General features: G+C 69.2%; 50 protein-coding genes, 7 tRNA genes and 1 pseudogene (2 of these 58 cut by a window edge). 39 read left to right on the forward strand and 19 right to left on the reverse strand.

Annotated features, from left to right (window positions below):
* Positions 1-75, reverse strand: partial view of a TrkA family potassium uptake protein gene (locus B7K20_RS05275; protein WP_234985727.1) — the beginning only. It extends 591 nt beyond the left edge of the window; 75 of the gene's 666 nt are visible here — the first part of the coding sequence; its start codon is at positions 73-75; its stop codon lies beyond the left edge, outside the window.
* A 42-nt stretch (positions 76-117) separates the two neighbouring features.
* Here B7K20_RS05275 and B7K20_RS05280 point away from each other — a divergent pair, with 42 nt between their 5' ends.
* From B7K20_RS05280 to dxs, 4 genes are all read left to right on the forward strand, one after another.
* Complete coding sequence (locus B7K20_RS05280) at positions 118-2013, forward strand: APC family permease (RefSeq protein WP_144018547.1); 1896 nt, start codon at positions 118-120, stop codon at positions 2011-2013.
* Positions 2010-3206: a class I SAM-dependent RNA methyltransferase gene (locus B7K20_RS05285; RefSeq protein WP_084101287.1), complete on the forward strand. Its 1197-nt coding sequence runs from the start codon at positions 2010-2012 to the stop codon at positions 3204-3206. The genes B7K20_RS05280 and B7K20_RS05285 overlap by 4 nt, the downstream gene beginning before the upstream one ends.
* A gap of 74 nt (positions 3207-3280) precedes the next feature.
* Positions 3281-6091, forward strand: a complete 2811-nt coding sequence (gene acnA, locus B7K20_RS05290; protein WP_084101289.1) for an aconitate hydratase AcnA — start codon at positions 3281-3283, stop codon at positions 6089-6091.
* Between the two features lie 251 nt (positions 6092-6342).
* On the forward strand, positions 6343-8208 hold the full coding sequence (gene dxs, locus B7K20_RS05295) for a 1-deoxy-D-xylulose-5-phosphate synthase (RefSeq protein ID WP_144018548.1): 1866 nt from the start codon (positions 6343-6345) through the stop codon (positions 8206-8208).
* Positions 8209-8340: 132 nt separating this feature from the next.
* Here the strand turns inward: dxs and B7K20_RS05300 are convergent, their stop codons facing one another.
* Both B7K20_RS05300 and B7K20_RS05305 read right to left on the reverse strand, forming a co-directional pair.
* Positions 8341-9612, reverse strand: a complete 1272-nt coding sequence (locus B7K20_RS05300) for an HRDC domain-containing protein (RefSeq protein WP_084101291.1) — start codon at positions 9610-9612, stop codon at positions 8341-8343.
* Positions 9609-10169 carry a DUF3000 domain-containing protein gene (locus tag B7K20_RS05305; protein WP_084101293.1) on the reverse strand — a complete coding sequence of 187 codons (561 nt, stop codon included), beginning with the start codon at positions 10167-10169 and terminating at the stop codon, positions 9609-9611. The genes B7K20_RS05300 and B7K20_RS05305 overlap by 4 nt, the downstream gene beginning before the upstream one ends.
* A gap of 29 nt (positions 10170-10198) precedes the next feature.
* On the opposite strand from B7K20_RS05305, the pseudogene gndA reads away from it, so the two are divergent.
* The 3 genes and pseudogenes from gndA to B7K20_RS05320 form a co-directional block, all read left to right on the forward strand.
* Positions 10199-11719 (forward strand): annotated as a pseudogene (gndA, locus tag B7K20_RS05310) (NADP-dependent phosphogluconate dehydrogenase); the annotation flags it as partial.
* A gap of 89 nt (positions 11720-11808) precedes the next feature.
* Positions 11809-12786: a cell division protein ZapE gene (gene zapE, locus B7K20_RS05315; protein ID WP_084101297.1), complete on the forward strand. Its 978-nt coding sequence runs from the start codon at positions 11809-11811 to the stop codon at positions 12784-12786.
* Between the two features lie 64 nt (positions 12787-12850).
* A complete protein-coding gene (locus B7K20_RS05320; RefSeq protein ID WP_084101299.1) occupies positions 12851-13036 on the forward strand; it encodes a hypothetical protein in 186 nt (61 codons plus the stop codon).
* Here B7K20_RS05320 and treZ read toward each other — a convergent pair.
* The 3 genes from treZ to B7K20_RS05335 all read right to left on the reverse strand — a co-directional run bounded on the left by treZ (position 13033) and on the right by B7K20_RS05335 (position 17863).
* Positions 13033-14766 carry a malto-oligosyltrehalose trehalohydrolase gene (gene treZ, locus B7K20_RS05325; RefSeq protein WP_084101300.1) on the reverse strand — a complete coding sequence of 578 codons (1734 nt, stop codon included), beginning with the start codon at positions 14764-14766 and terminating at the stop codon, positions 13033-13035. The two genes, B7K20_RS05320 and treZ, sit on opposite strands and share 4 nt — an antisense overlap.
* Positions 14763-17282 (reverse strand): malto-oligosyltrehalose synthase, encoded by a 2520-nt coding sequence (gene treY / locus B7K20_RS05330; protein ID WP_084101302.1) that lies wholly within the window; start codon positions 17280-17282, stop codon positions 14763-14765. Before treY ends, treZ begins: the two co-directional genes overlap by 4 nt.
* Before the next feature lie 149 nt (positions 17283-17431).
* Positions 17432-17863 carry an organic hydroperoxide resistance protein gene (locus B7K20_RS05335; RefSeq protein ID WP_084101304.1) on the reverse strand — a complete coding sequence of 144 codons (432 nt, stop codon included), beginning with the start codon at positions 17861-17863 and terminating at the stop codon, positions 17432-17434.
* Positions 17864-17980: 117 nt separating this feature from the next.
* Between B7K20_RS05335 and B7K20_RS05340 the strand changes: the two genes are divergently transcribed.
* The 4 genes from B7K20_RS05340 (at position 17981) to fucO (ending at position 21400) form a co-directional block, all read left to right on the forward strand.
* The gene (locus B7K20_RS05340) at positions 17981-18523 is read left to right on the forward strand and encodes a TetR/AcrR family transcriptional regulator (protein WP_084101306.1); all 543 of its coding nucleotides are present in this window, start codon (positions 17981-17983) and stop codon (positions 18521-18523) included.
* A gap of 237 nt (positions 18524-18760) precedes the next feature.
* Positions 18761-19174: a DUF1684 domain-containing protein gene (locus B7K20_RS05345; RefSeq protein ID WP_371327863.1), complete on the forward strand. Its 414-nt coding sequence runs from the start codon at positions 18761-18763 to the stop codon at positions 19172-19174.
* Positions 19175-19307: 133 nt separating this feature from the next.
* The gene (locus B7K20_RS05350; protein WP_159449334.1) at positions 19308-20174 is read left to right on the forward strand and encodes an endonuclease/exonuclease/phosphatase family protein; all 867 of its coding nucleotides are present in this window, start codon (positions 19308-19310) and stop codon (positions 20172-20174) included.
* A 71-nt stretch (positions 20175-20245) separates the two neighbouring features.
* Positions 20246-21400, forward strand: a complete 1155-nt coding sequence (fucO, locus tag B7K20_RS05355; RefSeq protein ID WP_084101311.1) for a lactaldehyde reductase — start codon at positions 20246-20248, stop codon at positions 21398-21400.
* A 27-nt stretch (positions 21401-21427) separates the two neighbouring features.
* On the opposite strand, the gene B7K20_RS05360 is transcribed toward fucO, so the two are convergent.
* The 7 genes from B7K20_RS05360 to B7K20_RS05390 all read right to left on the reverse strand — a co-directional run bounded on the left by B7K20_RS05360 (position 21428) and on the right by B7K20_RS05390 (position 22571).
* Positions 21428-21694 carry a PLDc N-terminal domain-containing protein gene (locus B7K20_RS05360; protein ID WP_084101313.1) on the reverse strand — a complete coding sequence of 89 codons (267 nt, stop codon included), beginning with the start codon at positions 21692-21694 and terminating at the stop codon, positions 21428-21430.
* 133 nt (positions 21695-21827) lie between these two features.
* A tRNA-Val gene (locus B7K20_RS05365) sits at positions 21828-21902 on the reverse strand.
* A gap of 5 nt (positions 21903-21907) precedes the next feature.
* Positions 21908-21978, reverse strand: a tRNA-Cys gene (locus tag B7K20_RS05370).
* Positions 21979-22001: 23 nt separating this feature from the next.
* Positions 22002-22074 (reverse strand) — tRNA-Gly (locus B7K20_RS05375).
* A gap of 243 nt (positions 22075-22317) precedes the next feature.
* A tRNA-Val gene (locus B7K20_RS05380) sits at positions 22318-22392 on the reverse strand.
* 1 nt (position 22393) lies between these two features.
* A tRNA-Cys gene (locus B7K20_RS05385) sits at positions 22394-22464 on the reverse strand.
* Positions 22465-22498: 34 nt separating this feature from the next.
* Positions 22499-22571 (reverse strand) — tRNA-Gly (locus tag B7K20_RS05390).
* A 94-nt stretch (positions 22572-22665) separates the two neighbouring features.
* Between B7K20_RS05390 and B7K20_RS05395 the strand changes: the two genes are divergently transcribed.
* From B7K20_RS05395 to B7K20_RS05505, 23 genes are all read left to right on the forward strand, one after another.
* Positions 22666-23757: a chorismate-binding protein gene (locus tag B7K20_RS05395; protein WP_084101315.1), complete on the forward strand. Its 1092-nt coding sequence runs from the start codon at positions 22666-22668 to the stop codon at positions 23755-23757.
* The gene (locus B7K20_RS05400; protein WP_084101317.1) at positions 23754-24626 is read left to right on the forward strand and encodes an aminotransferase class IV; all 873 of its coding nucleotides are present in this window, start codon (positions 23754-23756) and stop codon (positions 24624-24626) included. Before B7K20_RS05395 ends, B7K20_RS05400 begins: the two co-directional genes overlap by 4 nt.
* 24 nt (positions 24627-24650) lie before the next feature.
* Positions 24651-24725, forward strand: a tRNA-Val gene (locus tag B7K20_RS05405).
* A gap of 199 nt (positions 24726-24924) precedes the next feature.
* Entirely contained in the window at positions 24925-25518 is a 594-nt protein-coding gene (locus B7K20_RS05410) for a thymidine kinase (RefSeq protein WP_084101319.1), read from the forward strand.
* An 87-nt stretch (positions 25519-25605) separates the two neighbouring features.
* On the forward strand, positions 25606-26796 hold the full coding sequence (locus tag B7K20_RS05415) for a phosphotransferase (RefSeq protein ID WP_084101321.1): 1191 nt from the start codon (positions 25606-25608) through the stop codon (positions 26794-26796).
* 104 nt (positions 26797-26900) lie between these two features.
* Complete coding sequence (thrS, locus tag B7K20_RS05420) at positions 26901-28895, forward strand: threonine--tRNA ligase (RefSeq protein WP_084101323.1); 1995 nt, start codon at positions 26901-26903, stop codon at positions 28893-28895.
* Positions 28846-29451 (forward strand): HIT domain-containing protein, encoded by a 606-nt coding sequence (locus B7K20_RS05425; RefSeq protein ID WP_084101325.1) that lies wholly within the window; start codon positions 28846-28848, stop codon positions 29449-29451. The genes thrS and B7K20_RS05425 overlap by 50 nt, the downstream gene beginning before the upstream one ends.
* Positions 29451-30080 (forward strand): phosphatidylinositol phosphate synthase, encoded by a 630-nt coding sequence (pgsA, locus tag B7K20_RS05430; RefSeq protein WP_084101327.1) that lies wholly within the window; start codon positions 29451-29453, stop codon positions 30078-30080. The genes B7K20_RS05425 and pgsA overlap by 1 nt, the downstream gene beginning before the upstream one ends.
* Positions 30077-30976 carry a phosphatidylinositol mannoside acyltransferase gene (locus tag B7K20_RS05435; RefSeq protein ID WP_084101330.1) on the forward strand — a complete coding sequence of 300 codons (900 nt, stop codon included), beginning with the start codon at positions 30077-30079 and terminating at the stop codon, positions 30974-30976. The genes pgsA and B7K20_RS05435 overlap by 4 nt, the downstream gene beginning before the upstream one ends.
* The gene (locus tag B7K20_RS05440; RefSeq protein WP_144018551.1) at positions 30973-32103 is read left to right on the forward strand and encodes a glycosyltransferase family 4 protein; all 1131 of its coding nucleotides are present in this window, start codon (positions 30973-30975) and stop codon (positions 32101-32103) included. Before B7K20_RS05435 ends, B7K20_RS05440 begins: the two co-directional genes overlap by 4 nt.
* A 47-nt stretch (positions 32104-32150) precedes the next feature.
* Entirely contained in the window at positions 32151-33059 is a 909-nt protein-coding gene (gene pdxS, locus B7K20_RS05445; RefSeq protein ID WP_084101334.1) for a pyridoxal 5'-phosphate synthase lyase subunit PdxS, read from the forward strand.
* Between the two features lie 8 nt (positions 33060-33067).
* Positions 33068-33643: an NUDIX hydrolase gene (locus B7K20_RS05450; protein WP_200809030.1), complete on the forward strand. Its 576-nt coding sequence runs from the start codon at positions 33068-33070 to the stop codon at positions 33641-33643.
* On the forward strand, positions 33640-34224 hold the full coding sequence (pdxT, locus tag B7K20_RS05455; RefSeq protein WP_084101338.1) for a pyridoxal 5'-phosphate synthase glutaminase subunit PdxT: 585 nt from the start codon (positions 33640-33642) through the stop codon (positions 34222-34224). Before B7K20_RS05450 ends, pdxT begins: the two co-directional genes overlap by 4 nt.
* Position 34225: 1 nt before the next feature.
* A complete protein-coding gene (locus tag B7K20_RS05460; protein ID WP_084101339.1) occupies positions 34226-34714 on the forward strand; it encodes a tetratricopeptide repeat protein in 489 nt (162 codons plus the stop codon).
* 198 nt (positions 34715-34912) lie between these two features.
* Positions 34913-35533, forward strand: coding sequence for a hypothetical protein (locus B7K20_RS05465; protein ID WP_084101341.1), 621 nt, complete (start codon positions 34913-34915; stop codon positions 35531-35533).
* Positions 35534-35563: 30 nt separating this feature from the next.
* A complete protein-coding gene (locus B7K20_RS05470; protein ID WP_084101343.1) occupies positions 35564-35953 on the forward strand; it encodes a hypothetical protein in 390 nt (129 codons plus the stop codon).
* A gap of 197 nt (positions 35954-36150) precedes the next feature.
* Positions 36151-36903, forward strand: a complete 753-nt coding sequence (locus B7K20_RS05475) for a YebC/PmpR family DNA-binding transcriptional regulator (protein ID WP_084101345.1) — start codon at positions 36151-36153, stop codon at positions 36901-36903.
* Positions 36904-36924: 21 nt separating this feature from the next.
* Entirely contained in the window at positions 36925-37479 is a 555-nt protein-coding gene (ruvC, locus tag B7K20_RS05480) for a crossover junction endodeoxyribonuclease RuvC (protein ID WP_084101347.1), read from the forward strand.
* 74 nt (positions 37480-37553) lie between these two features.
* A complete protein-coding gene (gene ruvA / locus B7K20_RS05485; RefSeq protein ID WP_084101349.1) occupies positions 37554-38165 on the forward strand; it encodes a Holliday junction branch migration protein RuvA in 612 nt (203 codons plus the stop codon).
* Positions 38158-39210: a Holliday junction branch migration DNA helicase RuvB gene (gene ruvB, locus B7K20_RS05490; RefSeq protein WP_084101351.1), complete on the forward strand. Its 1053-nt coding sequence runs from the start codon at positions 38158-38160 to the stop codon at positions 39208-39210. The genes ruvA and ruvB overlap by 8 nt, the downstream gene beginning before the upstream one ends.
* Before the next feature lie 117 nt (positions 39211-39327).
* Positions 39328-41400 (forward strand): protein translocase subunit SecD, encoded by a 2073-nt coding sequence (gene secD / locus B7K20_RS05495; protein ID WP_144018552.1) that lies wholly within the window; start codon positions 39328-39330, stop codon positions 41398-41400.
* Positions 41401-41402: 2 nt separating this feature from the next.
* Positions 41403-42476, forward strand: a complete 1074-nt coding sequence (secF, locus tag B7K20_RS05500; RefSeq protein ID WP_084101353.1) for a protein translocase subunit SecF — start codon at positions 41403-41405, stop codon at positions 42474-42476.
* A 240-nt stretch (positions 42477-42716) separates the two neighbouring features.
* Complete coding sequence (locus B7K20_RS05505) at positions 42717-44966, forward strand: bifunctional (p)ppGpp synthetase/guanosine-3',5'-bis(diphosphate) 3'-pyrophosphohydrolase (RefSeq protein WP_084101355.1); 2250 nt, start codon at positions 42717-42719, stop codon at positions 44964-44966.
* Here B7K20_RS05505 and B7K20_RS05510 read toward each other — a convergent pair.
* From B7K20_RS05510 to B7K20_RS05525, 4 genes are all read right to left on the reverse strand, one after another.
* A complete protein-coding gene (locus B7K20_RS05510; RefSeq protein WP_084101357.1) occupies positions 44963-45529 on the reverse strand; it encodes a hypothetical protein in 567 nt (188 codons plus the stop codon). The two genes, B7K20_RS05505 and B7K20_RS05510, sit on opposite strands and share 4 nt — an antisense overlap.
* A gap of 62 nt (positions 45530-45591) precedes the next feature.
* Entirely contained in the window at positions 45592-46239 is a 648-nt protein-coding gene (locus tag B7K20_RS05515) for a sulfotransferase family 2 domain-containing protein (RefSeq protein ID WP_084101358.1), read from the reverse strand.
* A 183-nt stretch (positions 46240-46422) separates the two neighbouring features.
* The gene (locus tag B7K20_RS05520) at positions 46423-47781 is read right to left on the reverse strand and encodes a DUF349 domain-containing protein (RefSeq protein WP_084101360.1); all 1359 of its coding nucleotides are present in this window, start codon (positions 47779-47781) and stop codon (positions 46423-46425) included.
* Complete coding sequence (locus B7K20_RS05525) at positions 47778-48593, reverse strand: peptidylprolyl isomerase (protein ID WP_084101362.1); 816 nt, start codon at positions 48591-48593, stop codon at positions 47778-47780. The genes B7K20_RS05520 and B7K20_RS05525 overlap by 4 nt, the downstream gene beginning before the upstream one ends.
* Positions 48594-48818: 225 nt before the next feature.
* On the opposite strand from B7K20_RS05525, the gene hisS reads away from it, so the two are divergent.
* Both hisS and aspS read left to right on the forward strand, forming a co-directional pair.
* Positions 48819-50186, forward strand: coding sequence for a histidine--tRNA ligase (hisS, locus tag B7K20_RS05530; RefSeq protein ID WP_084101364.1), 1368 nt, complete (start codon positions 48819-48821; stop codon positions 50184-50186).
* A gap of 163 nt (positions 50187-50349) precedes the next feature.
* Entirely contained in the window at positions 50350-52128 is a 1779-nt protein-coding gene (gene aspS / locus B7K20_RS05535) for an aspartate--tRNA ligase (protein ID WP_084101366.1), read from the forward strand.
* A gap of 61 nt (positions 52129-52189) precedes the next feature.
* On the opposite strand, the gene B7K20_RS05540 is transcribed toward aspS, so the two are convergent.
* Positions 52190-53167, reverse strand: coding sequence for an EamA family transporter (locus tag B7K20_RS05540; protein ID WP_084101368.1), 978 nt, complete (start codon positions 53165-53167; stop codon positions 52190-52192).
* Between the two features lie 72 nt (positions 53168-53239).
* On the opposite strand from B7K20_RS05540, the gene B7K20_RS05545 reads away from it, so the two are divergent.
* From B7K20_RS05545 to B7K20_RS05555, 3 genes are all read left to right on the forward strand, one after another.
* Positions 53240-54142, forward strand: coding sequence for a LysR family transcriptional regulator (locus B7K20_RS05545; protein WP_084101370.1), 903 nt, complete (start codon positions 53240-53242; stop codon positions 54140-54142).
* 41 nt (positions 54143-54183) lie between these two features.
* A complete protein-coding gene (locus tag B7K20_RS05550) occupies positions 54184-55467 on the forward strand; it encodes a D-alanyl-D-alanine carboxypeptidase family protein (RefSeq protein ID WP_084101372.1) in 1284 nt (427 codons plus the stop codon).
* A gap of 77 nt (positions 55468-55544) precedes the next feature.
* Positions 55545-56738, forward strand: a complete 1194-nt coding sequence (locus B7K20_RS05555; RefSeq protein ID WP_084101374.1) for an S-layer homology domain-containing protein — start codon at positions 55545-55547, stop codon at positions 56736-56738.
* Here the strand turns inward: B7K20_RS05555 and B7K20_RS05560 are convergent.
* Positions 56732-57472, reverse strand: the 3' portion of a protein-coding gene (locus tag B7K20_RS05560) for an MFS transporter (protein WP_159449335.1). 603 nt of this gene lie beyond the right edge of the window; 741 of the gene's 1344 nt are visible here — the last part of the coding sequence; its start codon lies off the right edge, out of view; its stop codon occupies positions 56732-56734. The two genes, B7K20_RS05555 and B7K20_RS05560, sit on opposite strands and share 7 nt — an antisense overlap.

Here is a 57472-nt window from a genome sequence, read left to right on the forward strand (position 1 = left end):
GGAATGGCCGCGTGACTCGAATTGGCCGGCCAACGCCGCGCCGGTGCGCCCGCAGCCCATGATGACGATGTGCACGGGAACCCACGGTATACCCACCCGCCCCTAGGATGGTGCGACGTGACAGGAGTTGGGGATCGTCTGCGACGCCTCGTGTTCGGGGCGCCCGTCGCGACCGACGCCGCCGTGCCGGTGACGCTGCGCTCGCGCCTGGCCCTTCCGGTGTTCGGCGCCGGCATTCTTTCCGCCGTCGCGTATGCGCCCGATGCCGTGGTGGATGCCCTGCGTCGCGGCAGCCAGCAGGGTGCGATCCCCTTCATGGCGGTCGGCGTGGTCGCGATCATGCTGCTCCTGGCGGCCGCGTACCGCTCCAACATCCACGCGCGCCCCGACGACCTGGGCGACTACGGGTTGGTGCGCGACGTGCTGGGCCGCGGCGCGGGAGTGGTGACGGGCGCCGCGGTGCTCGTCGACTACCTCTTTACGGTCGCCGTGTCCGTCGCAGCGATCACGCAGATCATCGCCTTCATGATCCCCGAACTGCAGCCGTATGACTCGCTCGTGGGCGTGGTGTTGGTGGGACTTATCACGATCGTCGCGCTGCGCGTGGTGCGCGAGCGGGCCCGCCTGCTGCTCGCGGTCTGGTTCGGCTTCCTCGTCGTCATCGCCGTGATGCTCGCGCTCGGGGTCGCTCGCCAGCACACTGTGGGTTCCCCGATCGCCCCCAACGCCCCCGAGACGTGGTCAATCTGGTTCGCCTACGCGGGCGCCATCGCCTCGGGCGCCGTCATGGTCACGGGCATCGAGCACCTCGCCGCGTCCGCCCCAAACCACGCCGAACCGCGCGCCAAGCGCGCCGGTCGCACGCTGATGCTGGCGGTCATCGCCTCCGCCCTGGCGTTCTTCGTGGTCGCGCTGCTGTCGTGGCTGTATCGGATTACCGGCTGGTCGAAGGGCCCCATCCTGCTCCAGGTGGCGCAGGAGGTCTTCGACTTCACCGCCGCCGTGTGGATCATCGCGCTGTTTGCCGCGGGCATCCTCTACGTCGCTGTCATGTCCGTCTTCAGGCGCTTCTCGAGCCTGGGCGCGATCCTCGCGCGCGACGCCTACCTGCCCCGCCAGCTGTCCCAGCGCAACGACAGGTTGGTGCTGCGCGGAGGCATCCTCATCATCGCGGGCTTCTCCGCGGCGGGCGTGGTCTTCGCGGGTGCCGAGGTCGAGACCCTCATCCACATGTACGTGGTGGGCGTTTTCGCCGCCATCGTGATGAGCCAGATCGCGATGGTGCGATGGACCACCGCGAAGCTGGGCCTCGCCACGGAGTCCAAGACGCGCGCCACGCTGCAGGCACGCCGCGTCCTCCACACCGTGGCCGCGGTCGTCGCGGCGCTCGTGTGGATCGTGGTCGCGGTCTTCAACTTCCTCAACGGCGCCTGGATCGCGATCGCGCTCATCGCGATCCTCATCGTCCTCATGCACGCCGTCAACAAGCATTACGCGGCGGTGCGCGCGGACGTGCGCCTGCAGAAGGCGGACCTCGCGGTCGCGCTTCCCAGCGCCACGCACGGCGTGGTCCTCGTCAACCAGCTCCACCGGCCCGCCATCCGCGCCCTCGCGTATGCGAAGGCAGCACGCCACTCGTCGCTCGAGGCCGTGGCCGTCCAGACCGAGCGCGAGGGCACCCAGGAGCTGCAACGCATGTGGGGCAAGATCGACTCTGGCGTGCCGCTGGTGGTGCTCGACTCGCCGTATCGCGACCTCGTGGCGCCGGTGCTTGACCACATCCGTCGCATCCACCGCACCAACCCGCGCGAGGTGGTCGTGGTGTACGTCCCCGAATACATCGTGGGCCGCTGGTGGGAGAGCTTCTTGCACAACCGCGCCACCACGCGCCTGCGCGACCAGCTCTTGGGGCTGAAGGGTGTCGTCGTGGCCGCGGTGCCGTGGCACCTCGAATCCGCCCGTGAGGCCGTCGCCGTCGAAGAGGCGCCCGCACCAGGGGAGCAGCTGCCGTGACCGATATCGAACTCACCGTCGGGGCGCCCGCCCACGGCGGCCACTGCGTGGCCCGTCACGAGGGCCGTGTGGTCTTCGTCCGCCACGCCTTGCCCGGCGAGCGCGTGCGTGCGCGGCTCACCGAGGCAGGTGAGGACGCCAAACTGTGGCGGGCCGATGCCGTCGAGATCCTCGAGGCCTCCGACGATCGCGTGGAGTCGCCCTGGCCCGAGGCGGGCCCCGGCGGCGTGGGCGGCGGCGAACTGGGACACGTGGCCCTCGCCGCGCAGCGCGAGTGGAAGCTCGCCGTGGTGCAGGAGTCGTTCGAACGCTTCGCCGGGCGGGGCTTTGAGGGCACCGTCACGGCCGTGGAGGGCGACGACGACGCGGGTGGCCTGCGCTACCGCACTCGGGTGAGCGCGACGGCCGATGCCGAGGGCAAGGCCGCGATGCACGCGCACCGCAGCGACACGCTTCACGCGATCGCGGCCATGCCGCTGGCCGTGCCCGAGGTCGAGGAGGCGCTCGTCGGCTCTCGCTTCCCGGCAGGCGCGCGCGTCCAGGTCGCTCAGGGCAGTGACGGCACCGTGCGCGTGGTGGTCGACGGCGCCCCGTGGCGTGCCGGCAAGAAGGACAGCCGTTCCAACGCGCCGCGCACCCTGCGCGAGAGCGTCACCATCGACGGCGAGACGTGGGAGTACAAGGTCGACGCCGACGGCTTCTGGCAAGTCCACCGGGGCGCCCCTCAGCTCTTGGTGTCGGAGGTGCTGCGGCGCGTGGGCGACGCCGCGAGCGTGGCCGACCTCTACGCGGGCGCGGGTCTGTTCAGCCTGCCGCTTGCGGCGAGCGGCCGGACCGTCACTTCGGTCGAGGCGGATCGCGGCGCGTCTCGCGCAGCCAGGCGCAACCTCCACGCGTATCCGGAGGCGAGGATCGTCCATGGTGACGTGCGTCGCACACTCGACCACGGCATCGGCCGTCCTGACGCCGTTGTCGTCGACCCGCCACGTTCGGGTGCGGGCCGGCGCACCCTCGAGGCTCTCGCGGCGACGGGAACACCGCGCGTCGTATATGTCGCGTGCGACCCCGTGGCGCTCGCCCGCGACACGGCGCTGTTGGCCGAGCGCGGATACCGCCTGGAGGACGCCCAGGCCTTCGACCTGTTCCCCATGACGCACCACGTCGAGACGGTAGCGACCTTTACCTCCCTTTGACCGCCCCAAGGGTCTGACGGCGTCGTGATGGCCGATAGGATGGCGGCGGACACGAACCTATGGGAGGTTGCTGCATGAGCGAGAACACGCTGGGATCCAAGGCCACACTGGATGTGGACGGAAAGTCCTACGAGATCTACCGACTCGGGGCGGTCCCCGGTTTGGAGAAGCTTCCGTTCTCACTCAAGGTCCTCGCCGAGGCGCTGCTGCGCACCGAGGACGGCGCCAACATCACCGCGGATCACGTCAACGCCCTCGCGACGTGGGACCCGCAGGCCGACCCCGACACCGAGATTCAGTTCACGCCCGCGCGCGTGGTGATGCAGGACTTCACCGGTGTGCCCTGTGTCGTGGACCTCGCGACCATGCGCGAGGCCGTCGCGGAGCTGGGCGGTGACCCCTCGGTCATCAACCCGCTCGCACCCGCGGAGATGGTCATTGACCACTCCGTGGTCATCGACGTGTTCGGACGCAAGGACGCGCTGGAGCGCAACACCGACCTCGAGTACCAGCGCAACCGCGAGCGCTACCAGTTCCTGCGCTGGGGCCAGACCGCCTTCGACAACTTCAAGGTGGTGCCCCCGGGCACCGGCATCGTCCACCAGGTGAACCTCGAGTACCTGGCGCGCGGCGTGATGACCAAGGACGTCGACGGCGCTACCCAGGCCTACCCTGACTCCTGTGTGGGCACCGACTCGCACACCACCATGATCAACGGCCTGGGCGTGCTGGGCTGGGGTGTGGGCGGCATCGAGGCCGAGGCCGCCATGCTGGGCCAGCCCGTCTCCATGCTCATTCCCCGCGTGGTGGGCTTCAAGCTCACCGGCGCGATCCCTGCCGGCGCGACCGCCACCGACGTGGTGCTCACCATCACCCAGATGCTGCGCGAACACGGCGTGGTGGGCAAGTTCGTCGAGTTCTACGGCGAGGGCGTGGGCGCGGTGCCGCTGGCCAACCGCGCGACTATCGGCAACATGTCGCCCGAGTTCGGCTCGACCGCCGCGATCTTCCCGATCGACGGCGTCACCATCGACTACCTGAAGCTCACTGGCCGCTCCGCGGACCAGGTGGCGCTTGTCGAGGCATATTGCAAGGAACAGGGCATGTGGCACGACCCCTCGGCCGAGGGCTACGTCGAGCCGGTGTTCTCCGAGTACCTCGAACTGGACCTGTCGACGGTCGTCCCGTCGATCGCCGGCCCCAAGCGCCCGCAGGACCGCATCGAGCTCACCGATGCCAAGGCGTCGTTCGGCAAGTCGATCCTGAACTACGCGGAGCACGAGGAGCTCCACGGGCTCGACGAGTCCGTCGAGGAGACCTTCCCCGCGTCCGACCCGATCGCCGCGGAGGCTCATGCGAATGACGCTCCGGCGCCGCGCGAGTCCAGCGCCGACATCCGCAAGCGCCGCCCGCACAAGCACGTACCGCTGACGCTGGCAGACGGCACCGAGACCGCTCTTGACCACGGCGCCGTGGTGATCGCCTCGATCACCTCGTGCACCAACACCTCGAACCCGTCGGTCATGCTCGCTGCCGCGCTGCTGGCGCGCAACGCCAACGAGCGCGGACTCAACGTCAAGCCCTGGGTGAAGACGTCGATGGCGCCCGGCTCGCAGGTCGTCACCGACTACTACGAGAAGGCCGGGCTCTGGCCCGACCTCGAGGCGCTGGGCTACCACCTGGTCGGCTACGGCTGCACCACGTGCATCGGCAACTCGGGCCCGCTGCCCGAGGAGGTGTCGCAGGCGGTCAACGACAACGACCTCGCGGTCGTCTCGGTCCTGTCGGGTAACCGTAACTTCGAGGGTCGCATCAACCCCGACGTGAAGATGAACTACCTCGCGTCGCCGCCGCTCGTCATCGCCTACGCGCTGGCCGGCACCATGGACCACGACTTCGAGACCGACCCCCTGGGTCAGGACACCGACGGCAACGACGTGTTCCTGCGCGACATCTGGCCTTCGGCCGCCGAGGTCGAGGAGATCGTCGGCTCGTCGATCACCGAGGACATGTTCGCCAAGGACTACGCGGACGTGTTCGCCGGCGATGCCCGCTGGCAGCAGCTGCCCACGCCCGACGGCAAGACGTTCGAGTGGGCCGACGACTCGACCTACGTGCGTAAGCCCCCGTACTTCGAGGGCATGGCCGCCCAGCCCGAGCCGGTCGAGGACATCGCCGGCGCCCGCGTGCTGGCGCTGCTGGGCGACTCGGTCACGACCGACCACATCTCGCCCGCCGGCGCGATCAAGCCCGACAGCCCCGCGGGTGTCTACCTCGCCGAGCACGGCGTGGAGCGTCGCGACTTCAACTCGTACGGCTCGCGTCGCGGCAACCACGAGGTGATGATCCGAGGCACGTTCGCGAACATTCGCCTGAAGAACCTGCTGCTCGATGGCGTTGAGGGTGGCTTCACGTACAACTTCATCAAGGGCGAGCAGGACACCATCTACGACGCCGCGCAGGACTACGCTGCGGCCGGCACCCCGCTGGTGGTGCTGGGCGGTAAGGAGTACGGCTCGGGCTCGTCGCGTGACTGGGCCGCCAAGGGCACGCGCCTGCTGGGTGTGCGTGCCGTCATCACCGAGAGCTTCGAGCGTATCCACCGCTCGAACCTCATCGGCATGGGCGTCCTTCCGCTCCAGTTCCCGGCAGGCGAGTCCGCCTCGTCGCTGGGCCTGGACGGTACCGAGACCTTCGACATCCCTGGTGTGTCCTCGTTCTCGAACGGCGAGCACCCCAAGTCGCTGCCGGTCAAGGCTACGAAGGCCGATGGCTCGGTCGTCGAGTTCGATGCCGTGGTCCGCGTCGACACGCCCGGTGAGGCCGACTACTTCCGCAACGGCGGCATCCTGCAGTACGTGCTGCGCTCGCTCGTGAGCGCGTAAGGCCCTCTCGCGGGCTCGTCCCGCATCGCTCCGCGCGCCCGTGTTCCCGTGAGGGGAGCGGGCGCGCGGTCGCGTGGGGGCGGCCCTATGGACGCGGCCGTGTGAACACGGCCGTATGAAGACCGTGGCGTGTGCGACGGCGCGCCGCAGGACCCGTACAGTGGTCGTTTACCGTATGTCGCGCTTGGAGGCGACGTGCGAACCGTCAGATCTCGCCTCGCGGCGGGCCCGCCGAACGTCAGGAGAACCGCGTGCTGGAGCGCATCGAGTCACCCCGGGATCTCGACTCGTTGACCGCCGAGGAACTCACGGAACTCGCTCAGGAGATTCGCGACTACCTGGTGTCTTCGGTGTCGCTCACGGGTGGCCACCTGGGCCCCAATCTCGGCGTGGTGGAGCTCACCCTTGGCCTCCACCGCGTGTTTGACTCGCCGCGCGACCCCATCGTGTTCGACACCGGTCACCAGTCCTACGTGCACAAACTGCTCACCGGCCGGCAGGACTTCTCCGCGCTGCGCACACGCGACGGAATTGCCGGCTACCCGCAGCGCTCCGAGTCCGAGCATGATGTGGTCGAGAATTCCCACGCCTCGACCGCCGTGTCGTGGGCCGCGGGCATCGCGCGCGGCCACACGCTGCGCGGCGAGGACGAGCGCACCACCGTCGCGGTCATCGGCGACGGGGCTCTCACCGGCGGTATGGCGTGGGAGGCGCTGAACTCGGTGGCGGCGTCACACGACCGTGTGGTCATCGTCGTCAACGACAACGGCCGCTCGTACGCCCCGACCATCGGTGGCCTGGCCCGCAGGCTCGACGGCATTCGCACCGATCCGCGTTACGAACAGTTCCTGGGCTGGGGCAAGCGCACCTTCGAGGGCCGCGGGCCGTGGCGCAACTTCACCTATCAGACCGTGATGCACGGCAAGCGTGCGGTGAAGGGCCTCATCGCCGACCCCGGAATGTTCGACGACCTGGGCCTGAAGTACGTGGGCCCCGTGGACGGACACAACCTCGAGCAGGTCGAGGCTGCCCTCAGCCACGCGAAGTCCTTCGGCGGCCCGGTCATCGTGCACGTCCTCACCGAGAAGGGTCGCGGCTACACGCCCGCCGAGGAGGACGTCGCCGACCGGTTCCACGCGGTGGGGCGCATTCACCCCGAGACCGGCCTGCCCGTCAAGCCATCCCGCTTTGGCTGGACCAAGGTGTTCGCGGAGGAGATCCTGCAGGTAGCGGGGGAGCGCGACGACGTGGTGGCGCTCACGGCAGCGATGCTCGCGCCCGTGGGCCTCCAGCCCCTCGCCGACGCCTACCCCGACCGCGTGATCGACGTGGGTATCGCCGAGCAGCACGCGGTGACGTCCGCGGCCGGATTGGCCTTCGCGGGCATGCACCCCGTCGTCGCCGTCTACGCGACCTTCCTCAACCGCGCCTTCGACCAGGTCCTGATGGACGTCGCCCTGCACGGCGCGGGCGTCACCTTCATGCTCGACCGCGCAGGCATCACCGGCGATGACGGCCCCAGCCACAACGGCATGTGGGACATGGCGCTACTGAGGCACGTCCCGGGCCTGCGTATCGCCGCACCGCGCGACGCATCCACGCTGCGCCGTGCCTTCCGCGACGCCATCGACGTGGACGACGCCCCCACGGTGGTGCGCTACCCCAAGGGCCCCGTGGGCGACGACCTGCCGGCCGTGCGTGCGGTGGGGGATCTGGACGTGCTGTCTGAATCTGTCTCCGAGGCCGACGGCCCCCGCGTGGTGGTGTTGGGCCTGGGATCGATGGCCGCTACCGCGATCGACACGGCCGCGAAGCTCGCCGCCGACGGCGTCTCCGTCGTGGCTGCGACCGCGACGTGGGTCCACCCGGTGCCGGACGGGCTCGAGGAGCTCACCGCGGGCGCCGAGCTGATCGTCACCATCGAGGACGGGCTGGTCGACGCGGGCATCGGCCAGGAGTGGGCCGAGTATGCGCGCCTCACGGGCGGCTCCGGCACCTGGGTGCACCACGGCGTGCCCCGCGAGTTCCTCGCGCACGCCTCGCGTGATCAGATTGTCGAGCAGGTGGGCCTCGACGCGTCCGCCATCGCCGACGGCGTCATCGCGGCGCTCGACTGATCTGTCCCCGACTGACAGCCTGAACCGGATCGAGCGGCGACGCGCCGCTCATCAGGGACCGTAGCGCGCCCTCGCCGGCGTGGCGCGGCCCATTCCGGTTCAGATTATCGGGGGGGGGCAGCGCCTCGCGTCCTACTCCGCGGCGGCCGCCACCTCGGCGAACGCCTCCGCCATCAGAGGCGCCGCGAGGTCGATCTGCCACGGACGGGCATCGCGTGACGCGAGCAGCGCGCGGATCTCTTCCTCTCCACCGCCGCGGTGCTCCCAGCAGGCGCGGCGCATGGCATCGGGCTGCAGGAGGTTCTCGACGGGCATGTCGATGCGCTCCGCGAGTTCCAGAAGCCGCGGCCGGGCCGCATCGAGCCGAGCCGCAGCCTCCGGGCGCTTGTCCTTCCAGATGCGCGGCTGTGGCGGACCGTCACCGCGCGGGCCGCGCTTGGCGGGCAGTTCGCTGTCGGGCAGGGCCAGGGCGCGCTCGATGGCGGGGAACCAGCGGGGCGCGGCACGCTTGGTGCCCCGCGATTGCCACTCGCGCACCTGCAACAGCGCCGCCAGCGTGGTGGGCTTGGCCTGCGCCGCGGCCGTGATGGCGGCGTCGCGGAGCACGCGGCCGGGGGAGATGTCGCGCTTCTGCGCGACCTTGTCACGCTCCTCCCACAGCGATCGCACAATGGCCAGGCCGCGCTGGTCGCGGATCTGGTGCGAGCCAGAGGTGCGCCGCCACGGCTCCACGCGCGGCGGCGGCGGGGGCGCCAGGCGCACCGCTTCGAACTCCTGGCGCGCAAACTCGAGCTTGCCTGCCTCCTCGAGGTGGCGGTACATGCCGTCCCGCAGGTCGATGAGGATCTCGACATCGAGCGCGGCGTACACCAGCCAGTCGTAGGGCAGCGGCCGCGTGGACCAGTCCTGTGCTGAATGCTCCTTGGCGAGCGCGAGTCCCAACTCGCGCTCCACGACCGCCGCGAGGCCGACCTTGGGCCAGCCCAGCAGGCGGGCGGCGAGCTCGGTGTCGAAAACCGAGGCGGGCGTGAGGCCCAGATCCCGCATGCCGGGCAGGTCCTGGCTCGCGGCGTGGAAGATCCACTCGGCGTCGCCGAAGGCCTCGTTCAGGATCGACAGGTCAGGTAGCGCCGCGGTGTCGATGAGCGCGATACCCGCGCCCTCGCGCTTGAACTGAGCCAGGTACGTCGCCTGGCCGTAGCGGAAACCCGAGGCGCGCTCGGCATCGGCCGCAATAGGGCCGGTTGCGGCGGCGAAAGCCGCCGCCACGCGCTCGAGCCCCTCGACGGTGGTGATGACCTGGGGGACGCCGCCGGCCGGCTCGGTCAGGGGAATGGCCGATGCCGTGGTTGCCTCGTCGCCGCCAGTGGGCGGGGTGGGGGCGTCGGTGGGGGCGTCGCTCATGCGTGGCGTCCCGGAAGCATGGTGACTCCTTCTGGAAGATGGGGGACGCCTCCGCAGGCGGCCAAGAGATCGGTCCATGCCCGGACGTGAGGCGCCATGTCGGTGTCCTCGGGGGTCCACGAGACCCGCACTTCGACGTGGACCTCGTCCTCGCGCTCGGCGAGGTCGCCGAAGGAGCGGTTGGTCACCTTGGTCACGGTGCCGCCGCTCGCGTGGTGGGGGACGCCGTCGAGTGACTCCTGGAGCCACGACCAAGCGACCTCTGCCCACATGTCGTCGGCGCCGATCTCGGGCTCGACCTGGGCCTTGACCATCGCCACGATGCGGAAGACGCCGTCCCAGGCGTCGTGGCCCGCGGGATCGTGCAGGAGGACGAACCTTCCGGTGGCCTCCGCGCCCTCGGCCTGGAGCTCACCGGTCACGGCCACCGCATAGGGGGCGATGCGTGACGGGGCGGGGGCCTCGGCGAGAGACACGTCGGTGCGGGTGCGTGCGGACGCGAGCGACTGCAGCGCCGCGCGGAAGTCCGGCGGCGCCTGCTCGAAGTCCTGGGGCATACGTCCGAGCCTAGGCGTGCGCCCAGGCGGCGCCCCGGTTCGCCACGCGACGCGAGCGCACTAGGCTGGAGCGCGGTACAGACCACCTTCCCCGGACACGACAAGGACGGAACATGGCTCAGGCCCAGATCGGTGTGACAGGACTCGCGGTGATGGGGCGCAACCTTGCGCGCAACTTCGCCCGCAACGGCTTCACGGTGGCGGTGCACAACCGCTCGCCGCAGAAGATGCACTCACTTATCGAGGAGCACGGCTCTGAGGGCGAGTTCATCGGCTGCGAGACCCTCGAGGACTTCGTCGAGGCCCTCGCGAAGCCCCGCACCGTCGTCATCATGGTGCAGGCCGGTGGCCCCACCGACGCCGTCATCGACGCGCTGACCCCGCTGCTCGAAGAGGGCGACATCATCGTCGACGCGGGCAACGCGCACTTCCCCGACACGCGTCGCCGCGAGGCCGCGCTGAAGGAGAAGGGCCTGCACTTCGTGGGCGCCGGCGTCTCCGGCGGCGAGGAGGGCGCGCTGCTCGGTCCCTCGATCATGCCCGGCGGACCCGCTGAGTCCTACGCGACCCTGGGCCCCATCCTCGAGAAGATCGCCGCGAAGGCCGAGGACGGTACTCCCTGCTGCGTCCACGTGGGACCCGACGGCGCCGGTCACTTCGTCAAGATGGTGCACAACGGCATCGAGTACGCCGACATGCAGCTCATCGGCGAGGCCTACCACCTGCTGCGTGCAGGCCTGAACCTCACGCCCGCCGAGATCGGCGACATCTTCGCCGAGTGGAACACGGGCGACCTGGACTCGTTCCTGATCGACGTCACCGCGAACGTGCTCAAGCAGGTCGACGCGAAGACCGGTAAGCCGCTCATCGACGTGATCGTGGATGAGGCGGGCCAGAAGGGCACCGGTCGCTGGACCGTGCAGTCTGCGCTCGACCTGGGCGCCCCCGTCACCGGCATCGCCGAGGCCACCTTCGCTCGCGCCATCTCCTCGCAGACCGCGCAGCGCGAAGCCGCCCGCGGCGTGCTCGTGGGCAACGCCGGCGACTTCCACATCAAGGATCGCAAGGGCTTCATCGAGGACGTGCGCCTCGCGCTGTACGCGTCCAAGGTGGTCGCCTACGCCCAGGGCTTCGACCAGATCCAGGCCGCCTCCGAGGAGTACGGCTGGGACATCAAGCGCGGCGAGATGGCGAAGATCTGGCGCGAGGGCTGCATCATTCGCGCCCGCTTCCTCGACCGCATCACCGAGGCCTACGAGCGCAACGACTCGCTCGCGTCGCTGCTGGTCGACGACTACTTCGCCGGTGCCATCGCCAACGGCGTGGGCGCCTGGCGCCGAGTCGTGTCGCAGGCCGCGCTTGCGGGTGTGCCCGCGCCCGCCTTCGGCTCGTCGCTGTCGTACTACGACTCGCTGCGCGCCGAGCGCCTGCCTGCCGCCCTGATCCAGGGACAGCGCGACTTCTTCGGCGCTCACACCTACAAGCGCGTGGACGCCGAAGGCACCTTCCACACGCTGTGGGGCGGCGACCGCACCGAGGTCGAGGCCTAAGCCACTCCTTCACGCGACGCCCCGGTCACCCTCGCGGTGACCGGGGCGTCGTGCATTGCCCTGCGGCCGCGCTGACTAGGGTGTGAGCCATGACCGCCCGCCTTGTCGGACGGAGGCCCCATGTCGAGCCCGACGCTCTGATCGCCGCCCTCGTCCCCCCGCCCCACTTCTCGCAGGCCAGCTTCGACACGTACGTTCCCGATCCGGAATTTCCGAGCCAACGCGAGGCGCGAGATGCGGTGCGAGCGTTCGCCAAGGGGATTGGCCGCCGGGGCCTGCTGCGCCGCTCGAGCGCCGGCCGCGGCGTCTACCTCGATGGCGGGTTTGGGGTGGGCAAGACCCACCTGCTCGCCTCGCTCGCGCGAGACGTGGGCGAGCGCGCGGCCTTCGGCACCTTCGTCGAATACACCCAACTGGTCGGAGCACTCGGTTTCCAGGGCACCCGCCGCGCGCTCCAGGAGTTCGCGCTCGTCTGCATCGACGAGTTCGAGCTCGACGACCCGGGCGACACCGTCTTGATGGCCCGCCTCATGCGCGAGTTGGCCGATGCGGGCGTGGCGCTTGCCGCGACATCTAACACCCTGCCCGGCTCGCTCGGCCAGGGGCGCTTTGCCGCCGACGACTTTCAGCGGGAGATCCAGGCCGTCTCGAGCGTCTTCGACGTCATCACGATCGACGGCCCCGACTATCGCGGCCGTGGCGACCTGACGTTCCCCACGCCCGCGAAGGTCGAGGAGGTGATTGCCGCAGGGCTTCCCGACGGTGCCGCCTGCGAGGACTGGGGCGCACTCATGGAGGACCTCACGCACGTCCACCCCAGCCGCTTCGGGGCATACGTCGACGGCATCGAGGTGTTGGGGCTCCGAGGCGTCGCGCCGCTGACGGACCAGGCGCAAGCCCTCCGCCTCGTCGCGCTCGTCGATCGCCTGTACGACCGGGACGTGCGCATCGTCGCCTCCGGGCATTCTCTTGGCGAGGTCTTCACCAAGGACATGCTGCGCGGCGGCTACCGCAAGAAGTATTACCGAGCCCTCAGCCGCATGCTCGCGATGGTCGCGGGGGAGTAGCGCCAGCGCGCGCCGATGCCCTCCGACTGCTACAACAGGCAGTAGCGACCGTGAGGGGGACAGAATGAGCAGCACCAACAACGGTGGCGCCGCCGCCGGCGGAGGCTTCTACTTCCTGGGCATGATCGGCTCCGCGGTGTACTTCTGGAACGTCGCCGACGGCTTCTGGGAACACGTGGGCGCGCTGCTCCAGGCCCTCGTGTGGCCGGCCTTCTTGATCTACGACGTGTTCGTCGCGCTCAACGCTTAGGTCTGCGCGACCAGCGCCACGGCATCGGCCGCGAGTTCAAAGCCGCCCGTCAGCGCGGTCACGCTTCCGAACGATCCCACCAGCTCTCCGCCGTCGGTGACGACGGCCGATGCATCGGTCAGGTTGGCGTGCATCGTCACCGGGCCGTTGAGCGTGAGCACGCGCGGCGAGGACTCGCTCGCGCCTGCCGGATGCTGCGCCCATGCGGCGCGGTCGGACACGCGCGAGCGCAGCGCCATCAGGGTCGCCACCCAGTCCCGCAGCGCCTCGTTGTGGGCGCGGTCCGCGCCCACCCCGTCGCCCAGCTTGGAGCGCAAAAATGTCGTCCGGTCCTGAGGATCAGGCACGTGGACCTCGCGGCCGTAGAGTTCCTCCCACCCGTGGCCGCCGAACTCGCTCATGCGGCCCTCGGACACCGCCGTGCCCAGGGGTTCGTCGTGGTCAGTGAAGAACATGAACGGCCTGGTTTCGCCGTACTCCTCGCCCATGAACAGCATCGGGGTGAAGGGCGACAGCAGGATCGCCGCGAGGGACGCCGCCTGGGCGCCCGGCGCAAGTGAGGACGCGGGACGGTCGCCGATCGCGCGGTTACCCACCTGATCGTGGTTCGACGCGAACGCGACAAACTTCCGCCGGTCCGTCTGAGGCGAGACGGGCTGACCCCACTCACGCCCCCTGAACGGCGAGTGCGTGCCGTTGTGCCAGAACACCTCGCGATAGACCTTGTCGAGCGTCTCGAGCGAGCCGAAGTCGACGTAATACCCGTGACGCTCGCCGGTGAGATAAGCGTGCAGCGCGTGGTGAATGTCGTCGTTCCACTGCGCGGTCATCCCCAGGCCGCCCTCGGCGGTGGGGGTGACCATGCGCTCGTCGTTGAGGTCGGACTCCGCGACCAGGGAAAGCGGACGGCCGATGCGCGCGGACAGCTCCGCGGTCTCGTCGCTCAGCTGGGCAAGGATGTGACGGTCGGAGTCGTCGGCCAGCTCGTGGACGGCGTCGAGCCGCAGGCAGTCGACGTGGAAGTCCTCGAACCACCTGAGCGCGTTGTCGCAGATATAGCGGCGCATGCCGTCGGCATCGTCCTGGTCGAGGTTCACCGCCCAACCCCAGGGAGTGTGGTGGGCGTCGGTGAAGTAGGGGCCGAACTTGGACAGGTAGTTGCCGTCGGGACCCAGGTGGTTGTAGACCACGTCGAGGCAGACCGCGAGGCCCGCCCGGTGAGCGGCGTCCACAAAGCGCTGCAGCGCCTCGGGGCCTCCGTAGGCCTCGTGCACCGCGTAGAGCGACACGCCGTCATAGCCCCAGCCGTGGCGCCCGGGAAACGGCGCCAGTGGCATGAGTTCGACCACGTCGACGCCGACCGATCGCAGCGCCGGCAGCTGAGCCGAGGCGGCGTCGAGCGTGCCCTGCGGCGTGAAAGCGCCCACGTGGAGCTCGTAGAAGACCTTGCCCAGGACGTCGGTGCCCGACCATGCGCCGTCGCTCCACGAAAAGCGCGACGTGTCGTAGACGCGTGACAGGCCGTGCACGCCGCCGGGCTGGCGCGCCGAGCGCGGGTCAGGCCAGGGGCCCTCACCGTCGACGATGTAGCCGTAATCCGTGCCCGGCGGCAGATCGGGACCCGACCACCAGCCATCGGTACCCCGCTCCAAGGGGGTGACCACCGCATCGGCCGTGCCGACGACGAGCCCCACGGAGTCGACGTGCGGCGCCCACGCCCGCGCGATCATGCGTCCTCCCTCACCAGGAGGGCGACGGGCCGTGCGCCCAGGAGAGCGTGCAGTTCCACCGTGCCTCCCTCGAACGCGTGCCGACTGAGGACGTCGCGCCAGCGGCCCTCGGGCAGAGTCACCGTGTGCTCGCGCCACCCGCCCAACTTCTCAAGGTCGAGGCCAAGGCGCGTCGCGGCGGTAATGACCTGGGGTGACTCACCGTCGGTGCGGGCGTAGACCACAGCGTGACCCGAGGACGAGGGCAGCGGCACGTATCCGCAGTCGTCGCCGGTGAACGCCTCGGGATGATCTCGCCTGGTCTGCAGGGCGCGGGCCGTGACCAGTAGTTTCTCTTCGGCCAGCGTGCGGGGCTTCGCGCCGCTCGTGACGCGCTCGAGCGTCTCGGCGAGCGCGTCGTAGTCGACAGGCCGGCGGTTGTCCGGGTCCACGAGCGAGGGCGCCAGTGTCTCGGTGCCCTGGTAGGTGTCCGGGATGCCGGGCATGGTGAGCTGGATCAGCTTCATCGACAGGATGTGTGCCCGCACACCCGCCGCCACGGATTCGTGCCACTCGGTCATGAGCGAGCGCACGGTGTGGTCGGCGTGGGTAGCCTGCGCAAACCACAACACGGAGCTTTCATAGGACTCGTCGATCGAGGTCCACGTGGTGTGAGTCTTTGCCTCGCGCATCGCCTTGACGAGGTACCCCTCCAGGCGGTCCCACTCCATGAACGAGTGCTCGTCGGACGTGCCGGCGAGGGTCTGCCACCAGAGGTTCTCGGTGCGCCCGTCCAGCAGGGAGGGACGCATCTCCTCGGTCGCGGCCTGCAGGCGCGTGACGAGCGCGTCCCACTCGTCGGCGGCCTCCGAAAGCACCGACAGGCGCGCGCGGACGTCTTCGGAACGCTTGGTGTCATGAGTGGTGAGACCGGTCATGCCGTGGGGATACTGAATCTGTTGCTCGTCGGCCCACGCGTGGAAGTTGGCCGGGGGGAGGGCGAAGCGGGAGGCGGGCGAACCCACCTCGCACAGCGGCAACAAGTGTGTCCAGCGGTAGTAGGCGGTGTCCTCGATGCCCTTGGCCATGACTGCGCCGCAGGCCTGCTGGAAGCGGGTGATGAGTTCGCGGCGGTTGGCGTCGTCGGTGCGGCCGGCGGATCCGACCTCGGCGCCCTTCAGAAGGTCAATGACGACCTCCAGCGTCTCGTGGCGCTCGGCGTCGAGCTGGGCGCGGGCGAGCTCCGCGGCATGGTCGATCGCCTCGAGCGACGCGGGCTTGGGCGGCACACCCGCGACGACGTAGGCGCGGTAGCGGTCAAACGTGATCAGCAGCGTGCGCAGGCAGTCGTACAGCGCCCGCCACGTGTGGTCGCGCAGGCGCACGTCCGTGGTGCAGATGGTGTGGGCGATGGTGGCGAGCCGGTGGACCTCGCTCGACAGCGACTCCTTGACGATCTCGCGCTTGGCCTCGTTGATCATCGCCGGCAGTGTGCCCATCGCGTCGCCGGTGAGACGGTGCAGCGTTGCGGCCAGGGGAGAGGAGCCGGCCGGGTCGCGCAGCAGTGCGCCCACGCGCCAGGCCCCGTCGTAGCCGGTGGTGCCCGCGGTCTTCCACGAGGTGGGCAGGCGCTCCTCGTCCTCGAGAATCTTCTCGACCACCACCCAGGCGCCGTCGGTCGCGTCTGACAGGCGCTGGAGGTAGCCGGCCGGGTCCGCGAGTCCGTCGGGATGGTCGATGCGCAGGCCTTGCAGCGTGTTGTCCTTGATGAGGTCGACGATCACGCGGTGGGTGGCGTCGAACACATCGGGATCCTCCACGCGCACGGCCACGAGGGAGCCCACGTCGAAGAAGCGCCGATAGTTGAGCTCCTCGTTGGCCACACGCCAATACGCGAGGCGGTAGTACTGCTGGTCGACCAGCATCGCCATCGGCAGGTTCTCGGTGCCCGGTCGCACCGGGAACACGTGCTCGTAGTAGCGCAGCACGGGCACCTCGCCCGCGTCCTCGAAGCCGGGTACCACCATCGTGTCGAGCGTGAGTTCACCATTCGCCAGCACGGTGCCGATGCGCTGGCCGAGCACGGGCATCAGCACCGGGTCTCCGCCGGACCAGTCGACGTCGAACCAGTGGGCGTGGTCGGACTCCTCACCCTCGGCGAGCACGGACCACAGTGCCTTGTTGAAGTACGCGGGCGTGGGGACGGCCATGTGGTTGGGCACCACGTCGGCAATAAGGCCGATGCCGTGTTCGCCGGCCTTCCACGCCAGGTCGCGCAGGCCCTCGATGCCGCCGAGAACCGGCGAGATGCGCGAGTGATCCACCACGTCATAGAAGTGAGTGGAGCCCGGTGCGGCGTCGAGGATGGGTGACAAATACAGGTGAGTGACGCCCAGGGCGGAGAAATAGTTCAGCCTGGCCGCGGCATCGGCGAACGTGAAGGATTCGCTCAGTTGCAGGCGGTATGTCGAGATCGGTATCGCCGCCTCGGCCCTGTGTCCCAGGCGGCGGGTCGTTTCGTGACTGATCTCAGACATGCAGCTGTGGCCCTTTCCAACGCTTGATTGTCATCCTCCCAGATAAGCGTGTCGGGGGTGTTTCTCATTCCTGGAGTGGAGCAGAAGGCCCGGCCGATGCCGTGGGGCACCGACCGGGCCCGTGCGGTCCCGATGGGGTGGGGTTGGTATTACGCCGCGGTGACCTCAAGCTTGACCTCGATGTTGCCGCGCGTGGCGTTCGAGTACGGGCAGACCTCGTGTGCAGCCTCGGCGAGCTGCTGGGCGGTGGCCTGGTCGAGGCCCTCGGTGCGGATCTGCAGGGTGACCGCGAGGCCGAACCCTCCCTTGAGACCCACGGGGCCGATGCCCACCTTGGCGGTCACCTGCGAGTCCGTCAGCGGAGCCTTCGCCTTCTTCGCGGTCATCTGGAATGCGGAGTTGAAGCATGCGGAGAAACCGGCGGCGAAGAGCTGCTCGGGGTTGGTCTTGGTCTGCTTGCCGAACGGCTTGGGGGTGGCGAGCTCGAACTCGACCAGGCCGTCGTCGGTGGCGACGTGACCGTTGCGCCCGTCTCCGGTGGCGGTGGCGGTGGCGGTGTAGAAGACCTTGGGCTTGTCCATGGAATGACTCCTCGTGGGGTGGCGTTCGATAAGTAGGGTTACTAGTACGTCTACATAGACGATAACCCACCACAGCGTGGGATGATTCCCACGACACGGAAACTTTGAGGAGCTGCCATGGCGACCACACGCGGACGGGCCCGCGAGGACATCCTTGCCGCGGCATCGGACCTCTTCACCGCCCATGGGATTCGTGCGGTGAGTGCCGACCGGATCCTGGCCGACGCGGGCGTTTCCAAGGTCACCTTCTATCGGCACTTTCCCTCGAAGGACGCTCTAGTGGTGGCGTACCTCGAGGCGGAACTGGAGCGCGTCCAGGGGCTCGGCCACTCAGCAAATGGGGAGCCGCGCGCGATCGCCGCGATCTTCGAGAACGAGATGTGCCGTCCCGGGTTCCGTGGGTGCCCGTTCATCAATGCCGCGGCCGAATATCCCGACCCCGATCACCCCGTGCGCGAGGTGGTGGTGAGGTTTCGTGACTGGATGATCGACGCGATCGCCGCGTGGGCGCGCGACAGGGGAGCGGCGTCGCCCGAGGATGTGGCGCGCCAGGTCATGATGCTGCGCGACGGCGCCCTGGTCGATGGCTACGTGACGGGCAATCCGCGGCGCGCCGCCGACGAGCTCGCCGCAGGCATCGAGGCGCTCGTCGCTGCATAGGGGTTGTGTACGGACGTGCTGTCGCGGGCCTGGTCCGTCGCGTACGGTCGAGCCATGCACTACTCCTGGCACGTCCTCGATTGGCGCCGGCATGTCGCCGCACTCTACGCGGAGGTACGCGCGACCCCCGATCCGGCCGCAGCCCACGCGCGGTGGATCGAAGGGCGTGCTGAGCTCCTCGCGGCGCACCCGGCGACACCCGTACCAGCGGAGCACCGATCTTCGTTTTCTCCCGTCGTGGCTCCCTACGATCCAGACTGGCGCTTCGAGGTGCCGGTCCAGGCGGCGGAGCCCGAGCGCCGCGAGGTGCCCACCGCGACCGACGGTGTGGTGCCGTTCGAGCGCATCGGACGCGTCACGCTTGGCGATCTCGGCAGCCTCGACGTGTGGTGGCTGGACTCGTATGGGGGCGGCGTGTTCGTGCCGCTTAAGGACGCGTCTCCGTCCTCGTACGGCGGTGGCCGCTACCTGCTCGACACGGTGAAGGGCGCGGATTTGGGCGGCGGCACCGAAGCACTCGTGATCGACCTGAATTTCGCCTTCCAGCCCTCGTGCGCCTACTCGAGCGACTGGGTGTGCCCGTTGCCGGGACCGGGCAATCGCCTCGACGTCCCCGTCGAGGTGGGGGAGCGCTACGTCGCGCTCGGCTGACGCCGATAGACGGCCGATGCGTCGGCTGGCCTGGCGTCGAGCAGCCTTGGTCGTGGGGTGGCTCGCGCTCGGGGGAGTCGCCAGCGTCTTGATCACGCGGGCTCTGGCGTGGCAGGTGGGTCCGCTAGCGGCATTGATCGCACTCACTCCGTGGTGCGTGGTGGCGTTGCTGGTTCCTCTCGTTACGGGCCTCGCCGCTCGGTCGTGGTGGCTCGTGGGAGCGGCGATGGCGGCGATGGTTTGGGGAGGCGCGACGCAAGTTCCGCTCGCCACCGCCGAGTCTCCGCCACAGGCAGACGGCGCGTTGGTCACGGTGGCGTCCGTCAACGCGACGTTCGGGCGCGTGTCGCCCGGCGAGGTCGTCGCTCTTGTGCGGGACCGCGGCGTGGACATACTTGCGGTGCAGGAACTGACGCCGGGAGCCGTGAATGCGTTGAACGAGGCTGGTCTTGACGAGGTGCTTCCCCACTCTTTTGCCGCACCCGCCGAGGGGTTCGCCGGAATCGGCGTTTGGAGCTCGTTTCCCGTCACCGACGCCGCGGAGATCCCCGGCACGACTGCTCACACGGTGCGGATGGGTCTCGATGCTCCATCGGCTGCCGTCACGGTCGTGGCGGTTCACCCCGCGGCGCCAGGGCTCTGGGAGCAGCGGCTTTGGGACGCGGACCTGGCCACGCTCGAGAGCACGCTCGGCTCATTGACGGGGGACGTCATCGCGGTAGGTGACTTCAACGCCACGCGCGACCACGCGGCGCTGATGCGGCTCGAGCGCCTTGGCTACGAGGATGCGGCTGACCAGGCGGGAGCCGGTTCGGTCTTCACGTTCCCCGAGGGTCGCGGAGGCTTCCCTGTGGTCGCGATCGATCACGTGCTCGCACGGGCCGATGGATGGGTGGCGACGTCCGTCGACTCGGTCGCGCTGACGGATGCCGATCACCGTGCGCTGGTGGTGGATCTGGTGACGGGACCTGCGTCCCTGGCGTCGGCCACCGGCGGTTGAAACCATTCAGGTGAGCGGGGTCATCGCGGCCCCCACGACGCGAGGGCGCGTCCCTCGGAAGGAGCCTCACCATGGTCCAGCGCATGATCTGGAATCAGACCGCCTACTTCGGAGCCGGAGCGATCTCGGTGATCCCCGACGAACTCGCTCGGCGCGGCTTCACGAAGGCCTTCGTGGTGACCGACGCCGTGTTGGTGGAGACAGGCGTGACCGCCAAAGTGACGGGTCTGCTGGACGAGGCCGGCATCGGCTATGACGTCTACGACCACGTGGTGCCGAACCCGCCCATCGAGAACGTCCAAGCCGGTGTGGCGGCCTTCCAGACAAGCGGCGCCGACGTCCTCATCGCCGTGGGCGGCGGATCGCCGCAGGACACCTGCAAGGCGATCGGCATCGTGGTCGCCAATCCCGAGTTCTCCGACGTGCGCTCGCTCGAGGGCGTCGCCGACACCAAGAATCCCTCAGTGCCCATCATCGCCGTGCCCACCACCGCAGGCACCGCCTCCGAGACCACCATCAACTACGTGATCACCGACACGGAGCGCGGGCGCAAGTTCGTCTGTGTGGACCCGCATGACATCCCGATCATGGCCGTCGTGGATTCGGAGATGATGGCGTCGGCGCCGCGTGCGCTCAAGGTGGCGACCGGTCTGGACGCGCTGACGCACGCCATCGAGGGTTACGTGACCAAGGGCGCGTGGGAGCTGTCCGACCTGTTCCACCTGAAGGCGATCCAGGTCATTGCCGGCGCGCTGCGTGCGGCCGCAGACGGTGACGCCGACGCCATGGAACGCATGGCCCTTGCCCAGTACATCGCCGGGATGGGGTACTCCAACGTGGGCCTCGGCGCGGTCCACGCGATGGCTCACCCGCTGGGCGCGTTGTTCCACGCCCCGCACGGGGTCGCCAACGGCGTGTTACTCGCACCCGTGATGGCGTTCAACGCGGAGGCGACGGGGGACAAGTACCGCGACATCGCCGCCGCCTTCGGTGTGGAGGGTGCGGCGATGATGGACCTGGCCGATGCTCGCCGCGCTGCGGTCGAGGCAGTCGCCTCGCTGACCCGTGACCTGGGCAACCCCACGACGATCGCGAGCCTCGGCGCCACGGCCGACGACGTTCCGGTGCTCGCGCAGGCGGCGTTCGACGACGTGTGTGCCGGCGGCAACCCGCGCGAGGCGAGCGTTGAGGACTTCGCGCAGCTGTACGCGAGCCTGCTGGACTGACGCCCGCTGGGCCAGCGTGGGTCCCGTTCAGCGCAGGGGTGGAGCCTCGGGGTAGAGGCGTTCCATCTCGCGCTGGGCGGGGCCGCGGCCGGCGAGGAACCATGCCGCGGCGCCTAGGCCCGGCAGGCACAGGACCAGCAGCAGCCACCCGGCCAGGGCGGCACCGCTCACCACGCGCGAGTGGCGGACAACTGAGATGGCCGCGCTCAGGGTGGACACCAGGATGACCGCCGCGATGACCGACCAGACCACGTCATAGCTGGCGGGGATTAGAGGGTTCGTCTCGAGCGGCATGCGCTCACCGTACCCCGTGGCGCAGATGTCCTCACGGGCGCCACGAGAGCGCGCATCGTGGCGCTTGGCGGTACACCAGGGGGCAGGCTGGAATGCAAAGAGCCGCCCCGGTGTATCCGGGGCGGCTCTCGTGTGGTGGGCGATACTGGGATCGAACCAGTGACCTCTTCCGTGTCAGGGAAGCGCGCTACCGCTGCGCCAATCGCCCGTGCGAGGTGGGTACGGGATTCGAACCCGTGTATACGGCTTTGCAGGCCGCTGCCTCGCCTCTCGGCCAACCCACCATGGTGCCGACCTCGATCTTGCGAGCGGACGACGGGACTCGAACCCGCGACCCTCACCTTGGCAAGGTGATGCTCTACCAACTGAGCCACGTCCGCGCGGACCGAAACTGAACGTTTCGGGCCGTGGAAAACTGTAGCGCATCCCGGACGGCTCGGTGACCACCGCATCGGCCGCGTGTCGTGTCCGTCAGACGGTGTGAACCAGATGACGCTGCGACACGCCGGTCGCGCCGCGCGTTCAGGCCCGGGTGCCCGCGTGTCGCCCAGGGATCCGGTTCCATCTGTCGGGGCAGTGGACGGCGGACATGAAGAAAGCCGCCCCCGAAGGGACGGCTTTGTTGGTGGGCGATACTGGGATCGAACCAGTGACCTCTTCCGTGTCAGGGAAGCGCGCTACCGCTGCGCCAATCGCCCGAGGTGGGTACGGGATTCGAACCCGTGTATACGGCTTTGCAGGCCGCTGCCTCGCCTCTCGGCCAACCCACCGTGGTCGCCGAAAAACATCGGCTACGAACCTACGAGCGGACGACGGGACTCGAACCCGCGACCCTCACCTTGGCAAGGTGATGCTCTACCAACTGAGCCACGTCCGCGTTGTCAAGGCGTGCCCTGACAAGACGTAAACACTAGCCCATGGGTTGACCCGATGCCAAATCGCCTCCCGCGTCAGCCACTACCGTTGATGCCGTGGACGAGGAGCACAGCGGCGGACGCGGCGAGGCGGCGTTTCGTGGCGTCTGCGCGCGGGGTGTGCTCGAGCATATCGACGTCCTTCGTGATGGTCACCGGCTTGCCGAGGGCGGCTTTTGGGTCCTCGTGGGCACGTTCGAGGGCAGGATCGATGCGTGGCGGATGGGCCACGTGGAGCGGTCGTCTGCCATCGCTCGGTCCACCGGACGTCAGTGGCACGGCCCGGCGGCCGATGCGTGGGTCACCTCGCTCGACGAGCCCGCCTATCGCTCGGCGGTCGAGCGTATTCGCGATGACATCCGCGAGGGAGAGGTCTACCAGGCGAATCTGTGCCGCGTGCTCTCCGCGCGGCTGCCCGCTGGACCCGACGGACCCGATGCTGTCGCGCTGAGCGAGCGCCTGGCCCACGGCAATCCCGCGAGGTTTGCCTCGCGGATCACCATTCCCCAGATGACCGATGCGCCGGGCGCCTGGGTCGTCTCCGCCTCGCCCGAGCTGTACCTGGCCCTGGACGGCAACCGCGTGTCGAGCGCGCCCATCAAGGGCACGGCCGCGCCAGGGGAGCCGATGCTTGCCAAGGACGAGGCCGAGAACGTGATGATCACGGACCTGGTGCGCAACGACCTGTCACACGTGGCCATCCCGGGCTCCGTCGAGGTGACCGAGTTCTTGGGGCTGCACGAACACCCCGGATTGACTCATCTCGAGTCCACGGTGACGGCTCGGCTCGCAACGGAGTACGACTGGACGCCGGCCCTGTGGCCGGGTCTTCTGGACGGCACGTTCCCGCCTGGATCGGTGTCGGGCGCGCCCAAGTCGAGCGCGCTCAGGATTATCGAGCGGGAGGAGCGGGCGCCGCGCGGACCGTATTGCGGGGCGCTGGGCTGGGTGGACGCTGACGCGCGGCGCGCAGAGCTTGCGGTAGGCATTCGTACCTTCTGGTGGGACCGCGCGGGCGGTGGGACGCTGCGCTTCGGCACGGGAGCGGGCATCACGTGGGGTTCGGATCCCGGCGCCGAGTGGCGCGAAACGGAATTAAAGGCCAGGCGCTTGATTGGCCTGGCATCCACCGCAAGGATGGCGGGATGACAATCGTGGTGTGGGCTGGGGGGAGCCTTCGCGATCCTGATGAGGCCGTGGTGTCCTCGCTGGATCACGGGCTGACGGTAGGCGACGGAATCTTCGAGACCATGACCGTGCGGGACGGGCGCGTGTTCGCGCCCACCCGGCACCTGGCACGTCTCGCTTACGGCGCAGATCGGATGGGACTCGTCGGCGTCGACGCCGAGGTGCTGCGCGGCGCCATCGACGAGGTCATGGAGGCTGGGCGTGGCAGCGTGACGCGGCTGCGCATCACGGTGACGTCGGGCCCCGGGCCGATGGGTTCGGCGCGAGGCGACGGGCCGCTCACCACCGTCGTGGTGGGGATCGACGCGGCGCGCCCGCGCATGTGCCACGCGGTGCGGGCGCCGTGGCGTCGCAATGAGCGCGGGGCTCTCACGGGCGTGAAGTCGACCTCGTACGCGGAGAACGCGGTCATGGTGGCGTATGCACGTGACAAGGGTGGAGACGAGGCCATCGTCGCCAACACACAGGGCCACCTGTGCGAGGGCACGGCGACCAACGTGTTCCTCGAGCGCGCCGGGGAGATCGTGACGCCTCCGCTCGCGTCCGGCTGCCTGGCGGGCATTACGCGAGGCCTCGCGCTGGAGTGGGGCGCGATGGCGGGCCTGCCGGTACGCGCGACTGCTCCGGGAGAACTCACCATGAGCGTGCTCGATGAGGTCATCGCAGGCGACGCGCACCTCGCGGTCACGTCCTCGACGCGGGGTGTTCAGCACGTGTCGACGCTCGATGGACACGACCTGACACCGGGCCCGCTGCTGCGAAAATTGTCCGCACAGTTCGAGCTGCGCGCCGAGGCCGAGCCCGACCCTGGTCTTCCACGCCGCAAATAGGCGCTATATTAGTTCCTGCTCGTAGGGCGATTGGCGCAGGGGTAGCGCGCTTCCTTCACACGGAAGAGGTCACTGGTTCGATCCCAGTATCGCCCACCACAGCAGGCCCCGTCGGAGAGATCCGACGGGGCCTTTGTCATGTTTCCGAGGCGCCAGCGGGGTCTCCTGATGTCCCACGGTCCGCCACGAAACCCAGTTTCGTGACGCAGATGCGGAGACTTGCGCCGGAATGCAAGGGGCGAGTGCCGGGCGCGGCACTAGGCTTCCCCGCGACACTCATGACAGGGGAGTAACACCGGTGGCGAAGCTGTATTTCCGCTATGGCGCGATGAACTCGGGCAAGTCGACCATGCTGCTGCAGGCGGCCTACAACTATCGCGAGCGCGCGCAATTGCCCCTGATCGTGAAGCCGGGGGTCGATACGAAGGCGGGGGAGTCTGTCTCCTCGCGCATCGGGCTGGAAAAGCCAGTCGACGTCCTCCTCGGTGCAGGAGAGTCCCTCAAGGCAGCCATCGAGAAGGTGCGCCCGCTGAGCGAAGTCGACGCGATCTTCATCGACGAGGCCCAGTTCCTCGAACCCGCCCAGGTCGACGAGGCCTTCACCCTGGCGGTGACCACCCGCGTGCCCGTGCTCGCCTACGGCCTTCGCAGCGACTTCCGCTCGCGGGCCTTCCCCGGATCGGCTCGCCTCATGGAACTCGCCCACTCGATCGAGGAGCTCAAGACCATCTGCCGGTGCGGATCGAAGGCCATGCTCAATGCCCGGCGCATCAACGGTGAGTTTGTCGCGCATGGCGCGCAGGTCGCGATCGACGGCCAGCAGGCGGAGTACGAGTCGCTGTGCGGCCGTTGCTACCTCGAGAAGGTCGGCCCCATCAGGCACGACGCCTAGGGGCGAGCCGGCGTCCCGCGGGCCGCGACACACCGCACGAAACGCCCAGATCCGCCCCTGAACCCCACCCTCGTGGTTCGATAAATCATGGCTACGGGGGACGAGGCAGCGACGGTGCTGTCGAGCGAGGACGCGGGCGCCATGCTCGCGACCGCCCTTGCCACGTCGCAGCAGTCCCTGGACTCGTGGCGGCTGGACGCCGTGCACGCCCGCCCCGGAGCCGAGACCTCCGCCACCTACGACGTGGTCGCGTCGGGCGAGCGGCAGTACCTCATCGCCTCGACGGTCGACCTCACGGAGGACGAGCGCGCCGCGGTGAAGGCCGTCCGCCTGGAGTCCGACCTGGGCAAGGTGCATGTGTGGCGCCACCCCGCCGATCCAAGGTTGCCGGGCCTGGCCGATGCGTGCGTGCCGGCTGCTCTCGCGGCCCGTCTCGCTCGGGTGGGCATCGGCGACGCCTCGGTGGAACACCTCGAGATGCTCGTGCTGAGGCCCATGCGCCGTGCGGTGCTGCGCGCGAATGTGAGCAGTCACGGCCTGACCGGCCGCATCTACATCAAGGTGCTGCGTCCGGATGCCGCCAGGCGCGTGCTGGACCGCCACGAGGCCTGTGCGATGGCGCCGCGGGCCTACGACGCGGGCGACGGCATCGTCGTCATCGAGGGCGCGGCGGGACTGCCGCTCACCGAGTATTTCTATCGCCCCGACTTCCCGCGCCACGTCGATCCGCAGATCCTCGTTGATGCGCTCGACTCCATTGGCGACGCGGCCATGCACATGGATCGCCGGCGTAGCGCCGCCGAACTCATCGATACGTATGCGGACGCCGCGATCACCCAGGGGGCCGATGCCGCACGCATCGACACGGTCCGGCTCGCCGTCCGTACATCGATAGCCGAACCTCCCGGTCCCTTGGTGCCCACGCACGGGGACTTCCACGCCGCCAACGTCTTCGTCGACGGCGGGTCGGAGCCCACGGTCGCCGCGCTGATCGATGTGGACACGCTGGGCCCCGGCTATCGCGTGGATGACCTCGCCTGCATGCTTGCTCATCTCCATACGTTGCCGACCTTCGACGGGCCCGGATACCCCGACGTGCCCGCCTTCGTCGATGCGGCGGCCGCCATGTTCGAGCGTGAGGTGCCTGCCGATCAATTGCGCGTGCGCGCCGCAGCCGTGCTGGTGTCGCTCATCGCCGGCGCGGACGATGACGCACGCCGCGAGCGCTGGACCGAACTGGCCGTGAGCCTCTCCTCACACGATCCCGCCCTCACCTAGAGCGGGGCGCGGCCCACACAAACGTGCCCAGTGTCCCCACGGGTCGGTAGCATCGTGGGGACCGACCGCGCGCACCCGCGCGCACGACCCCCACAAGGAGACCCCTGGTGCCCAGCCTGCATGCGACCATCGACGGCGACGAGCGAGAGCTGACCGCCGGCACGACGGGCACCGACCTCTTTGGTGAGCGCCGCGAGGTGCTCGTGATGCGCGTGGACGGCGCCCTGTGGGACCTCGCCCGCGAGATCCCCGCTGGCGCGACCGTGGAGGCCGTCACCATTGACGAGCCCGACGGCCTCATGGTGCTGCGTCACTCGACCGCGCACGTGCTCGCGCAGGCGGTGCAGCAGGTGAACCCGGACGCGAAACTGGGCGTGGGCCCGCCCGTCGAGAACGGCTTCTATTACGACTTCGACGTCGAGACCCCGTTCACTCCCGAGGACCTGAAGGCGCTCGAGAAGGCGATGCAGCGCATCGTCAAGGAGGGCCAGTCGTTCGTGCGCCGCGAGGTCACCCGCGACGAGGCGCTCGCCGACCTCGCCCACGAGCCCTACAAGTGCGAGCTGCTCACCCACGACGCCGACGGCGCCGAGGGTGCCTCCGTCGAGATCGGCGAGGGCGACATCACCATCTACGACAACGTCCGCCGTAACGGCGAGCGCGCTTGGGGCGACCTGTGCCGCGGCCCGCACGTGCCCACCACCAAGGTGCTCGCCAACGGCTGGTCGCTCATGCGATCGGCCGCCGCGTACTGGAAGGGCAACGAAAAGAACCCGCAACTGCAGCGCGTCTACGGAACCGCGTGGCCCACCAAGGAGGAGCTGGTCGCCTACAAGGAGCGCCTGGCCGAGGCCGAGCGGCGCGACCACCGTCGCCTGGGCTCTGAGCTCGACCTGTTCTCGTTCCCCGACGAGATCGGCTCGGGTCTGGCGGTGTTCCACCCCAAGGGCGGCATCATCCGTCACGAGCTCGAGGAGTACTCGCGCCACCGTCACATCGAGGAGGGCTACCAGTTCGTCTACAGCCCCCACGCGACCAAGGGCAAGCTGTTCGAGACCTCGGGCCACCTCGACTGGTATGCCGACGGCATGTACCCGCCCATGCACCTCGACGAGGAGCGCGACGCGGACGGCAACGTCACCAAGCAGGGCCAGGACTACTACCTGAAGCCCATGAACTGCCCCATGCACAACCTGATCTTCGACTCGCGCGGGCGTTCCTACCGCGAGCTGCCGCTACGCCTGTTCGAGTTCGGCACTGTCTACCGCTACGAGAAGTCCGGCGTGGTGCACGGCATGACCCGCGCGCGCGGCTTTACCCAGGACGACGCGCACATCTACTGCACGCGCGACCAGATGAAGGACGAGCTCACCAAGACCCTCGACTTTGTCCTGGGGCTGCTCAAGGACTACGGCCTCGAGGACTTCTACCTGGAGCTGTCGACCAAGAACCCCGAGAAGTTTGTGGGCGAGGACGACATCTGGGAGGAGGCCACCGAGACCCTGCGCGAGGTCGCCGAGGGCTCTGGCCTCGAGCTCGTCCCCGACCCGGGCGGCGCCGCGTTCTACGGACCCAAGATCTCGGTGCAGACCCGCGACGCCATCGGCCGTTCATGGCAGATGTCCACCATCCAGCTGGACTTCAACCTGCCCGAGCGCTTCGAGCTCGAGTACACCGCGCCCGACAACACCCGCCAGCGCCCTGTGATGATCCACCGTGCGCTGTTCGGGTCGATCGAGCGCTTCTTCGCGATCCTCACCGAGCACTACGCGGGAGCGTTCCCCGTGTGGCTGTCGCCCGTGCAGGTGCGTGCCATTCCGGTGGCCGAGGCGTTCAACGACTACATGGCCGATGTCGTGGCACAGCTGCGTACGGCCGGTATCCGTGTCGAGCTCGATGACTCCGACGAGCGCTTCCCCAAGAAGATCCGCACCGCGTCCAAGGACAAGATCCCCTTCACCCTCATCGCAGGCGGCGACGATGCGGAGGCGGGCGCAGTGTCGTTCCGTTTCCGCGACGGCAGCCAGGACAACGGGGTGCCGGTGACCGATGCCGTGGCTCGGATTGTCGAGGCCGTCCGCACCAAGGCACAGGTCTAGTTCCGTGGCCGAGATCGTCGACGGCGAGCAGATGGGCGGCAAGCCGGACGGCTTCGAGCGCCTGTGGACCCCTCACCGCATGGCCTACATCGAGGACGGCAAGGACCGCAAGGAGTACGAGGGGCGTCACGACTGCCCTCTGTGCGCCAAGCTCGAGATGCCCGACCGTGACGCGCTCGTGGTCTACCGCGGCGAGCACTGCTACGTGGTGCTGAACCTTTACCCGTACAACCCCGGCCACCTGATGGTGTGCCCCTACCGTCATGTCGGTTGGTATACCGATGCGACGGACGCCGAGCGCGACGAGATGGGCGTGCTGACCCAGAAGGCCATGCGCGTGCTGTCCTCGGTCTCGGGGACTCAGGGCTTCAACATCGGCATGAACCAGGGCGCCATCGGCGGAGCCGGCATTTCGGAGCACCTTCACCAGCACGTGGTGCCGCGGTGGATGGGCGACTCGAACTTCCTGCCCATCATCGGGGCCACCAAGGCGCTGCCCGAGCTGCTGGACGACACGTGGGCGAAGGTCTCGTCCGCGTGGGGTGAGGTGGACTGATGCTCGGTTGGCTACGCCCCTTCATGGGCAAGCTGTGGGCCGCGCCCGCGAAGGGGCTGCTGCGCCTGGGCGTGCATCCCAACGCCGTGACGATCATCGGCACCATCGGTGTGGTGATCGGCGCGTGCGTGTTCTTCCCGCGCGGCGGGATGAGCCTGTTCTGGGGCGTCCTGTTCATCACGTTCTTCGTGGTGACGGACATGCTCGACGGCACTATGGCGCGACTTTCGGGCAAGGCCAGCCGCCTGGGGTCGTACCTGGACTCGACGCTGGACCGCGTGGCCGATGCCGCGATCTTCGGCGCGCTCGTATGGACCTTCCGGGAGTCCTCGCCTGAGACGGCGCTGGCGGCTCTGCTATGCCTCGCGCTCGGGTCGATCGTTCCCTACGCCCGCGCCAAGGCGGAGTCGCTGGGCATCGCGGCCACGGGCGGCATCGCCGAGCGCTCCGACCGGCTTGTGATCGGGCTCGTCGCCACCGCGTTGGTGGGGCTCGGCCTTCCCGTCGCGGTCCTGACGTGGACGCTGTCGCTGCTCGCGCTGGCCGCGGCGATCACCATCGTGCAACGCACTCTGATTGTGGTGCGCGAGAACGCCAAAGACCACCGTTTGGACGCTCCCACTCGATGAACGCCCTGCTCACCGCCTGGAGGGCCGCGCGTGTGCTCCCGGTGGGAGCCGTTCGGTCGCTCGCCTCCGCGGGTGCGACTCTCGCCTGGCACCGCCCGGGCAAGGCCGTGCGCCGGCTCGAGGACAACCTGCACCGCGTGACGGGCGCCACTGGCGACGAGCTGCGAGCCCTGTCGAAGGCGTCGCTGAAGTCCGTGTCGCGCTACTACGCCGAGGCGCTGACGCTGGACCGCTTCCGTCCCTCGCAGGTCGAGGCGCGCGTGCGGCTGCGCGACTACGAGGGTGTCCGCGAGTTGCTCGAGACGACGCCCACGGGCGCCATCGCCGTCCTGTCGCATAGCGGCAACTGGGACCTGGTCGGGGCCTACGCGTCGCCGCGCATCATCCCCGTGACCGCGGTGGCGGAGGTACTTAAGCCCCGCGAGATGTTCGACCGCTTCGTCGCCATGCGCGAGGGCGTGGGCATCCAAGTACTGGGCCACGAGGGCGGCTCGACGTTCCGCGAGCTCATTCGCATCACCAAGTCGCAGCGCACGCTGGTGTGCCTACTGTCGGACCGTGACCTCTCGGGATCCGGTGTCGAGGTCGACATGTGGGGCCGGGGCGTGAAGGTGGCCCCCGGTCCCGCGGCCCTGGGCCTCGCGACGGGCGCCCCCATCATCCCCGTGCACGTGTACTACGAGCGCCTGACGGGCACTCGCCGGCGAGCCGCAGGCTCGCCGTGGGGGGTGGTGCTGCACTTTGGTGAGGCGATCGACCCGGCGAGCGTGGCATCGGCCGCCCGTGAGGACCAGGTGCGCGAGCTCAGCGAACGCTGGGCGACCTGGATGGCAGCGCGTATCGCGGAGCACCCCGAGGACTGGCACATGATGCAGCGGTTCGGGTGGACCGCATGAGAATCGGTATCGTCTGCCCGTACAGCTTCGATCGCCCCGGCGGCGTGCAGCTCCACATCATGGATCTGGCGGAGATCCTGATGGAGCGCGGGCACGAGGTGTCCGTGATTGCGCCCGGCTCGCCCGGCGTCGCGGTGCCCGACTACGTGTCGATCGCCGGCAAGTCGATTCCGGTGCACTACAACGGCTCGGTCGCGCGCGTGAAATTCGGCCCCATCGCCGCGGCGCGTGTGCGCATCTGGCTGCGCGACGGCGACTTCGACGTGGTCCACCTGCACGAGCCGGGCACCATGTCGCTGTCGGTGATCGCGATGTGGGCGCGGCTGGGTCCCACGGTCGCGACGTTCCACACGTCGAATGACCACTCGCGGATGATGCGGATCGCCAAGCCGTTCATCAAGCCCGGCTACGAAGAATTGGACGCGCGCATCGCGGTATCGCCCTCGGCCGACCGCACCGTCAAGGAGCACTTGGGCGTCGCCGCGACCCACATCATCCCCAACGGCGTGGACACCGAGGAGTACGTGGTCGCCGAGCCGCGAGGGGAGTGGACCGGCACACGCGAGGCACCCACGATCGGCATCCTGGGTCGCATGGACGAGCCTCGCAAGGGCCTCGAGGAGTACCTGGGCGCGATCCCGTACGTCAGGAAGCGTTACCCGCGGGCCCGTTTCCTGGTCGCCGGCCGGTTCTCCGACCGGGTCGCGGCGCGTGCGGCGCGTTCGGGAGCCGAGGTGGTGGGCGAGCTCGACGAGGGCATGAAGGCACGCTTCATGGCGTCCGTCGACGTCTACTGCGCGCCCAACACCGGGGGAGAGAGCTTCGGGATCGTGCTCGTCGAGGCGATGGCTGCGGGCGCTGCCGTGGTGGCAAGTGACCTCCAGGCCTTTCGCGACGTGGCCACCGACTCCGACGGCGAGCTGGGTGCGGCGCTGCACACCGTCGGCGATTCGGTCGCGCTGGCGTCCCGCATCACCGCTTTGCTGGACGATCCGCGCGGCCGCGAGGCACTCGCCGCGCGCGGACAGGCCCGCGCCTTGACCTTCGACTGGCACCAGGTGGCCCCCCGCATCGAAGAGACCTACCGCGACGCCATTAGACTGGACGCGGAGCTGTTCCCGCGCTAACCGGGCAGCACATATCCCCACCCCTCGAAGTGAAGGAAGCATCAGGCATGAGCGACACCGCGAAGAGCACCACCCCCCAGGTCGGCACCGATCTGGTCAAGCGCGGCATGGCCGAGATGCTCAAGGGCGGCGTCATCATGGACGTCGTCACCCCCGAGCAGGCCAAGATCGCCGAGGACGCCGGCGCCGTCGCCGTCATGGCCCTCGAGCGTGTCCCCGCGGACATCCGCGCCCAGGGTGGCGTGGCCCGTATGTCGGACCCCGACCTGGTCTCCGGCATCATCGACGCCGTCTCCATCCCCGTGATGGCCAAGGCCCGCATCGGCCACTTTGTCGAGGCGCAGGTGCTGCAGTCGCTCGGCGTCGACTACATCGACGAGTCCGAGGTCCTCACGCCCGCCGACTACGCCCACCACATCGACAAGTGGCAGTTCACCGTGCCGTTCGTGTGTGGCGCGACCAACCTGGGCGAGGCCCTGCGCCGCATCTCCGAGGGCGCGGCCATGATCCGCTCGAAGGGCGAGGCCGGCACCGGCGACGTCTCGAACGCCACCACCCACATGCGCACGCTGCGCTCCGAGATCGCGCGCCTCACGTCGCTTCCCAAGGACGAGCTGTACGTGGCCGCCAAGGAGCTCCAGGCGCCGCTGCCCCTGGTCCAGGAGGTCGCCGAGACCGGCAAGCTGCCCGTCGTGACCTTCACCGCCGGCGGCATCGCCACCCCGGCCGACGCCGCGATGATGATGCAGCTGGGCGCGGAGGGCGTGTTCGTCGGCTCCGGCATCTTCAAGTCGGGCGACCCGGCCTCGCGTGCCAAGGCCATCGTGAAGGCCACGACCTTCTATGACGACCCGTCGGTCATCGCCGAGGTCTCGCGTGGCCTGGGTGAAGCCATGGTCGGCATCAACGTGGACGACGTCCCCGAGCCGCACCGCCTCGCCGAGCGCGGTTGGTGACCCAAGGTTTGAACGACCAGACGGCCGATGCGGGGGCGACCCCCGCATCGGCCGTACCTGTTTCTGCGGTACAGCCAGTTTCTGAGGTGACGCCGGGCGTTATCCAGCGCGAGGGCGCGCGCGTGCTGCTGCTCGACGAGGCCGGTCGGCTACTCATGATGCGGGCGCACGACTCTCACCGTCCCGAGCGGTCCTGGTGGTTCACGCCCGGCGGCGGCATCGAGGCGGGGGAGAGCGCGCGGGAGGCCGCGGCGCGCGAGCTGACCGAGGAGACGGGTCTCGTGGTGGAGCCCTCGGCTCTCGTGGGACCGGTGTGGGATCGCACCGCTCTGTTCGACTTTCAGTCACGGCCGTACGTGCAGCACGAGGTGTTCTTCGTGGCGCACCTGGCCGATGCCACGCCGGCCTCGGGGCTCGCGTGGACGTCGACCGAGGAGGAGACCATCGACGACACGGTCTGGCTGACGCAGGCAGAGTTGGCTACCGCGGATATCGAGGTATTTCCCGCCGAGCTGCGGGAGGACTGGGCGCCGTTCGTGGACTGGGATGGCACGACGAAGGATTTGGGAGAGGTAAGCGAGTGACGACGGTAGGAGTGCTGGCGCTGCAGGGTGACGTACGGGAGCACGCGGCGGCGGTGTCCGCGTTGGGTGCACAGGTGTCGCTGGTGCGGCGCCCGCGTGAGCTGGACGAGGTCGACGCGATCATCCTGCCCGGAGGCGAGTCGACCACGATCGACAAGCTGCTGCGGGCCTTCGACCTGCGCGACCCGTTGATGGCGCGAATCGAGGCCGGGCTGCCGGTGCTGGGATCATGCGCGGGAATGATCCTGCTGGCGACCGAACTGGTGGACGGTATCGAGGGCCAGCAGACGCTCGAGGCGATCCCCATGACGGTGCGGCGCAACGCGTTTGGGCGCCAGGTGGATTCCGCTGAGGCCTCGCTCACATGGCTGCCCGATGGTTCCCCGATGGAGGCCACGTTCATCCGCGCGCCGTGGGTCGAGTCCTATGGCGAGGGCGTCGAGGTGCTGGCGACGGCGGACGGCGCCGACGGCACTACCCACGCCGTCGCGGTGCAGTACGAGAACCGGCTCGCCACCGCGTTCCACCCCGAGATCTCCGACGAGCCGCGCGTGCATCAGCGCCTGCTCGAGCTTATCTGACATGCCGCCGACCCAGGAGTGGGAGGCGGCCGTCGCGCAGTTGTGGGCGACGGCGGATCGCGCGCGTCCGGGCGCGGTGCTCGCGCGTGCGCGCGATCTCGTGGCGGCACGGACTGAGGGTGACGCGGCCGCGCTGTTCGAGTTGGCCTCGGCTCACGATTTTGTGGGCGAGGAGGAGGTCGCGGTGGGGCTTTACGAGCACGCTCTCGACGCCGGCTTGGATGCTCGCCGCCACGACGAGGCCGTCATCCAGCTCGCCAGTTCGCTCCGCAACGTGGGGCGACCGGCCGATGCGGTGATGCTCCTCGACGTTTCACCCGTCGCCGACGCTCTGGCCCCTGCGGCCGCGGCCTTCCGCGTCCTTGCGCTCCGTGATCTGGGTGAGGCTTCCGCCGAGGAGGTGTCCTCGGCCTCGGCCGCCGCCTCCGATTCTCCGTACGGTCGCGCCGTCGCACGCTACGCGGCCGAGGCACTGCGGATCGCTGGCTGAGGCCGCGGCTTCGCGCACACACGCGCACACGCGCACACGCGCACACGCGCACACGCGCACACGCGCACACGCGCACACGCGCACACGCGCACACGAGCGCCCGCACGCGGGCGCACCAGTGCGTGCACGCGCGCCCCGCAGAGCATGCATCAAGCCCGAGACCTTGATTCCCGACAAACAAGGCTCTAACCTTGTCTTATGTTCGTTCTCACCGCGGATCAACGCGACAGCACCCGCACGGGCGAGCGCGTCGACGCGCTGCTGGACTCGCTTGGGCTTTGGAGCGAGCGCTGGGCCGGCGCCATCGCCTTGCCCATTGAGCGCACCGTGGGAGACGAGTTCCAAGCGGTCCTGACAGGGGCGGACGCCGTCGTCGACCTCGCGCTCACGTTGGTGCGCGAGGGCGACTGGTCGATCGGCATCGGCGCCGGCGAGGTGAATCTGCCCCTTGCGGACTCGGCGCGCGCGAGTTCTGGGCCTGCGTTCGTGGCCGCGCGCGACGCCGTCGAGCGCGCCCGGGGCCGGCGCGAGCCCGTTCCCGTCGTGGTCCTCGGCGCCGATCACGAGGCCGCGAGCCATGCGACCGCCGTCCTGCAATTGATCGGTGCAGTCCTGGGCCGCCGCACGGCCGCGGGCTGGGAGGTGGCTGACGCCTGGGTCGGCGACGCTACGCAACGCGACGTTGCGCGCACGCTCGGCATCTCGCCCCAGGCGGTGAGCCAGCGCATCGCCGCCGCGATGATGGAAGAGGAACGCGCGACGCGCCCCGTGGCCGCCTCACTCGTCGCGCGGGCCGCGCATGCCAAGGTGGGCTCATGAACAGGCTGGGCTCATGAGCGAGGCGGTGTCATGAACGAGGACGTCCTCATCGCGATCGCGGTGGCTCTGATTGCCGTCGCCACGCTCGCCCTCGCGACCGCCCTGGGTGCGCCACTCGTGTCGTGGCTGCTCAGGCGCATCGAGCCCGCGGCTGCGACCCCCGGCCTGCTGCGCGGAGGCATGTGGGTGGGAGTCCTCGAGCGCGTCATGGTGACCGGCGGCATCCTCATCGGCATGCCCGAGGTCGTCGCCGTAGTCATCGCCATCAAGGGCCTGGGCCGCTATCCCGAGCTGCGCGACACCGCCGCGGACGTCCGCTCCGAGGCCGCCGAGCGCTTCATCATCGGCACCCTCGCGAGTTTGATCTGGGCCGGGGCACTCGGTGTGCTGGGCCGCTGGGCGATCCTCGCGCTGCTCTAAGCGGCGCCCCGCCGCCCGGCAGTACGAACCGTACAGGCGAGCGACACGGGGAAGCCGGCAGTCGCATCGGCCCTCCGAGCGGCGTGTCGGCAGTCAATCCGGCTCACACTGTCCAGCGCGTCGTGGGCGGGGAGCGCGCCGCAGCACCTGAGTACACTGGTCGGCAGTCCTGACAGTCCGTCATCAAGGGAGCACACGTGTCCGGTCACTCCAAGTGGGCCACTACCAAGCACAAGAAGGCCGTCATCGATGCGAAGCGCGGCAAGCTGTTTGCCAAGCTGATCAAGAACATCGAGGTCGCGGCGCGCACCGGTGGTGGCGACCCCGCGGGTAACCCCACGCTCTTCGACGCGATCCAGAAGGCCAAGAAGTCTTCGGTCCCCAACGACAACATCGACCGCGCCGTCAAGCGTGGATCGGGCCTCGAGGCCGGCGGCGCCCAGTACGAGAACATCATGTACGAGGCGTATGGCCCCAACGGCGTCGCGATGCTCATCGAGTGCCTTACCGACAACCGCAACCGCGCCGCCATGGAGGTGCGCACCGCGCTGACGCGCAACAACGGCACGCTCGCGGACCCGGGCTCGGTCGCCTACCTGTTCTCCCGCAAGGGCCAGGTCGTCGTCTCCAAGGAGGGCACCTCCGAGGACGCCCTCATGGAGGCCACGCTCGAGGCGGGCGCCGAGGAGATCGAGGACGGCGGCGACGTGTTCGAGATCACCTCGGAGGCCACCGACGTCATCGCGGTGCGCACCGCGCTGCAGGAGGCGGGGATCGACTACGACTCGGCCGAGGCCGCCTGGGTCCCCTCGATGAAGGTCGACCTCGACGTGGACGGCGCGAAGAAGATGCTGCGCCTCATCGACGCCCTCGAGGACTGTGACGACGTGCAGAACGTGTACGCGAACATGGACGCCTCCGACGAGGTGCTCGAGGCCGCAGCCGAGTAAGACGCCGATCGACTTAGCGCCGTGCGCATCCTCGGCGTCGACCCAGGCCTCACCCGTTGCGGCCTGGGTGTCATCGACGCGAGCGGGGGGCGGAAGGTCTCGCTCGTCCACGTGAGCGCGGCGACCAGCCCGTCGACGTCGAACACGCCCGCCCGCATCGCGAGGCTGGCCGACGCACTGGACGCGGTGCTCGACGAGCACCAGCCGGAGGCCATCGCGCTCGAGCGCGTGTTCGCGCAGTCCAACGTCTCGACGGTCATGGGTACGGCGCAGATCTCGGGCGTCGTCATGCTCGCGGCGGCGCGCCGGGGGCTGCCGCTCGCGCTCTACACGCCCTCGGAGGTCAAGGCCGCCGTCACGGGCGACGGCCGCGCGGCCAAGGCCCAGGTGGGCTACATGGTTTCCAAGGTTCTGGGGCTCACCGAGGTTCCCAAGCCGGCCGATGCCGCTGACGCCTTGGCGATCGCCATCGCCCATGCGTGGCGTGGGGGAGCGGCGCCGCTGGGCAATACGGCCTCCACCGCTGCACAGCGGCGGTGGGCGGAGGCCGAGAAGGCAGCGCGCAAGCGCGGCTGACCTGGGCGCGTCGCGTCCTTCGATGTCGGCGCCGTCCCGTACGGTGTTCGTACATACGTTCGAAGGAGGGGTGCGTGATCTCCACGCTTCACGGCCAGGTGCTGTCGGTGGGCGCGACGAGCGCCGTCATCGAGACCGGCGGCGTCGGCATGAAGGTGCTGTCGACGCCGACCACCCTGGCGGAGCTGCGCCATGGCGCTACCGTGCGGGTGCACACGCACCTGGTGGTGCGCGAGGACTCGCTCACGCTGTTCGGCTTCGGCACCGAGCATGAGCGCGACACCTTCGAGGCGCTGCAGTCGGTGCAGGGGGTGGGGCCGCGGCTCGCCCTTGCCATGCTCGCGGTCCACACGCCCGATGCCCTCGCCCACGCCGTCGCCGCAGGAGACAGGAAGGCGCTCGAGCAGGTGCCGGGCATCGGCGCGAAGGTCGCCGCACGCCTGCTCCTTGAACTGGGCGGCAAGCTGTCGCTGCCGGAGCTGGACGCCGCGGGCACGCCTCAGAAGGCGCCCACCGGCGCCGCGGACGCCCGCGACCAGGTGGAGCAGGCGCTCATCGGCCTGGGCTGGAAGCCCGCCGCGGCCACCAAGGCCGTCGACGCCGTGACCGATGGCGCGGTGGCCGAGGCCGACGTCGCCGTGACGCTGCGCGCCGCGCTGCGCACCATGGGGGCCGCGCGTGTTTGACGAGGACACCGACCCGCGCCTGGTCTCGGCCGATGCTGACGCGATCGAGCGCTCGGCCGAGGCCGCCCTGCGACCGGGCAGCCTCGACGAGTTCGTGGGCCAGCAGACCCTGCGCGACCAGCTGAGCCTGGTGCTGCGCGCCGCCTCCGCGCGCGGCACCACCGCCGACCATGTGCTCCTGTCGGGCCCTCCAGGGCTGGGCAAGACCACGCTCGCGATGATCATCGCCACCGAGATGGGCGCGAATCTGCGCCTCACCTCCGGCCCCGCCATCCAGCACGCGGGCGATCTCGCCGCGATCCTGTCGTCCCTCGAGGAGGGTGATGTGCTCTTCCTCGACGAGATCCACCGCCTGGCGCGCCCGGCCGAGGAGATGCTCTACCTCGCCATGGAGGACTTCCGCGTCGACGTGGTGGTGGGCAAGGGCGCGGGGGCGACGTCCATCCCCCTGAGCCTGCCGCGCTTTACCGTCGTGGGCGCGACCACGCGCGCCGGCCTGCTGCCCGCGCCGCTACGCGACCGCTTTGGCTTCACGGGGCACCTAGAGTTCTACGAGCCCTCCGAGCTGCAGCGCATCCTCGGCCGCTCGGCGCGGCTGCTCGATTTCCCCATCGACGTCTCTGCCGCGCATGAGATCTCCGGCCGCTCGCGCGGCACGCCCCGCATCGCCAATCGGCTGCTGAGGCGCGTGCGCGACTTCTCCGAGGTTCATGGCAACGGCCGCGGCACTCTGGCAAATGCGCGCGAGGCCCTCAAGGTCTACGAGGTGGACGAGCGTGGGCTCGACCGGCTCGATCGCGCGGTGCTGCGTGCGCTGTGCACACGCTTCGGCGGCGGGCCCGTGGGCCTGTCCACCCTCGCGGTATCGGTGGGGGAGGAGCCCGAGACCGTCGAGACCGTGGCCGAGCCGTTCCTGGTGCGCGAGGGTCTCATGAGCCGCAGCCCTCGTGGCCGCATCGCGACCGCAGACGCCTGGGAACACCTGGGCCTCACCCCACCGGCCGATGCCGTGGCCGGCCAGGTGGGCGGCCGCCTATTCGATTGAGCGGGCCGGCTCTGTTCGCGGCGCGCGGCAGGCCTGGTCGACGGCGTTGCGCGATACCCCTACAATCGGCTGGGCTCCTCCGGGGGCGACAACGCACGCAAGACCCGAAGGAATCCTGTGTCAAAAGCGACCAAGAGCGCACGTAAGGCGCTGATCTGGCTGGGCGTCATCCTCGTCCTCATCTACGGCGGCCTCGCGGCCGGCGTGGCGACCGGAGCGACCAACTGGACCCCGGGCCTTGCCCTCGACCTCGCAGGTGGACGTCAAATCATCCTGACCCCCGTGCTCGAGGAGGGCGCGACGCAGGAGATCGAGCAGTCCGACCTCGACCAGGCCGTGCAGATCATCCGCCAGCGCGTGGACGCCTCCGGCGTCGCCGAGGCGGAGATCACCACGCAGGGCGACAACATCGTGGTCTCACTGCCGGGTAACCCCGACCAGTCCACTGTCGACCTGGTAGCCCAGTCCGCGCAGTTGCAGTTCCGCCCCGTGCTGCAGGTCGGTGACCCCGGCGCGACTGCGGGCACCGACACGAGCGCTACGCCGGAGCCGAGCGCCTCGGCCTCCGCTGAAGCGAGCGCCGAGCCGTCCGCATCGGCCGAACCGAGCGTCGAGCCCAGCGCCGCGGAGACCCTCGTCCCCGACGCCGAGGCGTCCGAGACCGCCCACGTGGTGGGCGAGGCGACCGAGCCGGTCACCACCTCAGCCACCACGGAAGCCTCGGCCGAGCCGAGCCCGTCGGCCAGCGCATCGGCCGTCACCACCGAGGGTCTCGCCACGACCGAGGAGCCCGCGACCGACGACGCCGCCAGCGGCCCGGTCTACGGCGAGACCGACCCCTCATCGTTCGAGTGGCTCACCGCCGACCTCCAGCAGGAGTACGCCGAGCTCGACTGCCTCAGCATCGAGAACTACTCCGGTCGCTCGATGGGCGACCCCGAGGCCGGCTACACCGCGTGTGGCTCCGCCGACTTCCTGAAGTACGCCATGGGCCCCGTCGAGCTCTCGGGCGACGACCTTGAGACTGCCACCTCCGGCCCGCAGCAGACCCAGACCGGCTCCTACACCGGCTCGTACGAGGTCCGCCTGCAGTTCACCGACGAGGGTGCACAGAAGTTCGACGAGATTACGCAGCGCATCGCGCAGCTCGAGAGCCCGCGCAACCAGTTCGCGATGGTGCTCGATGGCGCCGTGATCTCCGCGCCGTCCGTCGAAACCCGTATCTCGGGCGGCCAGGCCTCCATCACCGGCAACTTCACGCAGGAGCAGGCGGAGGACCTCGCTAACCAGCTGAAGTTCGGTGCCTTGCCGCTGAGCCTTGAGGTTCAGTCGAACCAGCAGATCTCCGCGACCCTGGGCGCCGAGCAGCTCGAGAAGGGCCTCATCGCCGGCGCGATCGGCCTCCTGCTCGTGGTGATCTACTCGATCTTCCAGTACCGCGCGCTCGCCGTGGTCACGATGGGTTCGCTGGTGCTTGCCGGCGTCACGACCTACGGCGTGATTGCGCTCTTGTCGTGGGGCCTCGACTACCGCCTGTCCCTGGCTGGTGTGGCCGGTCTGATCGTGGCGATCGGTATCACCGCGGACTCGTTCATCGTGTACTTCGAGCGCATCCGTGACGAGTTGCGTGAGGGCCGCTCGCTCACCAGCGCCGTGGACCACGCCTGGACGCGTGCTCGCCGCACCATCCTGGCGTCCGACGCGATTTCGCTGCTCGCGGCGATTGTGCTGTACATGCTCGCCGTCGGAGGCGTGCGCGGCTTCGCGTTCACTCTGGGTCTCACCACGGTGATCGACGTGCTGATCGTGATGCTGTTCACCCACCCGATCATGGTGCTGCTGGCCAAGACAAAGTTCTTCGGGGAAGGTCACAAGTGGTCCGGCCTCGACCCGCGTCAGCTGGGTCGCGACAGCATGTACAAGGGCCGCGGCCGCGTGCGTAACGCGACGTCGGCACCCAAGGCCGCGACCGTTGCGTCGGCCGAGTCGGACGACGACGCGACCGAGGGTCTCACGCTCGCCGAGCGTAAGGCGGCTCAGCGCAAGGCGGCTGCGGCGGCATCGGCCCCTGCGGCTACCGAGGCTACTGAAGCCAGGGGCGACGACTCCGCGGTCTCCTCGGACGCCGCCGAGGCGCCCGACGAACCCGACACCGCCGCAGGCGACGACACCAAGAAGTCGGAGGACTGATCATGAGCCTCGCCACTTGGGGAAACAAACTCCACTCGGGAGAGAAGACCTACCCGATCGTGGGCCAGCGCAAGCGCTGGTTCATCGTCTCGGGCGTCCTGATGGCGCTGTCGATCGGCCTGCTGCTGATCAAGGGCCTGACCCTGGGCCTCGACTTCACCGGCGGCACACAGTACATCGTCCCCGACGTCGAGGAGGTCTCCGCGGCACCGGCCGAGGAGGCCGTCGCCGAGATCGACCCCACCCAGGAGCCGCGCGTCAGCATCCTGGGCGACAACGACATCCGCGTTCAGCTGGGCGACCTGTCCGACGAGGACCAGCAGGCGCTCACCACGGCGCTGGCGGACGCCTACGACGTCGATCAGGACACCATCAGCTTCGACCAGATCGGTCCCACGTGGGGCGCCTCGGTCGGCACCCAGGCGGTGCAGGCGCTCGTGATCTTCCTGCTGCTCGTGTTCGGCGTCATCGCCGTGTACTTCCGTGCGTGGCGCATGGCCGCGGCCGCGATCATCGCGCTCGTGCACGACCTGCTCTTCACGGTCGGCATCTACGCGCTCGTCGGGTTCGAGGTCACGCCCGCCGCGGTCATCGGCTTCCTGACCATCCTGGGTTACTCGCTCTACGACACCGTCGTGGTGTTCGACAAGGTCAAGGAGAACACCGCGCACCTGACCGAGCAGACCCGCTACACCTACGACGAGCTCGCGAACCTCGCCGTGAACCAGACGCTCGTGCGCTCGATCAACACGTCGATCGTGGCGCTGTTGCCCGTGTCCGCGATTTTGTTCATCGGCTCGTTTGTCCTCGGTGCGGGCACGCTCATGGACATCTCTCTCGCGCTGTTCGTGGGTATGGCTGTCGGCACCTACTCGTCGATCTTCGTCGCCACGCCGCTCGAGGTGGCGCTGCGCGACAACGAGCCGCGCATCAAGGAGCACACCGCCAAGGTGTTGGCCCTGCGCGCCGGCGGCACCACCGACGTGGTCCGCGAGGACGGCACCGTCCGCGTGGGCGCACTGACGCCCGGCGAGCACCTGGGCCAGTCCGCGCAGCCCAAGCGCAAGAAGAAGTAGCCACCCGCTTCGGGTGAGGGGCCGATGCCGTGGTCACCACGGCATCGGCCCTCGCCTTGTCTCGCCCCACCCCTCGTGGCGCAGATGAGGACATCTGCGCCACGAGACCGGTCTTCATGGTGCTCGTGGTGACATCTGCGCAGGCGGGGACGGCGCGTCGAACGGGAACGTCCAGCGTACGAGGGACGTTGTCCTGACCCCTAGACTGGAGCCTCACCAAGGCTCACGGGAGGAGGCGTCATGACGGATACCAGGCCCACCTCGTCCGCGCTCGGACCACTCGCGTTCCTCCGCCGCGCGCCCCGCGAGCCCACCGCCATCGACGGCATCCTCGACACGTACCGGCGGATGTACCCCAAGGGCAAGACCAGCCAGATCGAGCGCGCCTATCAGGTCGCCGCGAAGGCGCACGAGGGTCAGTCCCGCAAGAGCGGCGAGCCGTACATCATTCACCCCATCGCGGTGGCCCAGATCATCGCCGACATGGGCCTGCCTGAGTCCGTCATCTGCGCGGCGCTGCTGCACGATGTGGTCGAGGACACCTCGTATCCGCTTGAGACGCTGCGCGAGGAGTTCGGCGACGAGGTCGCCGAGTTCGTCGACGGCGTCACCAAGCTCGACAAGGTCAAGTTCGGCGACGCAGCGCAGGCCGAGACCGTGCGCAAGATGGTCGTCGCGATGGCCAAGGACATCCGCGTGCTGCTCCTCAAGCTCGCGGACCGCCTGCACAACGCGCGCACCTGGAAGCACGTGCCGGTCGAGTCCGCCAGGCGCAAGGCGCAGGAGACGCTCGAGATCTATGCGCCGCTGGCGCACCGCATGGGGCTGAACGCCATCAAGTGGGAGCTCGAGGACCTGTCGTTCAAGACGCTCTATCCGAAGATCTACGGCGAGATCGTCGACGTGGTCGCCGAGCGCGCGCCGGAGCGCGAGAAGTACCTGGCTGAGATTCGCGGCGAGATCGAGGCCGAGCTGCGCCAGATGAAGATCAAGGGCGAGATCACCGGGCGCCCCAAGCACTACTACTCGGTGTACCAGAAGATGATCGTGCGAGGGCGCGACCTTGCCGACATCTACGACCTGGTCGGCATCCGCATCCTGGTCTCGACGGTGCGCGACTGTTATGCGGTCCTCGGCGCGATGCACGCGCGGTACCAGCCGGTTCCCGGCCGGTTCAAGGACTACATCGCGATGCCGAAGTTTAACCTCTATCAGTCGCTGCACACGACGGTGATTGGCCCGTCGGGCAAGCCGGTGGAGTTGCAGATCCGCACGCACGAAATGCACCGCCGCGCCGAGTACGGCCTCGCGTCGCACTGGCGCTACAAGGAGACGGTCAAGGGTCAGGGCGGACGCTCTGACGACATGGGCTGGCTGCGCCAGATCGCCGACTGGCAGCAGGAGACCGCCGACCCCACCGACTTCCTCGACTCGCTACGCGGCGAGATCTCCCGCGCCGAGGTCTACGTCTTCACCCCGCGCGGGCGCCTGCTGGCTCTGCCGCAGGGTGCGACGCCCGTCGACTTCGCCTACGCGGTCCACACCGAGGTGGGCCACAAGACCATCGGCGCCAAGATCAACGGCCGCCTGGTGCCACTCGATTCGACGCTCGAGAACGGCGATACGGTCGAGGTGCTCACCACCTCCGACCAGAATGCCCACCCCAAACGCGACTGGCTCGAGTTCGTGCAGTCCACGCGTGCACGCAACAAGATCCGCCAGTGGTTCACCCGCGAGCGGCGCGAGGAGTCGATCGAGACCGGACGCGACATGCTCGCCCGGGCCATCAGGCGCCAGCACCTGCCCATGCAGCGCCTCATGTCGAAGTCCACGCTCCTGGCCCTCGCCAAGGAGATGCACTACGACGACGTCGACGGGCTCTATGCCGCGATCGGCGAGCACAAGGAGCAGGCCTCCGATGTGGTCACCCGCATGGTCGAGGCCGTGGGTGGCGCCGAGGGCGCGGACGAGGACGTCACCGAGATCACCCGACCCGGCACCGCCGCGCACCAGCGCGCACGCCGCGGCGACGTGGGCGTCTCGGTCCACGGGCTGTCCGATGTGGTGGTCAAGCTCGCGAAGTGCTGCACCCCGGTGCCGGGAGACCCGATCCGCGGGTTCGTGACGCGCGGCAATGGCGTCTCGGTGCACCGCGCAGATTGCGCGAACCTCGCCTCGCTCGACGCGCAGGCCGAGCGCTTCATCGACGTGCAGTGGACCGGCCAGTCGGACGCGGCGTTCCTGGTCCAGATCGAGGTCGAGGCGCTCGACCGCAACCGGCTGCTTTCGGACGTCGTGAAGGCGCTGTCGGACTATCACGTCAACATCCTCGGCGCCAATGTCTCTACCAACCGCGACCGCGTGGCGCTCAACACCTTCACGTTCGAGATGGCCGACCCGTCCCACCTGGGCGCCGTGCTCTCCGCGATCCGCCGCATCGACGGCGTCTACGACGCGCGCCGCATCACCGGGGCGCGCCGGCTCGACTAGGCGCCCGCCGGCCGGGACGCGGCGCCCGCCGGTCGTATGGGTCGCCCCTGAGCCTCGCGGAGCGCGCCCCACGCGCCCCAGGCTCTGCGCCACGAATAGTCGCGCGCATCGATCCGGTCGAGCGCGGCAACCGCGTCCGTTGCAGCCACGCGGCCGTCGCCAAGGAGCGCGTAGGCGCGGGGCAGCGCGTCCGCCAGGTCGCCCCAACGTAGAGAATCGACGAGGGCATCGGCCGGGCACGCGACCGCGCCGCCGTAGTCGTGGCGGCTCGCATGCATGCGGGTGTCCATGGCGGGCTTCCATGAGCGCGAATGGTGGTGCGCGGTCGAGACCAGGTCGAGGGTGACCGGGGCCGTCCCGCCGAAGTGCACCCACAGGGCGGCCAGGCCGCTGGCCACGAACTCGGGGCGCGCGTGCATGCCGACGGCCGCGGCGCGCAGGCCGCGGGACTCGGGCACATCCGGGGCGCGGGCGAGGCCGGGTAGCAGCGGCACGATCACGCCCTCACGCAGCATGCGCCGGAACGCGACCTGACCCACCTGGTCGCGATGGATGATCCACATGGCCCCAGTCTTGCGGGACTCGACTGCCTTCGCGGCCGACGACGGCGATCTGTGGAGAAGCGCTACGCGGCGGCCACCGCGACGGCGTAGCCCAGCCGTCGATAGTCCGCCCAATAGTGCTCGGCGACCAGCGCGCGCGTGGCGTCCGTGACCTCGACATCGGCCGTCGAGAAGCCGGAGACCGCCGTGCCACGCAGGCGGTGCGGCACGTCCTTGGGGATATCGAGGTCGGTGAGCGCGGCGAGCCGGGACAGGCCCGCGCCCAGTCCGTCCTCGAAGCGCAGCACGTGGCCTCCGGCGACGAGAAACTCGTGCTGAGGCCGCAGGTGATTGTCGAACCAATAGGGATTGGTTGCGGTCCGTGCGAGGTTTTCGCTCACCCATTGCTCCACCGCCGCGCCTGTCAGATCGGGCTGGTCTCCCGTGCGTGCTCGCCACACGAATTCGGAGAGGAGTCGCTGGAGCGGGTCGCGCACAAAGCTGAAGATGGCGTCGAAGCGATCCAAGTGCAAGGTCGCCTCCAGTAGCGCGCCGTGCTGGTGTTGCGGGGAGCAGCGCCGGAGTTGATTGAGCGAGCCGCGTCCACCCTTGCCGTCGTGGAGATCTACCGACCACCCCTCCGCGCGGAAGGCGTCATCGATCGAACTCCCGCCGGTTTTGGGGATGTGGGCGAAGAGAACGGAGACCCCGTCGCGTCGGAAAATGGGCATGCGGTGCCTCCCACTCGGTGGTGCACGACGGGGACGTAGCCGCCCGCCATGCGCGATCTGCGCAGGCTAGCGAGACGACCTTGCGAAAAGGTGAACGTCAGGAGATCCCCGCCATGGCATCGGTCGCACGAAAAACCCCGGCCCCACCGCGAGGTGGGACCGGGGTTATCCCGAGTGGGCGGTTTAGGAAACGACGCCCTGGATCTGCTCGAGCCAGGCGCGGCGGGCCGCCAGCGCCTCCTCGGCCTCCTTGATCTTGCGCTTGTCGCCCGAGGCCTTGGCGGCCTCGAGGTCCTTCTCGAGGTCGGCGATCGCGGCCTCGAGCTGGGCGGCGGCGCCGGTGGCGCGACGCTCGATCTCGGGGTTGCGCGAGTTCCACTGCGCGTCCTCGGCGTCGCGCACAGCCTTCTCGACCGCGCCCATGCGCTTGTTCAGGCGGGCCACGTCGGCACGCGGCACGCGGCCGGCGTCCTCGAAGCGGTCCTGGATGGCACGCAACTGACGCTTGGTGTTCTCGAGGTCCTTGATGGGCAGCAGCGCCTCGGCCTCGACGACCGCGGCCTCCTTGCCCTCGACGTTGCCTGCGAGGGCCTCGTCCTCGGCCTCCGACTCGGCGCGGCGGGCGTCGAAGAAGGAGTCCTGCGCGGTCTGGAATCGCTTCCACAGAGCGTCGTCCACGCTGCGCCGTCCGCGGCCGGCACGCTTCCATTCGCCCATGAGGTCCTTGAAGGCGCGCGCGGTGCGGTCCCAGTCGGTGGACTGCGCCAGGCGCTCGGCCTGGGCGACCAGGTCTTCCTTGCGGCCCGCCACATCGGCGTTGTCCTTGTCGAGCTGGGCGAAGTGGTGCTTCCGGGCCTTCTCGAAGCCCGAACGCGCGGTGGTGAAACGCTTCCACAGCTCGCGCTCGGCGTCCTTGGGGATGCGGGCGTTGGAGCGCTGCGCCTCCTTCCAGGTGTCGAGGAGCGAGCGCAGTTCAGCGGTGTCGTTCTTCCAGTGCACCTGGCTTTCGGGCTTCGCGGCGATGGCTTCGGCGGCGGCGACGATCTGCTCGCGCGCGGCGAGTGCCTCGGCACGTGCGGCCTCGCGCTCGGCCTGGATCTTCTCGCGGGCCTCGAGGGCCTCCTTCTTCACGGCCTCGAAGCGCTCGCGCAGGGCGGCGATGTCGCCGACCACGGCCGGGGTCTCGAGCTGCGGGGCGATGGAGCCGAGCGAGTCGTCGATGTCCTTGGGGCTGAGCTCCGCGGACGACAGGCGGGCGTGGAAACGTTCGACCGAGGCCGACAGCTCGTAGTACGCCTTCGCGAGCGGGGTCAGCGGGTCGTCGCCCGCGGCCTCGCCGACGGTGACCTTCTCGTCGCCGACGGTGACGACGACTGATTCGCCCTCGACCTCGGCAAACTTCTTCGCTGCCTCGATCTGCTCGTCCGTGATCTCGGCCACGACCGGCACCTTCACGGGGTGCGTGGCCTGCTTGGCAAGGACGGCGGGACTCGGGGCTCCGGGGCGCGGGCCGGGCTTGGGGGTGGGCTTAGGGGCGGTCACGATACTGACACCTCGTTCACGATGACGGACTGTGCCGGCTGTCCGTCGGGCTCGCCTGTGATGGTTCCGGCATTGGCAACGCCCTCAACAATACTCAAACCCTCAGTGACCTGCCCGAACACCGTGTATCCGCCCGCCGCGTCGGACGGGATAGTGGAGTCCTCGTAGACGATGAAGAACTGGCTGCCCATGGATTCCGCGTCGCCGCCTCGGCGAGCCATCGCGAGGGTGCCGGCCGGGTAGACGTCGTCGGTGGGGGCATTCTCGATGGGCCCGTATGTGTAGTTGGGGCCGCCCGTGCCGGTGGCCGAGGGGTCGCCGCACTGCAGGACGTAGATGCCGTCCGTGACCAGGCGGTGGCATTCGGTCTGGTCAAAGTAGCCGTCCTCGGCGAGCGCGACGAAGCTCGCGGTGGCCTGCGGCGCGTTCACGCCATCGAGCGTGACGGCGATGTCGCCCAGGTTCGTGGCGATCGTCGCCTCCCACTCGCGGTCCTCGGCGAGGCTGGGGTCCGGGGGAGTGGGCGAGGTGGCCCACCCTGTGGTGAGCTCGAGCTCGCTGTCGGCTGATGGGTTGGCCGATGCCGTGGCTGAGGGAGTCGTGTCACTCGCCTCCGGGGTGGTCACCTCGTCGTCGTTGGTGACGGCCATGACGATCAGGGTCGAGGCGGCGCCGAGAACGAGCGCGCCGGCGGTGATGGCCGCGACGATGCGGATGCGGTGTTCGCGCTTGGCTCGTTTGGCGGCCTGGCGGGCCTCGTACTTGCGCTGCTCGCGCTGGGCGTGGGCGCGCGCCTGCTTCTTGGTGCTCATGGATCCTCAACGATCGGGGGAGTGCGTGCGCGCCAGTCTAGGGCTCGCGCGAGCGCGCGCACGTCGCGCGTGCGGGCGCGTGTGACGCGAGCGGGCGCGTGCATGCGCCGCGAGCGGGCTCGCGTGACGCGTGCGGGCGCGTGTGGCGCGTGCGTGTGCTTGTGTGCGCGCACGACCGTCCACAGGTGCCGGGCACTGACCTGCGGTGATGGAACAATGGGAGGCATGGCCCGAGTGAGACCCCTGTCCGGATTCCCCGAGTGGACCCCCACCGACCGCGTCGTCGAGGCGCAGGTCATCGAGTCGCTCAGGGAGGTCTTCCGCCTCCATGGTTTCGCCGAGATCGAGACCCGCGTGGTCGAGACCCTCGACCGTCTCGCGGGCAAGTCTGAGGCCGCCAAGGAGATCTACACTCTCGGCCGCCTGAACGCGGAGCCGGACTCGGAGGCCAAGCTCGGCCTGCACTTCGACCTCACCGTGCCGTTCGCGCGCTACGTGGAGGAGTTCCAGAACGATCTCGCTTTCCCGTTCCGCCGCTTTCAGATCCAGAAGGTGTGGCGAGGGGAGCGCCCGCAGGAGGGCCGCTACCGCGAGTTCTACCAGGCGGACATCGACATCGTGGGGCGCGAGAACCTTCCCGCCCACCTCGAGGTCGAGGTCGCGGTCGTCATGGCGCGCGCCCTTGCGTCGCTGCCCATCCCTGCCGTGTCCATGCACGTCAACAACCGACAGCTCGTCGAGGGCTTTTACCGTGGCGTGGGCATCGAGGACGTGGCCGGCGCGCTGCGCAGCGTCGACAAGCTCGACAAGATCGGCCCCGACGGCGTGCGCGCCGAACTCACAGAGAAGGGCATCGCTGAGACCGCCGCAGACGCGATCCTCGAACTCGCGCGCATCAGCGCCACCGACGGCTCCTTCGCGGCCGCTGTCGAAGACCTGTGGGCCACGACCCAGACCATCGAGGATGTCGCCGAGCCCGAGCAGCTCCTCAAGGACGGCATCGCCGCCCTGGTCGCGCTCGTCGAGGGAGTTAACGCCGCGGTGCCCGACACGGCGGTGGCGGACCTGCGCATCGCCCGCGGACTGGACTACTACACGGGATCCGTCTACGAGACCTTCCTTGAGGGCCACGAGGACCTCGGGTCCATTTGCTCCGGCGGGCGCTACGACTCGCTCGTCGCAGGCGGCGGCTTCCCCGGCGTAGGCATGTCGATCGGCGTCTCGCGCCTCATCAGCCGAGTGCTCGGCGCCGGCCTCGCCCACGCGAGCCGCGGCGTCCCCAGCGCCGTGCTCGTCGCCGTCACGGACGAGGACCACCGCGCCACCTCAGCCGTCATCGCCGACCGACTGCGCGCGCGAGGCATTGCGTGCGAGGTCTCGCCCACGGCGGCGAAGTTCGGCAAGCAGATCCAGTACGCGGACAAGCGCAGCATCCCGTTCGTCTGGTTCCCCGGCGCCGGAGACGCAGACGACGACACCGCCACCGGCGACGGCGAGGTCAAGGACATCCGCACGGGCGAGCAGGTGCCGGCCGATGCCGATGCCTGGCTCCCGCCCGAGGGCGACGCCCGCCCCAGCATCGTGCGCGGCTGAGTACACGGCTGAGTACACGGCCGGGTCCGCGGCTCTCTACGCCACCCACACCGCACCTCCTGGGACCATCCACGAAACGCGGCCACGGCATCGGCCCTAGACTGGACGCGCAACCCCCAGCGAACAGGCACGCCCGTCTAGCGTGCCCAGAAAGGCAGTACACGTGCTTCGCACCCACCTTGCGGGAAACCTCCGCGCCACCGACGCCGGAACCACCGTCACTCTTGCTGGATGGGTCGGGCGTCGCCGCGACCACGGCGGCGTGGCCTTCATCGACCTGAGGGACGCCAGCGGCTTTGCCCAGGTTGTCATCCGCGAGGAGATCGCGCACAGCCTTCGCAACGAGTACGTGGTGCAGGTCACCGGTGAGGTGCGCGAGCGCCCCGAGGGCTCGGCGAACCCCAACCTCCCGTCCGGCGAGATCGAGGTCGTCGTCTCCGAGGTGACCATCCTCAACGAGGCCGCCCCGCTGCCCATGCCCGTCGACGAGCACGTCACCGTCGGCGAGGAGGCGCGCCTCAAGTACCGCTACATCGACCTGCGTCGCCCGCAGCCGCGCGCCAACATGGTGCTGCGCTCGAAGGCGAACCAGGCCGCGCGCCGTGTGCTCGACCGGCACGAGTTCCTCGAGATCGAGACACCCACGCTGACCCGCTCCACCCCCGAGGGTGCCCGCGACTTCTTGGTGCCCGCGCGTCTGTCGCCCGGCTCCTGGTACGCCCTGCCGCAGTCGCCGCAGCTGTTCAAGCAGCTGCTCATGGTGGCCGGCATGGAGCGCTACTACCAGATCGCCCGCTGCTACCGTGATGAGGACTTCCGCGCGGACCGTCAGCCCGAGTTCACCCAGCTCGACATCGAGATGAGCTTCGTCGACCAGGACGACGTCATCGCGCTGGGCGAGGAGATCGTCAAGGAGCTGTGGGGCCTCATCGGCGTCGAGATTTCGACCCCGATCCCGCGGATCACGTTCCACGACGCGATGGCACGCTTCGGCTCGGACAAGCCCGACCTGCGCTTTGGCCTCGAGCTCACCGAGCTCACCGAATACTTCAAGGACACGCCGTTCCGCGTGTTCCAGAACGAGTACGTGGGCGCGGTCGTCATGCCCGGCGGCGCCTCGCAGCCGCGCAAGACGCTCGACGCGTGGCAGGAGTGGGCCAAGCAGCGTGGCGCCCGCGGCCTCGCGTACGTGCTGGTTCAGGAGGACGGCACCCTCACTGGTCCCGTCGCCAAGAACCTGTCCGAAACCGAGCTGGCTGGCCTCGCCGAGGCCACCGGCGCCAACCCGGGCGACTGCGTGTTCTTCGCCGCCGGCAAGCCCGGCCAGTCGCGCGCGCTGCTCGGCGCCGCTCGTCTCGAGATCGGCCGTCGCCTGGGCCTCATGGACCCCGAGCGCTTCGAGTTCTGCTGGGTCGTCGACGCGCCGCTGTTCAAGGCCGTGGACGCCGATGACGGCGACGACGATGTGGTCCTGGGCTCCTCGAACTGGACCGCCGTTCACCACGCCTTCACGAGCCCCAAGCCCGAGTGGCTCGACTCGTTCGAGTCTGACCCCGGCAACGCGCTTGCCTACGCCTACGACATCGTCTGCAACGGCAACGAGATCGGCGGCGGCTCGATCCGTATTCACCGCCAGGACGTGCAGGAGCGCGTGTTCAAGGTGATGGGCATCGGCGAGGAGGAGGCGCAGGAGAAGTTCGGCTTCCTGCTCGAGGCCTTCTCGTTCGGCGCGCCCCCGCACGGCGGCATCGCGTTCGGCTGGGACCGCATCGTGGCGCTGCTCACGGGCGCGGACTCGATCCGCGACGTCATCGCGTTCCCCAAGTCCGGCGGCGGCTACGACCCGCTGACCGCGGCGCCCGCGCCTATTACGGACGAGCAGCGGGCCGAGGCCGGCGTCGACTTCGTCCCCGAGGACGACGAGGAGCCGGCGTCCGTCTAGGGCGCACTCCAACGCTTTGAGGCGGGTCGCCCCTGTGGGGGCGGCCCGCCTCTCGCGTATGTCAGGTAGTGACGGCGGCCGATGCCGTGGCCGGCTCGGTCTCGATACTCGCCTGGTGCGCGCCTCGCGCGCGGGAGTGCGTGCGAGAGTGCGTGCGGGCGTGCGTGCGCGCGCGAGCGCCTGCACGCGAGGCCCACAGCACGCCGCCCACGACGAGGACCCCGCCGGCGAGCTCGAGCCACGCGGGTCGCTCACCGAGGACTAACCAGGCCGTGGCGATGCCGACCACGGGCACGAGCATCGAAAACGGCGCGACCGAACCCGCGGGGTGGCGAGCCATCAGCCATACCCAGATACCCGAACCCACCAAGGTGCCCCACACGATCGTGTAAGCCAGGCCCGCCCAGGCGGGTACGGCATCGGCCGTCAAGGAGGTCGCCAGAGAGTCGCCGATCGCGCTCGGCCCCTCGACGACAAGCGACAGCGCCAGCATGGGTAGCGGGGGCACCACGGACATCCACAGCACGAGGTTGAGGGGCTTGTCCGCGCGTGCCTGGCGGCTCGCGAGGTTGCCCAGGGCCCACCCGAGGGCGCCCAGGAGCACCAGGATGAACGGTCCGAGGGGTGCGGAGGCGCCGTACGAGACGCCGACCAGTGCGAGTCCGGCCGTGGCCACGGCGACACCCGCGATGTGGCGCCGTCCTAGTCGCTCACGCAACAGGAGCGCACCCAACACCACGGTGAAGGGGGCCGACGCCTGAAGCACCAGTGACGCGAGCCCGGTCGGGAAGCCCGCAGCCATGCCCAGATACAGGAACAGGAATTGCAGCGTGCCAAAGCCCAGCCCATAGCCGAGCAGCCAGCGCAGCGGCACCTGGGGCCGTGGCACGAAGATGATGGTGGGAATCGCGATGATCGCGAACCTGAGCGCCACGAGGAAGAGGGGTGGGAACTGTCCGAGCGAGGCGTGGATCGCGAGGAAGTTCACTCCCCACAGGACGGCGACGAGCACGGCGAGCAAGACGTGGCGTAGGGGCATGCGACCACTGTGGGGGCGGTGGGGGTGTAGGGACAAGCAATAATGAAGACGTTAACTATGTAGGATTCCTTCATGGAAGTCCGCCACCTCGAACTCCTGCGCGACCTTCGCGATCGCGGCACACTCGGCGCCGTCGCCGCGGCCACGTACCGCACCCCTTCGGCGCTGTCACAGCAGTTGCGCACGGCGGAAAAGGAACTCGGCGTGCGCCTCGTGGAGCCGTACTCGCGGGGACTCAGGCTCACATGGGCAGGCGAGATCCTCGCCGACGGCGCGGGCGACGTGCTCACCGCGTTGGCGCGGGTGCAGTCGCGCATCGACCAGGGCAGGGCAGAGGCGGCGGGCACGGTGCGTATCGGCACGCTGCCGAGCGCGGGCGCCGCGTTGCTTCCGGGACTGCTTGCGCGCACACGAGACACCCTCATCAAGATTGAGCTCGACGACTTCGACCTCGCAGAGGCTGATTACGCGTCCCGTACCGCGGACTCCGACATCGTCATCGCGCACAGCCTCATCGCGGACGTGCCGGTGGGCGCCGAGGGCCTCGTGTCGCGGGTGGTGATGCGCGAGCCGATCGACGTGGTGGTGCCGGGCGGGCACCCGCTCGCGCGCGAGCGCACGCTCGCGCCCGCGCAGGTGGCGCGTGAGCCATGGATCACCGTGCCGCGCGGCTATCCCTTCGCAACCATTCACGAGCGCATCGAGGCGGCCACGGGTGTCCCCCTCGACCGCATCGCCGAGGTGCGTGACAACCGGCTGGTCGAGTCACTCGTAGCGCAGGGCCTGGGTATTGCACTGCTCCCGCGCTTCTCGACGCCGCCCAGCGAGGCCTACCGGCTGATTCCGCTCACCGGCGTGCGGGCCACCCGAGCCATCGTCGCCCTCGCGCGCCCCGATCGCGCCGCGCGCCGTGCTGTCCAGGTCACGATGGATCTCCTGGAAGACAGTGGTGCGGCCTTGCAAGGGCACCGCTAGCCTGATCGCGAGGCGCGTGTGGGTGGGGGAGAGGAGCCACGATGTCGCAGGCGGTGATGTCCGTGAGAGCCGTGGCCGCTGCCGTTGTGGCGCTCGTCGCTCTCATAGGCGCGCCGGCTACGCCCGCGACCGCCGCCACCGAAGGCTTTCGGGATGTCACGGGTCGTCACCAGTTCTATCGTGAGATCTCGTGGCTCACCGAGCGCGGCATCACGACCGGCTATGCCGACAACAGCTTTCGCCCCAGCGGTGAGGTGTCCCGCGAGGCTTTTGCCGCGTTTCTGTATCGACTTGCAGGCCGTCCCGGGGTGAGCGTTCCCAGCCGTTCGCCGTTCAAGGACGTCTCGACCAATGCGCAGTTCTACCGCGAGATCGTGTGGCTCGAGAAGCAGCACATCACCACAGGCTGGGCTGACGGCACGTTCCGGCCCAAGGACGCGATCTCGCGTTCGGCGATGGCGGCGTTCCTGTACCGCTACAAGGGGTCGCCGTCCTACACGCCGCCCTCCACGTCCCGCTTCACGGACACGCGCACTTCATCGACGTTCTACACGGAGGTCTCCTGGCTCGCGTCGACCGGAATGACCACCGGCTACGCCGACGGCACCTTCCGCCCGTACGACGGCACCTCGCGCGCCGCGACAGCGGCGTTCCTGTTCCGCGGCTTCGGCAACGCGTCCTATCACGCGCCCACCTATGCGCCACCCACCACGTGGCACACCGACCGCGACTACACCCGCATCATCAACGACCCGGAATCGGTGCTGGTCGTGGTCAACAAGCGCCGCGCGCTGGACCCGCTCCGATACGCGCCCGCGGACCTGGTCACACTGAGCGGGATCTCCGGCGGCTCCACCAGGTACATGCGCCGCGAGGCGGCGACCGCAATGTCTCGCATGCACGCTGCGGTCCGCGCGAAGGGGATGACCTTCTCGATCGTCTCGGCGTACCGCTCGCATGACTATCAGCGGGCACTGTTCGCGCGCTACGCCCGTCAACATGGCGTGGCATCCGCGGAGACCTTCTCGGCTCGTGCCGGACACTCAGAGCATCAAACCGGGTGGACGGCCGATCTTGGCGCGGGAACGTGTTCGCTCGGCGGATGCTTTGGCTCGAGCACGGTAGGCAGGTGGGTCGCCGCTCACAGTCACGAGTACGGCTTCATCATCCGGTACCCGCAGGGCGCCCAGGCGATCACCGGGTACATCTACGAGCCGTGGCACGTCAGATACGTGGGCGTCGAGCTCGCGACCTATATGCACGACCACGACATCGACACGCTCGAGGAACAGTTCGGTCTTCCAGCGGCGCCCGACTATCGGTGAGCGGCCACGCACCGCTCAGATGTGACGTGCCGCACTTCCTGAGGACAACCTTCAGGCAAGCCGCCTACGGTGGGGGCATGACGACGCAGCCGGTAGTCCCCTCGACGACGCGACGAGCTCGTTCCCGATTCGCAGCGCTCCTGGTAGCGGCCCTCGCAGTGGTGATCGCGGTACCCGCGACGGCGGCGCCGGCCTCGGCGGCCACCACTGGCTTTCGCGACGTCACGAACCACTATCAGTTCTATCGCGAGATCTCGTGGCTGACGGAGAAGGGCATCACCACGGGATACGCCGACAAGTCGTTCCGGCCCGAGCAGGAGGTCTCGCGTGAGGCCTTCGCGGCGTTCCTCTATCGGCTCGCGGGTCGACCCGGGGTGAGCGTGCCGAGCCGCTCGCCGTTCAAGGATGTCGACACGAGCGATCAGTTCTATCGCGAGATCGTGTGGCTCGAGAAGCAGAACATCACCACCGGGTGGGCGGACGGTACGTTCCGGCCCAAGGAGGCAATCTCGCGTTCGGCGATGGCGGCGTTCCTGTACCGCTACAAGGGGTCGCCGTCGTACTCGCCACCCTCGTCGTCCCGCTTCAAGGACATGCGGACCTCGTCGAAGTTCTACAAGGAGGTGTCCTGGCTCGCGACCACCGGCATGACCACCGGCTACGCCGACGGCACCTTCCGCCCCTACGACGGCACGTCGCGCGCCGCAACCGCCGCATTCCTCTTCCGCGGCTTCGGCAGCTCCTCGTATCAGGCGCCCACCTATGTTGCGCCCGAGGTGAACTGGCGTCCCAGCGAGATTCTCTCCACGGCCCGCTCGCAGGTGGGCTACCGCGAGCCATCCTGGCGCGACAACAAGTTCAACGACTGGATTGGCGGCAGCAGCGCCTGGTGTTCGGTGTACGTGTCGTGGGTCTTCGAGGCCGCCGGGTACCCGGGCTACGTGCCGCGAGAGAAGTACTTCAACTCGACCTACACATCGTCGGGATCGACCTTCGTCGGCAAGCTGCAGTCGGCCGGCGTGCTCGACTGGAACCCGAGCCTGTCAGACCTCAAGCCCGGCTATGTGGTCCTCATCAACTGGGGCGACGGCAAGGGCGCGAGCCACGCGGCCATCGTCGACCGTGTCTCCGGCAACGGTGCGTGGTTCTACGAGGGCAACACCACCTCAGGCACAGGCGACAAGACGCGCGGCGTCTTTCACCGCTGGCGCAGCGCGTCGGTAATCGACGCGGTCTTCGACCCGCGTGACTACTACGACGCCACTCACTGAGCCGAGGGCTGCCTTTGGGCGGCCGATGCCGTGGCAGGCCTCCGTACTCCCGGCCACCTCGCGAGGGTGAGGGCTCCGAGAGCAAGGGCGACCGCGATGGCGGCGAACGCGGCGGCGATGGAGGTGGCGCCCGCGAAGGCGCCGAGCCCGGCGGTGACCACGATGGCCGTCGCCTGCAGCGCCATCGAGTTCAGCGACAGCATGGTCGCGCGTTCCGCGGAGCTGACCTCGCGGTGCATGAGTTCCTCCGTGAGCGGGCCCGCGATCCCCAGGAACAGATAGAAGCCCACGAACGCGGCCCCCGCGCCCCACGGCTGTGGCACGGCAATCGCGGCGAGCGCGACCGCACCGGCGAGGGTGGCGAGCATCGCCGCGCGAGCGGCCCCGCGCGCGGCACGCATGGCGAGTGGGGCGAGCGCGGATCCGCTCGCGGACCCCAGGAACCCCGCGGTGACCAGGACAGCGTACGGTCCCGCAGCGGCTGTGGCCCCGCCCAACAGATCCGCCGCGTGCGCAGGCGCGAGAAGTTCGATGCCCGACAGGGCCGCCCCGAGCGCCGCGGTCAGCAGGAGCAGGCGTTGCAGCGCGCGCCTGTGTGCGGCGAGTCTCAACCCCCGACCGATCGCTCGCGGCACGTCGCGGGCGGTCTCAACGGTGCGCAACCGCAGGCGTGCCCACGGTGAGCCCAGCGTGACGGCGGCGGCTAGCGGTGCCGCCACGGCATCGGCCGCCGT

The organism is Demequina sp. NBRC 110051, assembly GCF_002090055.1.
Classification (GTDB): Bacteria; Actinomycetota; Actinomycetes; order Actinomycetales; family Demequinaceae; genus Demequina.

What these genes read in the sequence shown, in the direction of transcription:
- acnA (WP_084101289.1), top strand. Translation starts at nt 3,281, where the DNA reads ATGAGCGAGAACACGCTGGGATCCAAGGCCACACTGGATGTGGACGGA.
- B7K20_RS05300 (WP_084101291.1), bottom strand. Translation starts at nt 9,612, where the DNA reads ATGAGCGACGCCCCCACCGACGCCCCCACCCCGCCCACTGGCGGCGAC.
- B7K20_RS05305 (WP_084101293.1), bottom strand. Translation starts at nt 10,169, where the DNA reads ATGCCCCAGGACTTCGAGCAGGCGCCGCCGGACTTCCGCGCGGCGCTG.
- zapE (WP_084101297.1), top strand. Translation starts at nt 11,809, where the DNA reads ATGACCGCCCGCCTTGTCGGACGGAGGCCCCATGTCGAGCCCGACGCT.
- B7K20_RS05320 (WP_084101299.1), top strand. Translation starts at nt 12,851, where the DNA reads ATGAGCAGCACCAACAACGGTGGCGCCGCCGCCGGCGGAGGCTTCTAC.
- treZ (WP_084101300.1), bottom strand. Translation starts at nt 14,766, where the DNA reads ATGATCGCGCGGGCGTGGGCGCCGCACGTCGACTCCGTGGGGCTCGTC.
- treY (WP_084101302.1), bottom strand. Translation starts at nt 17,282, where the DNA reads ATGTCTGAGATCAGTCACGAAACGACCCGCCGCCTGGGACACAGGGCC.
- B7K20_RS05335 (WP_084101304.1), bottom strand. Translation starts at nt 17,863, where the DNA reads ATGGACAAGCCCAAGGTCTTCTACACCGCCACCGCCACCGCCACCGGA.
- B7K20_RS05340 (WP_084101306.1), top strand. Translation starts at nt 17,981, where the DNA reads ATGGCGACCACACGCGGACGGGCCCGCGAGGACATCCTTGCCGCGGCA.
- fucO (WP_084101311.1), top strand. Translation starts at nt 20,246, where the DNA reads ATGGTCCAGCGCATGATCTGGAATCAGACCGCCTACTTCGGAGCCGGA.
- B7K20_RS05360 (WP_084101313.1), bottom strand. Translation starts at nt 21,694, where the DNA reads ATGCCGCTCGAGACGAACCCTCTAATCCCCGCCAGCTATGACGTGGTC.
- B7K20_RS05400 (WP_084101317.1), top strand. Translation starts at nt 23,754, where the DNA reads ATGACAATCGTGGTGTGGGCTGGGGGGAGCCTTCGCGATCCTGATGAG.
- B7K20_RS05415 (WP_084101321.1), top strand. Translation starts at nt 25,606, where the DNA reads ATGGCTACGGGGGACGAGGCAGCGACGGTGCTGTCGAGCGAGGACGCG.
- B7K20_RS05425 (WP_084101325.1), top strand. Translation starts at nt 28,846, where the DNA reads ATGCCGTGGCTCGGATTGTCGAGGCCGTCCGCACCAAGGCACAGGTCT.
- pgsA (WP_084101327.1), top strand. Translation starts at nt 29,451, where the DNA reads ATGCTCGGTTGGCTACGCCCCTTCATGGGCAAGCTGTGGGCCGCGCCC.
- B7K20_RS05435 (WP_084101330.1), top strand. Translation starts at nt 30,077, where the DNA reads ATGAACGCCCTGCTCACCGCCTGGAGGGCCGCGCGTGTGCTCCCGGTG.
- B7K20_RS05440 (WP_144018551.1), top strand. Translation starts at nt 30,973, where the DNA reads ATGAGAATCGGTATCGTCTGCCCGTACAGCTTCGATCGCCCCGGCGGC.
- pdxS (WP_084101334.1), top strand. Translation starts at nt 32,151, where the DNA reads ATGAGCGACACCGCGAAGAGCACCACCCCCCAGGTCGGCACCGATCTG.
- B7K20_RS05460 (WP_084101339.1), top strand. Translation starts at nt 34,226, where the DNA reads ATGCCGCCGACCCAGGAGTGGGAGGCGGCCGTCGCGCAGTTGTGGGCG.
- B7K20_RS05465 (WP_084101341.1), top strand. Translation starts at nt 34,913, where the DNA reads ATGTTCGTTCTCACCGCGGATCAACGCGACAGCACCCGCACGGGCGAG.
- B7K20_RS05470 (WP_084101343.1), top strand. Translation starts at nt 35,564, where the DNA reads ATGAACGAGGACGTCCTCATCGCGATCGCGGTGGCTCTGATTGCCGTC.
- secF (WP_084101353.1), top strand. Translation starts at nt 41,403, where the DNA reads ATGAGCCTCGCCACTTGGGGAAACAAACTCCACTCGGGAGAGAAGACC.
- B7K20_RS05505 (WP_084101355.1), top strand. Translation starts at nt 42,717, where the DNA reads ATGACGGATACCAGGCCCACCTCGTCCGCGCTCGGACCACTCGCGTTC.
- B7K20_RS05510 (WP_084101357.1), bottom strand. Translation starts at nt 45,529, where the DNA reads ATGTGGATCATCCATCGCGACCAGGTGGGTCAGGTCGCGTTCCGGCGC.
- B7K20_RS05515 (WP_084101358.1), bottom strand. Translation starts at nt 46,239, where the DNA reads ATGCCCATTTTCCGACGCGACGGGGTCTCCGTTCTCTTCGCCCACATC.
- B7K20_RS05525 (WP_084101362.1), bottom strand. Translation starts at nt 48,593, where the DNA reads ATGAGCACCAAGAAGCAGGCGCGCGCCCACGCCCAGCGCGAGCAGCGC.
- hisS (WP_084101364.1), top strand. Translation starts at nt 48,819, where the DNA reads ATGGCCCGAGTGAGACCCCTGTCCGGATTCCCCGAGTGGACCCCCACC.
- B7K20_RS05540 (WP_084101368.1), bottom strand. Translation starts at nt 53,167, where the DNA reads ATGCCCCTACGCCACGTCTTGCTCGCCGTGCTCGTCGCCGTCCTGTGG.
- B7K20_RS05545 (WP_084101370.1), top strand. Translation starts at nt 53,240, where the DNA reads ATGGAAGTCCGCCACCTCGAACTCCTGCGCGACCTTCGCGATCGCGGC.
- B7K20_RS05550 (WP_084101372.1), top strand. Translation starts at nt 54,184, where the DNA reads ATGTCGCAGGCGGTGATGTCCGTGAGAGCCGTGGCCGCTGCCGTTGTG.
- B7K20_RS05555 (WP_084101374.1), top strand. Translation starts at nt 55,545, where the DNA reads ATGACGACGCAGCCGGTAGTCCCCTCGACGACGCGACGAGCTCGTTCC.